The organism is Flavobacterium psychroterrae (assembly GCF_018380615.1).
GTDB classification, from domain to species: Bacteria; Bacteroidota; Bacteroidia; order Flavobacteriales; family Flavobacteriaceae; genus Flavobacterium; species Flavobacterium psychroterrae.
This window is the reverse complement of sequence record NZ_JAGYVZ010000003.1, coordinates 115,343-173,013: the sequence shown is the minus strand read 5'-3', so window position 1 is coordinate 173,013 and position 57,671 is coordinate 115,343. Positions and strand designations below refer to the sequence as shown.

The window sequence follows — 57,671 nt, the reverse complement described above, 5'->3', positions numbered from 1 at the left end:
TTGTTTTTTTTGCCACGAATTTCACGAATTATCACCAATTTTTAGGCTAAATAAATATTCTTAATTCGTGTTAATTTGTGGAATTCGTGGCGGAAAAATTAATTTTTGTTTTTTGCATCAAAAGCTAAAGCGTACATTTTGATGTTTTTAATCATCGATACCAATCCATTTGCACGAGTGGCAGACAAATGTTCTTTTAATCCAATGTCATCAATAAATTGAGTGTCGGCGTTTATAATATCTTCTGCTTTTTGATTAGAGAAAGCACGGATTAAAATGGCAATAATTCCTTTGGTTAAAATCGCATCACTATCTGCAGTAAAAACAATTTTATCGTCATTTTGTTCGCCTTGCAACCAAACTTTAGATTGACAGCCTTTGATTAAATTCTCTTCAGTTTTGTATTCTTCTTTGATTAACGGAAGACTTTTTCCCAATTCGATGATGTATTCATAACGTTGCATCCAATCGTCGAACATCGAAAATTCGTCTATTATTTCGTTTTGTATCTCTTTTATTGTCATAATTATTCTTTCGTAAAATCAACAAGTAAATTTACTAATTTTTCTATTTCCTTCGGAGGATAACCATTGTCAAAACCTTGCGTTTCATATGTTTTCTGATTCTGAATTACCTTTAAGTTTCCAATTGCAGCTCCATCATAAAAACGTTTTTCGGTTGGAGCTTTTAAAGTTGGAATTTTCTCAACATCAATCTTTAAGAATTCGGTTTCAATCTGTTTCCATTTTGCATCACTTATTTTGGTTTTAACCGGTTCAGTATTTTTGCCGTTGATAACCGAAACTGTTTTATTTTCAACAATTATCTTTTTGTAAAAACCACGAGAAACCGCAGAATATTCCATTTGTGTTGCTGTCATATCGTTTGCTTTTTGGCTTGAACAGCTCGTTCCAATAATAATAGTAAGCAGTAATAAAGATAATATTTTCATAATTTTTTTTAGCTTAACATGGTTTTTGCCTTCTTAACCGCTTCAACCATTACGTCAATTTCCTCAATAGTATTGTAGAAAGAAAATGAAGCACGAATGGTTCCGGGAATACAGAAAAAGGTCATAATAGGCTGAGCACAATGATGTCCAGTTCTAACTGCAATTCCTAATTTATCAATAATTGAACCAATGTCATAAGGATGAATTCCATCAATATTAAACGAAACTACCGAAGCTTTATTTTTTCCGGTTCCGTAAATTTTCAGACCTTCAATTTCTAACAAACGTTTTGTAGCGTGTTCTAATAGTTTTTCTTCCTGCTTTTGAATATTGTGAAAACCGATATTATTTAGATAATCAACAGCAGTTCCTAAAACAATTCCGCCAGCAATATTTGGCGTTCCGGCTTCAAATTTATGAGGAAGATCAGCATAAGTCGTTTTTTCAAAAGTAACTTCCTTAATCATTTCACCACCACCCTGATAAGGAGGTAATTTGTTTAACCAATCTTCTTTTCCGTATAAAATCCCCGTTCCGGTTGGACCGCACATTTTGTGCCCTGAAAAAGCATAAAAATCACAATCTAAATCCTGAACATCCGGTTTTAAATGCGGAACAGCTTGTGCGCCATCAATTAAAACTGCAGCGCCAACAGCGTGTGCTTTTTCGATCATGTATTTTACAGGATTGATAATCCCTAATGCGTTTGAAATATGATTTACTGTAACAACTTTGGTTTTTTCTGAAAGTAATGCTTCAAAAGCTTCCATAATCAATTCACCATCTTGGTTCATCGGAATAACTCTAAGAGTTGCTCCGGTTTTCTCACATAACATTTGCCACGGAACAATATTACTATGATGTTCTAAAGATGAAACTATAACTTCGTCGCCAGGTTTTAAAATAGAAGCAAAACCGTTAGTAACTAAATTAATTCCGTGTGTTGTTCCCGAAGTAAAAAGTACTTCGTGAGAAAACTTAGCATTAATATGATGTTGGATTTTTACCCTTGAAATCTCGTATGCGTCAGTTGCTAATTGACTTAATGTGTGAACGCCACGGTGAATGTTGGCATTTATTTCCTGATAATATTTCGCCTCAGCGTCAATCACAATTTGTGGTTTTTGTGAGGTTGCTCCGTTATCGAAATATACCAGTGGTTTTCCGTTTACTTTTTCCGAAAGTATCGGAAATTCAGCTCTTATTTTTTGGATGTCTAACATGTCTTATTTAGAAAAATTCTATTTACAAAAGTACTAAAACTAAATTGGTTTACCCATCAAAACTATAATTTCCTTTTATGATGCTATCAGCAGAAGGTTTATATATTTATTCTGCAAAATTAATTGTGTTTTATAAATATGACAAATTCGGAATCTGAATTAGATGTTAAAATGTTGAACATAAATTATTTATATTGCATTAAAAATATCTTGTAAATAATATGAAAAAAATCATCAAATTACTTGTGCTTGGTTTATTGATTGCAGTTTTTTATTTTGGATTTACCACTTATCCAAAGCTTGAATTAATTTCTGGCTTTTCAGCCAAAAGTATTGCTTCGGGTCATTTTTTAGATCATCGAACAAAAGAATTAATTGAAAAATCAGATAATGATATTCAGCTAATGGATTTAGCATCCAATACAATTAATGAAGCCGGGAAATTTGCAACATCTTCGGTTTATGGTTTAAAAGAAAGAAAAGCAATTTATCGTGAAGGCTTAGGTGCAACTTTAATTGATGAGGATTACGATGTTTCAAAATCATATTTACTTCCAAAACGAACTAAATTGATCAATAATCTTCCTTTTCCTTATGGGAATAATGAGCCAAAAGACACATTGCTTTCCAATGTTGATTATTCGAAATTAAAAAAGGCAGTTGATGATTCATTCGATAAAAACGGAGGAAAAGCAAAACGTACTCGTGCGGTCGTGGTTTTATATAAAGATAAATTGATAGCGGAACAATACGATACGGGTTTTAATAAAGAGAGTAAAATTTTGGGCTGGTCGATGACAAAAAGTATAGTGAATTCTGCTTTTGGAGTTTTATCAAAACAAGGAAAAATCGATATTTATAAACCTGCACCAATCGCCGAATGGCAAAACGATGATCGAAAAATTATCACGATAAACGATTTGCTTCATATGAATTCCGGATTGGAATGGGAGGAGAATTACAGTAAAATTTGTGATGCCACAATAATGCTTTTTCAATCCGGAGATATGGCAAAAATTCAACGTGAAAAACCGGCAGAATTTAAACCCAACACACATTGGAATTATTCCTCAGGAACATCAAACTTATTGTCAGGAATTTTAAAAAGTCAGTTTAAATCGCAACAGGAATATCTTGATTTTTGGTACAGCGCCGTAATCGATAAAATAGGAATGAACTCGATGATTGTCGAACAGGATATGGCCGGGACTTTTGTAGGGTCATCGTATGCGTGGGCAACAGCTCGCGATTGGTCAAAATTTGGATTACTATACTTGCATAAAGGAAATTGGAACGGAGAACAAATTCTGGATGAAAGCTGGGTAAAATATACAGCAACGCCTACGAATACTTCTGATGGAAAATACGGAGCTCAATTTTGGTTAAACGCCGGAGGAAAATTTCCGGATGTTCCTCGTGATATGTTTTATTGTAGTGGATATCAAGGACAAATGGTAGCCATTATTCCGTCTCTGGATATGGTAATTGTGAGAATGGGAGTGAAGGAAGAAGAGCCTGGATTTGATTTTAATGGGTTTTTGAAAGGGATAATTGATAGTGTGAAGAAATAATTACAAATAAATAATAAAACATCCAATTGTGCTAATAATGTTCTGGCACTTGGTAAGGTTGGAAAATAAATATGCAAAATTTTTCAGGTACACAACCATCTTTAAATTCAGTTTAAACCTTAATCCTGTCAAACGTCTATTACATTCTGGCTTTTTTTATTGGTTGTAAATTTAGTTTAATATGTTGAAAAGTTGCTGTAGATTATAAGTATCAATTTGTTTTTTTGTTTTATATTTGGACACTAAATTAAAAGCAATAAAATGGGAGTTAAAGAAACTATAAGCATTAATAAAATTTCGTCGTTTCTTAATGAAAAGGCCTTTGGTCAAAGCGACTATGAGCAAAAATTAAACAAGAAGGATAGGAAAAAGAATGGAGTTTTTTTGACGAACTCTTTAGAGACAGTTGAAAATTTATTAGACATTATCATTGTTGATTCAGAAATTTTTTCAAAAAGAATTCTAGAGCCATCTTGTGGTCAAGGAATTTTTATTTTAAAACTTTTGACTGATTTGTATTTAAAATTTCCTGATAGCATATTGATTTCAAAATTTATTTCAAACAATATTTTCTTTGTTGACATTCAAGAAGATATGGTTGATAAAACTAAAAATAATATTTTAGAGTTATATTTTTTCTTGTTTGATGAAACTTTTAAAGGTTCATTTAATGGTATAACTTGGGATTTTACAGATAAGATATCTTCTGGAGTCTCTTTATTTGACGAAGTTAGAATTACTCCATTTGCAGAATTATATAATTCATTTGATTACGTCATTGGTAATCCTCCTTATGTAACTTTATATGGTCGTAGAGATAAGAAAGAAAATGAAGCGCAAAGAGTTAATTATCTTAATAATTATAATCAGTTCCCAAATTCAGTAAAAAATGGAAAACTAAATTTAGTGATGTTATTTATTGAGCATTCACTTGACTTTTTAAAAGATGATGGTAAGCTAAGTTTTATTATTGATGTTTCATTTTTTGAAACAGCTTATGAATTTACTCGAAAATATTTATTAGATAATACTACAATTATCGAGTTACAAGTAAATATTAAAGATTTTGATGTCGCTAGTGGTCAAGTTATAATTAAATTATCGAAGTCTAAAAGTTTAAATAATAAAGTTCAAATTATTGACCATAAAACTCAAAACAATTATTTGGTTGAGCAGTCAAGCTGGTATACTAAAAATGATGAATATAAATTTAGATACAATGGTTGTTCTATTTCAAAGGAGATATTAGATAAAGTAGAAGGAAAAAAAGATAAAACGATACTTCAATTGTATCCAAATAAAAATTTGCGAACTTGTGTAATGCTTCTTGATATGGAGGACAGGTTTACTTTTATAGATAAAGGAAATAGAGAAGAAAGTTTACTTTATCCGTATTATCAAGGCTCAAAGGCGCTATCGGAAAAATATAGTAAATTGGAGTTTAAAAAATATTTTTTTTATGATAAACCTTTGCAGGATTCTATTAATGATGAATTGAAAATTGAATTAGAGAAACAAGGGGTTAAGAATAAGAAAAGATTAGGATTAGGTGAAACTATTATTTATGATAATCCAAAACTATTTATTAGGCAGTCTACTAAAGAAATAGTTGCGACAATTGATTTAGGTAAAAGTTCAGCGAACAATAGTCTATATGTGTTTTCTTTAAGAGATAATTCACAAAAAACTATTGACTTTTTGTATTTCTTGTGTGGTTTCTTAAATACTGATTTTATTACTTATTATGCCCAACAAATGAACATAATAAGATTTTCACAAGGAAAACAACCACAAATTAAAATCGGGGATTTAGGAACTATTTATATTCCTAATGATATTAAATTACAAAATGATATTTCTAAATTGTGTAAAGAAGTTTACGCTAATTTCGATTCAAAAGATACTCTGAAAACTCAAATTGACAATTTAGTTTATTCTTATTATCAGTTGTCTGATTCAGAAATTTCTAATATTAAAGAAAGTATCAAAGTTTTTTGATGCTTTCTTCTTGTGATTTATTAAGTTCTTTTAGTTGCTCTAAAGATAAGTCTTTTTTGAAATTACCTTGTCTTAAATTTTCTAATTCTTCAGTTGCTTTTTTTAGTTTTCTTTCATTAGATTCTATTTTTTTTTGAAGTAAAAACTCTAGAAAGTCTTCTCGGGTTCTGTACATTGGTTCAGCAAAACCATTGACTTGCATCTGATTTGCAGGTGTTATTCTCATGGTACTACTAACATCTTTAAGAAAATATGATTTTACAAATATTTCGTTGTTCTTAACAAAATCTAACCCTGTTTCATTTCCTTTGTAATAAACAAGAATGTATATCAAATAAAAATAACCGCTATTTATTAATGTTAATACTTTGTCCGGTGTACCGCTATCGGGATTAGTATCATCATTGTCAACATTTATTGCTTTAAAATCAATCCAAAGTAATTCTCTATGATTATTAATTTCAAAAAATGTTTGGACATCAAATGGGTTTTTTGTTTTTCCTTCAGGTGATGCTAAAGAATCAGTAAAATACTTGTGTTCTCTAGTGAACTCAACAAATTTATTTTCAAGGTATTTACTTATTCCATCTCCAACTCTTTCTCCTTTTTTTACAGCAATTGCTAAATTTGGACCTTTATCTATAATTTGTTCTATGACATTATTTAATTGTGAAATAATGAGTTCTTCGTATTCTTTTATTTCCATTTTACTTGAATAAATCTGATTTAAAAAATTGATAAACAGACATATCAAGCGCTTTTGCAATTTTTTCGATGTTTGCTACTGAAACATTTCTTTTTCCTTGCTCAATACTTGCTATATAGGTTCTGTCAAGCTCACAAATGAATGAGAACTTTTCTTGACTAAGCCCTTTTTCGTTTCTAAGTTCTTTAAGTCGTATTCCTATTTTGATTCTTATGTCCACGATTACAAAGTTCTATATTTGTAGTTTATGATACAACGGACTATAAGTATAGTGTCGAGATTTCTTGCGAGGATTCTTGCCAATTTTATGATGTTGCGTCCGTTTAGTACACTTGCAGGTAATAGTAGGATTTGTATTAACTGCCCTTGCAAGGGCAGTTAATATTGGCCATCCATTTAATAATTTTTTGTTTATTACTTAGATTGATGTTCTTTTATAAGTATTAAATAATGAAAATTAGAAGCTAATAATTTAACTGCAAAGCACGGCAAAGTAAAAAGTACAAAGTTCGCAAAGTTTAGTAATTAAACCTTGCGAACTTTGCGTAATCTTAGCGCACCTTGCGGTTAGCCTTCTTTCTACAAATCAAATCCTAAATTCACACCCAATTTCATGGCAATGATTTTAGTGATTCTTTGTTTTAATTCCGGTATTTTAATGCTTTCGATAACGGCATTTGAAAATGCGTACATCAATAAAGCTTTAGCTTCTTTTTTAGGAATTCCGCGTGATTGCATGTAGAACATTGCAGTTTCATCTAATTGCCCAATTGTACAACCGTGAGAACATTTTACATCATCAGCAAAAATTTCTAATTGTGGTTTTGCGTTGATTGTTGCTTTGTCGCTCAATAAAATATTATTGCTTTTCTGGAAAGCATTTGTTTTTTGAGCTTCTCTTTCAACCAAAACTTTTCCGTTGAAAACTCCTGTTGAGCGATCAGAAAAAATTCCTTTATAATCCTGGAAACTTTCACAATTTGGCGTTGAATGTTTTACCAAAGTATAATGATCAACGTGTTGTTTGTCACTTAGAATTGTAATTCCGTTAAGCGTACTTGTTAATCTTTCACCATAATGATAAAAGTTTAAGTTGTTACGAGTCAGGTTTCCTCCAAATGAGAATGTATGTACAGAAGCGTGACTTTCTTGTTGTTGAGAAACATAAGTGTTGTCAACTAAGTTCGCTTCGCTATTGTCATTTTGAATTTTATAATAATCAATAATGGCACGTTTTTGAGCAAAAATTTCTGTAACCGAATTGGTTAAAACCGGGTTTTCATTCAAACTCTGGTGACGTTCGATAATTTGTACATGTGAATTTTCACCCACAATAACTAAATTTCTTGGCTGAACCATTAGTGCAGCTTCGTTTCCTGTTGAGAAATACATAATCTCGATAGGTTTGTCAGCTACTTTCTTTTTCGGAATATTGATAAAAGCTCCTTCAGAAGCAAATGCAGTATTCAACGTAGTCAAACTTTCGTCTTTGCTTGCAATTTGATTGAAGTACGTATCAATTACCATTTTATATTTAGGTTTGGTCAATGCCGATGACATCAAGCAAACATCGATTCCGTCATGTGTAGTAGAAGACAAATGTGAACTAAAAACACCATCGATAAACACTAATTTATATGTGTCGATTTCGTGTAAAAAGTATTTTTTTACATGATTAAATTCGATTGCATTCTCTGCCTTTGGAAAAACCGTAAAGTCATTTTTTAAGATGGCATTAAGTGATGTATATTTCCAAGCTTCTTCTTTTTTGGTTGGGAAACCTTTATTTTCAAAGTTTTTTAGTGCTTTGGTGCGTATATCATGTAAATCTGAATGTACATCGACACGCTCTTCAAAAGCCATAAAAGACGATACTAATTTTTCTTTTAAATCCATTGTTCTTGTTTAGTCTTAAAGTCGAAAGTCGAAAGTCGAAAGACTCAGGATTGTCGACTGTTTTGCCGAAAGGTTAAAAATTTAAATCATAAAGTCTGCAACTTTAATGATTTCGATTTTATGGCTTTGGGCTCAAATATTTAATGAAACCGCTTAGTAACTTCGATATTTCTGTTACCGATTCTAAAAGCATTTCAAATTCTTCTTTAATAATATATTCTAAATCAAATGCCAGATATAATTGAGAACGAACTTCTCCTGCTGATGCTTTTGCTACATATAAAAAGTAAATAAACTCTTTGTCTGTATTTCTCTCAAAACCTTCCGCTATATTTGATGATATAGAAATTGATGCTCGTCTAATTTGTCTAACGAAATCAAAGTCTTTTTTGAAATTAGGATTTTCAGTAATTATATATATTCTTTTGTTGAATATTCTCGATTTTTTCCAAGAATTAATTTCTTCGAAAGAATTAAACTTACTCATGCTCTACTTTTGACTTTATGACTTTAGACTTTCAGACTGTATTAATTCTCCGCTTTAATCCAGTCGTATCCTTTTTCTTCCAGTTCGTAAGCCAATTCTTTTCCGCCTGATTTTACGATTCTTCCATTATAAAGAACGTGAACGAAATCCGGAACGATATAATCTAACAAACGTTGGTAGTGTGTGATGACGATAATTGCGTTTTTCTCACTTTTTAATTTGTTCACTCCGTTAGCCACAATTCTTAAAGCATCGATGTCAAGACCAGAATCGGTTTCATCAAGGATGGCTAATTTTGGTTCTAACATTGCCATTTGAAAAATCTCATTTCTTTTTTTCTCACCACCGGAAAAACCTTCGTTTAAAGAACGTGATAAAAATTTACGGTCGATTTCTAATAATTCAGATTTCTCACGAATTACTTTTAGCATTTCGTTCGCTGGCATTTCGGCTTGACCGTTTGCTTTACGAGTTTCGTTGATTGCAGTTTTCATGAAGTTAGTAACGCTAACTCCTGGAATTTCTACAGGATATTGAAAAGAAAGAAAAACTCCTTTGTGTGCTCTTTCTTCCGGAGCTAAATCAGCAAGATCTTCTCCGTCAAGGAAAACAGCTCCATCAGTAACTTCGTAGTTTTCGTTTCCGGCAATAACAGCCGAAAGTGTACTTTTTCCAGAACCGTTTGGTCCCATGATAGCGTGTACTTCGCCAGCTTTAACTTCTATATTAATTCCTTTCAGGATTTCTTTATCACCAATTGAGGCGTGAAGGTTTTTTATTGATAACATTGTTTTTTTTTATTTTATATAAATGTCAATTCTATTTTTGTTGTTTGGTTTAGGATATTAGCATTAAAATGCGCGTGACCTAAATATTCCATACCTAAATAATCGGCTGTTTTTTTGAACGGAATATAAAAACTTTCTTCGATTTCATTATCGTGTGAATTTGATATCACGCCAATTTTCTTTCCTCTAAGTTTTCGTCCAGTTTCTTTTTCAATTCGAATTAAATCAGAAATACGATCAAAGAAAACCTTCATTATTCCACTCATATTATACCAATATATGGGCGTCGCAAAAATTAAAGTGTCGTAATTTTCAATTATTCCTTTTATTAAAGGGAAAAAATCATCTTCTCTATTTTTGCTTTCGTAATCATAATAAGAAATGTTATAATCACTCAAATCAATTACGTCAATTCCGGTTTCTTTAGAAATTTCATCCACAATTCTGGTTGTGTTTCCGTTTTTTCTGGATGAACCTAAAATGATTACTTTTTTGTTTTCCATTTTGCAATTAACCTACAGATCCTTCTAAAGAAATCTCTAATAATTTTTGAGCTTCAACAGCAAATTCCATTGGTAATTTGTTCAATACATCTTTACTGAAACCGTTTACAATTAAGGCAATCGCTTTTTCAGTCGGGATACCTCTTTGGTTACAATAAAAAACCTGATCTTCTCCAATTTTACTTGTAGTTGCTTCGTGCTCTATTTTAGCCGATGGATTTTTACTTTCGATATAAGGGAAAGTATGTGCTCCGCAATTATTTCCCATTAAAAGAGAATCACATTGAGAAAAGTTCCTTGCATTATCAGCTCTAGGGCTAATTTGCACTAATCCACGGTAACTATTTTGTGATTTACCAGCCGAAATACCTTTAGAAATAATGGTCGATTTAGTATTTTTACCTAAATGGATCATTTTAGTTCCTGTATCTGCTTGTTGGTAATTATTGGTAACGGCGATAGAGTAAAATTCTCCTACCGAATTATCTCCTTTTAAGATACAAGAAGGATATTTCCAGGTTACAGCAGAACCAGTTTCTACTTGTGTCCATGAAATTTTAGCGTTTGTTTCGCATAAACCTCTTTTGGTTACGAAGTTATAAACCCCACCTTTTCCTTCTTTGTTTCCAGGAAACCAGTTTTGAACGGTAGAATATTTAATTTCGGCATCATCCAAAGCGATTAATTCAACAACAGCAGCGTGCAATTGATTTTCATCACGACTTGGAGCTGTACAACCTTCAAGGTATGAAACGTAACTTCCTGCATCTGCAATAACAAGCGTTCTTTCGAATTGTCCTGTTCCTGCCTGATTGATTCTGAAATAAGTTGAAAGTTCCATTGGGCAACGAACGCCTTTTGGAATATAACAGAAACTTCCGTCAGAGAAAACTGCGGAGTTTAATGCTGCGTAGAAATTGTCTTTTTGAGGTACAACGCTTCCTAAATATTTACGAACTAATTCAGGATGTTCTTTTATCGCTTCGGAAATTGGACAGAAAATAATTCCTTTTTCTCCCAATGTTTTTTTGAAAGTAGTTGCCACAGAAACAGAATCGACAACAATATCCATAGCGACATTGTTCATCATTTTTTGTTCATCGACAGAGATACCTAACTTTTTGTACATTTCAAGAAGTTCAGGATCTACATCATCCAAAGTTTTACTTGGATCTACTTGTTTTGGAGCTGAATAATAGGAAATTGCCTGAAAATCCGGTTTTACATAATGAACATTTGCCCATTCTGGTTCAATCATTTCTTTCCAAGCACGAAAAGCCTCAATACGCCAGTCGGTCATCCATTGAGGTTCTTCTTTTTTAAGAGAAATAGCTCTTACGATATCTTCGTTTAAGCCAATAGGAAACGTTTCCGATTCTATATCAGTATAAAATCCGTATTCGTATTCTTTAGTTTCGAGTTCGATTTTTAAATCGTCTTCAGTATATTTTGACATTTTTCAGTTTTTTAAAACGCTTAAGAAATTTGGGTTTCTTAAGCGTTTAATTTTGCTTTTAGACTTTTATTTATAGCGAAAATGATTCTCCGCAACCGCAAGTTCTGCTTGCATTTGGATTGTTAAATACAAAACCTTTTCCGTTTAATCCGCCTGAGAACTCAAGTATTGTTCCTGCTAAATATAGAAATGATTTTTTTTCAACTGCAATTGTTATGTCGTTGTCTACAAATATTTTATCGTCGTCGCCTTTGGCTTTGTCAAATTTTAAATCATAAGACAAACCAGAGCATCCGCCACTTTTCACGCCTACTCTTACGTAGTCGATAGCGGCATCAAAACCATCATCTTTCATCAAGTCGATGATTTTCTTTTTGGCTGTATCAGAAACTTTTATCATTGTTTATGGTATTTGTTTTTGCTTTTATTTGAATTTGCTTTTAAAAACGTAATTCAATTATTACATTTAAAATGCTGTCTTTCAATATTCAAATAAAATTATCTGCAAATATACGACTTAAAAACCTTTTTCCATAACGCTTCACATTATTATAACAAATGTTAAAATAGATAATAGTTATTTAATAAATGGAGATGTCCTGGTTGAAGTTTTTAATTAAATAAAAAGTACTTTGTTTCAGTTTTAAAATAATAGTTTGCATTTTGGAAATTAGACTTTACGATGTCCGGATAATAAATATTATCAATCATCACATAATCTTCATAATTTAGTAGAAGTTTTAAAGGCAAATTTTTAGCATAAGGAGATTGGATTTCCTAGCTTTGTTTCCATATTAGAAAATTTATTCTCATGAAATTATACCCAATAGAATCCGGAAATTTTAAGTTAGATGGTGGAGCGATGTTTGGTGTTGTGCCCAAAACAATCTGGAACAAAACTAATCCTGCAGATGACAATAACCTAATTGATATTGCAGCACGCTGTTTACTTATTGAAGATGGAAACCGCCTGATTTTGATAGATACCGGAATGGGAGATAAACAATCTGAGAAGTTCTTTGGTTATTATTCCCTTTGGGGATCGCATTCGATAGATAAATCATTAGCGAAATTTGGTTTTCACCGCGATGATATTACGGATGTTTTTATGACTCATTTACATTTTGACCATTGTGGAGGAAGTGTCCAGTGGAACTCTGATAAAACTTTTTATGAGCCAGCTTTTAAAAATGCTAAATTTTGGACAAATGAAAATCATTGGGAATGGGCAACAAAACCTAATCCTCGTGAGAAAGCGTCTTTTTTATCAGAAAATATTCTGCCAATGCAGGAAAGTGGGCAATTGCATTTTATAAAACGTCCGGAATCTGATTTTGGATTTTCTGAAGAAATGAATTTTGGTATTTATTATGTTGATGGTCATACCGAAAAACAGATGATTCCGCATATTCAATACCAGGATAAAACCATCGTTTTTTGTGCCGATTTATTGGCAACAGCAGGACATATTCCGTTACCATATGTTATGGGTTATGACACGCGACCATTATTAACCATGCCGGAAAAGTCAAAATTTCTAAACGCGGCAGCAGATAATAATTACTATTTGTTTTTAGAACATGATGCGCACAATCAAATTATAACGGTAGAACAGACGGAAAAAGGCGTCCGATTAAAAGAGGTTTTTACTTGCGAAGAAGTACTTTAGAAAATATCTAAATCATAAAAAAATCCCATTTTCATTTTATTGAAAATGGGATTTTTAGTTTAATAAAATTTATAATTATTCAACAATAACTTTCTTGGCCGAAGCCGCATCCTGATTAATTAAGTATATATAATAAACTCCTTTTGGTAAACCGGATAAGTTTATTGTGTTATTGCTATTAGTTGAATTAAGCATAAATGTTTTTACCAATTTCCCCTAATGAATTGTAAACAGTTGCTTTTTCTAAAGAGATATTGTTAATGCTTACTTCACCTTTTGTTGGGTTTGGATATAGTACGGCTTTATTAAAAACAGCATCTTCGATGCCTAGTGTGGAACAATTTGTTGAAAATAAAGCAGTGGCATCTTTCAGATTACTCCAATTTGTATCTGAATAGGTAGCGTCATCAACTAAAATACAAGTTAAGTTAGGGTTATTAGAGAAATTAGTGTATTCTAAATCAATATTAATATTATTTCCATTTTTTAAATTTAAATATATTAATTGGTTAGTATCACAATTCAATTCATACAGTTTTGAATTATTAGAAATATCAAGACTTGTTAATTGATTGTTTCCGCAATCAAACAATTCTAATTGGGAATTATTTAATACATTAATTGATTTTAGTTTATTATCATTACACATAAAATCATATAGTAATACATTATTAGATATATCCAGATTTGTTATTTGATTAGCATGACAATATAATCCAATTAAATTCACATTTTTTTTAACATCTAAACTTGTAATTTGATTGTTATAACAAAATAAACCATTCAATTTTATGTTTTTTGTAACGTCTAAACTTGTTAGCTTGTTATTCTGACAGTGGATATTTTGAAGAGTGATAGCGTTTGGTAAATCAATACTGTTCAAAGAATTATTTTGGCAAAAAAGATCTGTTAAAACGGTATTAAATGATAGATCTAAAGTGTTTAAGAAATTTTTTTGGCAATATAAACCAACTAAAAGAGTGTTATTTTGAACATCTATATTTGTTAACTCATTAGAATCACAAGCAAGGTGTAAAAGACCTGTATTCTGCGATGTATTTAAAGAAGTTAACTGATTTCCTGTTACAAATAAACTGGTTAATTTTATATTATTTGAAATATCTAAATTTGTTAAGCTATTTTCGTTTGCGATCAAACTCAATAATTCTTTATTTTGAGATACATCTAATGTTGTTAATTGGTTTTCACTAACGTTTAGTGTAAGCAATTTTGTATTTTGAGAAAGGTCTAAAGTTGCTATTTGATTTTTAATTACATATAGATTTTCTAATTCTTTAAATGCTTCAATTCCTGTTAAGTTTGAAATTAAACTATTAGAAACATCTAAATTAGTTTTTGAGGCGATATTTGCGGTCAACACTTTTCCATCTGTTAAGCCAGAGTCAATCCCCAAACTGATCAATTTATTTTCAAAATTAACATCAGGAATCAAAGTGTATTGCGCAACAGGTTCGTTGATATCAACGACAGAAACATTATCCAGCAAAATATCAGAACCAGTAATTCCTGTCGCCCATATATCAACCTCAATGTTTTCAGCAACTGTTGATGTATAGACCAACTCTAATTTTTTCCATTGAGAGCTGGAAAAAGTTATATCACTAATTTGAGTAAATTTTTCTTTAAAAGTATTGGGTTGATGATACAAACTTAATTCAACCGAAGAAAGTGTTCCTGAAGCAACTCGATGATACATAGTAACGCGATAGGTTTTGTTTGCCTGTACAGCAAAAGTATTACTATTTATAAAGTTTGTTGATCCGGTAATTTTCAGTTTAGTACTTGAAGATCCATTTTGAGCTATTGCACTTTGAGAAACAAAACCACTAAAAAAACGAAACCAGTTATCTGGTTGAGAAGATGAAGACCAGTCTTCGAAATCTCCATTCGGGACTAAATTGGTTTGGGAATAAATAGAAAAATTTGCTAATAAAAGCAGTAAGAGTAGTTTTGTTTTCATAGATTAGTTTTATAATTAATAAATGCGATGCAAGTATACAATTTGTAGTTGGCTTTTTTTTACGGTAAGACGTAATTGCTTATTTAAATTTAAGACTGAGAAAATCATAAAAAAATCCCATTTTCATTTTATTGAAAATGGGATTTTTAGTTTAATAAAATTCTAATTATTCAACTATAACTTTCTTGGCAGAAGCCGTATCCTGATTAATTAAATATACATAATAAACTCCTTTAGGTAAACCGGATAAGTTTATTGTATTATCGGTATTAGCTGAATTAAGCTTAAATGTTCTTACCAATTGCCCTAATGAGTTGTAAACAGTTGCTTTTTCTAAAGCGATATTGTTAATGTTTACTTCACCTTTTGTTGGGTTTGGCGACAATACTGCTTTGTTAAAAACAGAATCGTCGATACCTAACGTAGAACAAGTTGCAGAATAAATGGTTGTTGGTTCTTTAATTTTAGACCAATTTGCATTAGAATAAGCAGGATCATCTACTTTAATACAGCTTAGAGTTGTAAGTCCTAAAAAGCTTGTATATAAAGCGGCAGTTTTTTTATCTGTTGAAGATGGTAAAACAAAATTTCTATTATTACCATTTTGAAGGTTTACTGATATTAATGGATTATTGGTTATATAAACAATTTTTAGTTTAGTGTTCTTAGAGAAATCTAACGTAGTGATTTGGTTTGAAGAAGCATTTAATGTTTCTAAAGCCAGATTCTTACTCACATCTAAAGTTTTCAATTGATTATCGCTGCAATCTAAAAAGGTTAATGCAGTGAAATATTCAATTCCGGTTAAATTTTGAATGTTGCTGTTAGAAAGGTCTAAAGACGTAATTGCAGTTATATTTGCAGTAGTTATTTTTCCATTCAGACCATCAGTATCAATGCCTAAATCGATTAGTTTTTGCTCGAAATTAGGGTCGGGTAATAATACAAAGTCGATTAAACAATTAGTATTGAAGTTTGCAAGAGTGTCTTTTTTAGTAGCCCAGTTGGTGTTGGCAAATGTTACATCATCTACTTGAATACAAATTAGATCTGGGTTTTGTATAAAATTCACAGTGGTAAGCAGTGTATTTGTCCCATTCTTAATGTTTAAATCGCTTAGTTGATTATTAAAACATTGTAAAATGGTAAGTGCTTTATTCTTAGAAACATTTAAAGTGGTAAGCTTTCCATTTCCGCAATACAATTCTTTAAGTGCTGTATTATTAGAAATATCGAGAGTTGTAAAAGTCATCTTTTCACATAATAAAGACTTTAGTTTAGTATTCTTAGAAACATCCAGTTTGCTTAATTTACTGTCTGAACATGCTAAATCAGTCAATTCTGTAAGCATAGAAATATCTAAAGCAGTTAGTTTATTGTAATAACAATTTAAATAAAACAAAGCTGTATTATTAGAAACATCAAGAGCTGTCAGTTGATTGAATCCGCAGTCTAAATATTGCAGAAGTTTGTTTTTGGAAACATCCAAAGTTATCAGTTTATTGCCATTACAACCAAACCAATACAAAGCCAAATTATTAGTTACATCTAAAGAGGTCAGTTGATTAGCAGTACATAATAATGATCCAAGATTCAGCATTTTGGTTACATCAAGCGATGTTATTTGATTATAAATACAATCTAATGCAGTTAATTTTAAATTTGCTGACAAATCCAAAACGCTTAGATTATTGTATCTGCAGTTTAGATCTGTCAAAAGTTTGTTATTTGAAACATTAAGAGTCAAAAGTTTATTGGTTCCGCAATCCAATTTGGTCAGCGAAACAAAATCTTCAATACCTGATAAATTTGAAATATTACTATTAGAGACGTCCAAAGAAGTTATAGTTGATATATTACTGGTAAGTACTTTACCATCAGCAGCACCTGAGTCAATACCTAATTCAATTAATTTTTTCTCAAAATTGGCATCAGGAATTAAAGTATAAGGAATTTCAGGTTTTGCAGGCGTATATAAAGCTGAAATTTCTTCTGCAGTCAATACGCGATTCCAAATAGCAATATCATCTATTGTTCCTTTAAAGCCTTCCTTCACGCTATCTCCGGAAATTCTTTGTCCAATTCTAAAGATATTGCCAATAGTATTTAAATTCACGGCTTTTTGATCTACATATTTACCATTTACAAATATCGAAAGCTTAGATCCATCATAGGTAAGCGTAAAGAAGTACCAATCATTGTTTGAGTAATCAAAGTTGTTGATATAAAAGTCGTCGCTGGAAAAACCAGCACCGGTTATTGGTTCAAGATAACCTTTACTATAAATAGAAAGTGAAAGTCTTTGCAATTTAGCTAAAGTCCCGTAGTTAAAAATTGAGACTTCATTTTTATTTGGAACAGTAAAAGCATCATTTGTTTTAAACCAACCCGAAATTGTTCTTGAAGAATTATTTTTAGGAATATTTGGTATAACAGCATCAATATAACTGTTTACGCCATCAAAACTATAGGCGGTATTACTGTTTCCAAATCTGTCTGATGTTAGCGTAGCGGCTGTAACAGTTCCATTCGCGCCATTTCCGCTTAGATCATTTGCATTTCCATTAAAAGGATAATAAGCTACCAAACCATTTGTTGGTATTTGCCCATTTCCTAAAGGAGGTCCAATTGTTACATCAACAGATAATCTTATACTTTCGCATCCGTTAATAGTTTGTGAAACATAATATGTGCCGGTTTGCAATACAGTTGAAAAGGCTAAAGGATTTCCTTCTGTAGGGGAATAAAACCATTTAAGATTACTTCCTGTAGCTTTTAAATCTGCAACAGTAGCAGTGTTGTTAAATGTCTGCGCATTTCCAGTTGGCGGTGGTGTATTATTTGTGGTTACAATGACAGTATTTGAGGTAAAGATACATCCTTTGCTATCTTTTACGTTTACAATATAATTTCCTGGTGATAAACCTGCAAATACATTTGAGCTTTGGTAAATAAAATTTGGTGTAATTGCATATTGATATGGTTGTGTTCCGCCATTTGCTATAATGGCCAGACTTCCATTATTACTGTTACATGTAGCATTTGTATTTGTTACTATTACATTAAGTTGTGTTGGCTGAATAATAGTAAACGTTTTCATAGTTGATAATAAAGCAGCATCTGTTACAGCACAAGAATACTGTCCGGCGGTCAATCCGGTAAGTGAAGAAGTTGTTTTTCCGTTAGACCAAAGATAAGTATAAGGAGCAGTTCCGCCTACAACTGACGTTACCGAAGCTGAGCCATTATTAGCGCCAAAACAAGTTATATCGGTTTGATCTGTTGTTATTACAATCGAACCTGGGCACCCAATTGTTATCGGTACATTTTTACTAACACTCGTACCATCTCCTAATTGATTGGCGTTGTTTAGCCCCCATGTCCATATAGTGCCATCTGTTTTTAAGCCAGCTTCGTGGTTATAACCACTCACACCCATTAACCAGTCTTTAGCCGTTCCCACCTGTGTTGGAATAAAAGTGTTAGCGGTAGAACCAATGCCTAGTTTTCCATTGGCATTGTATCCCCAGGACCATAAGGAGCCATCTGTTTTTATTGCAACTGTATTATCCCATCCAACCGCAATAGTTTTCCAGTTAGTTTCCGTTCCTATTTGTGTAGGTACCATTTTATCAGTATTTGTACCGTCTCCCAGTGATCCATTTCCATTGAATCCCCAGCACCATAACGTTCCATCTGTTTTTATTGCAGCAGTATGATTTAATCCTGCGGCTACTGCTTTCCAATTAGTCGCAGTTCCTATTTGTGTTGGAACAATTTTATTTACTGTTGTCCCATCTCCCAGCTTTCCATTTTTATTTTCTCCCCAGGTCCATAAAGTTCCATCTTTTTTTATTGCAATAGTATGATTAGATCCTGCTGCTATACTCTCCCAATCTTTATCGGATCCTACTTGTACTGGAGTGTTTTTATCCACAGTAGTGCCATCACCTAATTGTCCAAATTCATTATATCCCCAAGCCCATAAAGTTCCATCTGTTTTTATTGCAATTGTATAATGAGGTCCTGCTGCTATAGTCTGCCAGTCTTTGGCTGTTCCTACTTGTTGTACAGGATTGTATCCTTTAACTGCGCCTGCGCCATTACCTATTTGTCCTAAAATACCATATCCCCAAGCCCATAAAGAACCATCTGTTTTTAGTGCAACGGTATGTCCCCATCCTGCAGTTATTAATTTCCAATCATTCGCTGTGCCTATGTTTACGGGAATATTTCTGCTTGTAGTAGTGCCATCACCTATTTGTCCATTTGTGTTGTTCCCCCATCCCCATAAGGTTCCATCTGGTTTTAGTGCAATATTGTGGTTATTACCCGGAACAATAGTTTTCCAGCATTGGGCATTTATTTGTAAACATGAAAATATTAAAAGTAAGAGTAAAGTTTTTCTCATATTAGGGAAAGTTCTGGGTTAGTAAATAGTATCGTAATTTAAAATTTTATTCTGAACGTTTTAAAAGCTAAAATCGTCGAACTTGCTTTAGAAATAAAAGCACTGTAAGTCGTTTTGTATTACTAAATTACACTTTGATTTTAGGCAGTACAAGTATACAAATAAGAATTGAAGTTTTATTACGGAAAGACGTATGTGAAAATAAATAATTTTGCGCATCTCTTTATAAAAAAGGTCCCATTTTCATAAAGTTGAAAATGGGACCTTTTTAGTTAACTAAATTGTAATTATTCGACAATAACTTTCTTTGCAGATGCAGTATCCTGATTAATTAAATATACATAATAAACACCTTTTGGCAAATCAGATAAATTAATAGTGTTGTTTATGTCAACTGAACTAAAAGTAAACGATTTAACTAATTGTCCAACAGAATTGTAAACCGTAGCTTTTTCTAAAGAGATATTGTTAATATTTACTTCTCCTTTAGTTGGATTTGGATATAAAACTACTTTATTAAAAGCAGAATCATCTAAACCTAATGTAGAACAAGTAGCAGAATAACTAGCAGTTGGTTCTTTAATTTTAGACCAATTGGCGTTAGAATAAGCAGGATCATCAACCATAATACAACTTAAAGTAGTAAGACCCAGAAAAGATGTTCCTCCGGTATTTGCTGCTTTTTTATCAGTGATAGAAGCTATAGCAAGATTTCTGTTATTTCCATTTCTAAGGTTTATTGATACTAGAGGATTATTAGCAATATAGATTACTTTAATATTAATGTTTTTAGAAAGATCGAGCGTCGTAATTTGGTTTGAAGAAATGTCTAATGTTTCTAAAGCCACATTTTTACTAACATCAATAGTTGTCAATTGATTATAACTACAATCTAAATACACTAAAGATTTGAAATTTTCGATCCCCGATAAATTAGAAATGTTACTGTTAGAAAGATCTAAAGAAGTAACAGAAGTTATATCTGCAACTGTAATTTTTCCGTTTAAACCATCCGTATCAATTCCTAAATCAATTAATCGCTGCTCAAAATTGTGATCTGCAATCAAGACAAAATCTCCTCCACAATTTGTATTAAAAGTTGCAGCTGCATCTTTTTGAGTTGACCAATGTGAATTTGAATACGCCGCATCATCAACCTGAATACAAGTTAAATTAGGGTTATTTCTAAAATCTACATTATATAAAATAAAGTTAGGGTCAGGATTGTATGGTTCTAAAAGAGTATTATTTCCATTCTTTAAATTTAGGCTTGTCAATTTGTTAGATGCACATTCAAACGAATGTAGATTACTATTTACCGAAACATCTAAAGTTGTTAACAAGTTATTGCTGCAATCTAATAAAGATAATTTAGTATTTTTTGATACATCGAGATTTTTTAGCTTATTATTATCGCAATACAAATAATCTAATTTCAGGTTTTTCGAAACATCTAAAGCCGTTATTACATTATAACTACAATCAAATATTTCTAGATTAGTATTGAATGAAATATCGATGCCTTGTAAATTATTTCTGTAAATAAGAAGCCTTGTCAAAGCTAAATTTTTAGAAACATCTAAATAAGCTAACTTATTGGTGTTACAGATTAATGAAGTTAAGGCAGTGTTTTTAGACAGATCAATAGTTGTAAAAAGATTGTTTCCGGACGACAATTCAGTTAATGCTAAATTCTTTGTGATATCCAGATAGTAGATTTGATTTGATGTACAAGTCAACGATTTCAAAGCCGTATTTTTAGAAACCTCTATGTAACCTATTTTATTATATCCAAAATCAAGTTTTGTCAATTGAGTATTCTTTGTAACGTCTAAATCAGTGATTTGGTTTGAAGCACATTGCAAAGTTGTTAATGCTTTGTTTTGAGTAACATCCAATGTTTTTAGTCCGTTAGAGTAACAATTTAAATACGTTAAAGCCGTGTTTTTTGTAACATCTAATGTCGCAACAAGATAATTATTATTACTGTCTAAATATGTTAAAGCAGTATTTTTAGAAACATCTAACGTTTTTAATTGATAATTGCCATTACATTCTAATTTAGTCAAAGCAGTAAAACCTTCAATTCCTGTTAAGTCAATAATAGAGCTGTAAGAAACGTTTAAAGAAGTTACTTTATTAATATTCGAATTTAAAACTTTACCATCAACAACACCGGAATCAATTCCTAATGTGATTAGTTTATTTTCGAAATTAACATCTGGAATTAAAGTATACCCATTTGAACAATTAGCCGAATAACTCGCGGTTGCATCTTTGGCATTTGCCCAATTTGTATTTGAATAGGTTACATCATCAACCTGAATGCAAGTAAGATTAGGGTTTTTAGTAAGAGTTAATATCGAACTGTTCAGCAAAGTGTTTTTTCCGTTTTTCAAATTTAAGCTGGACAAATTATTCCAGTCACAAAATAAATTAATCAACGCTGGATTTTGCGATAAATCTAAACTTGTCAATTGGTTTGAACCACAAGATAAATAGTTTAAAGCCGGATTTTTTGAAACATCAATTGCAGTCAAAAGGTTTGAACTAAAATTAAATTGCGCTAAACTTGTATTTTTAGAAACGTCTAAAGTGGTTAGTTTGTTAGAAGCACAATCAAAGTTTTTCAATAAAACATTTTTAGAAATATCTAAAGCAGGGATATCATTTACACCACAAAATAAGGAAGTTAATCCAGTATTGTTAGTAACATTTAATGCTGATAATCTATTAAAATCACAAATTAAAACAACTAAAGCCGTATTTTTAGAAACATCCAGACTTGTTATTTGATTACTGTTACAATATAAATTAGTCAATAACGTATTTTTCGAAACATCTAAAGCAGTTAATTTTCCATCGCCTCTGGCATAGGAACTTCCGTTTAATCCGTTGCAGCGTAATGACGTTAATAACGTGTTTTTTGTAACATCTAAGCTTAATAAATTTTGTGAACTGCAATTTAAATCTTTCAATAATATGTTTTGGGAAAGATCTAAACTTGTCATTAAATTTCGGCTACAGTCTAAAGTTGTCAGAGCAGTAAAACCTTGAATTCCTGTTAAGTCTGATATAGAACTTGATGATACATTTAAAGTAGTCACTTTATTAATATTCGAAGTCAAAACTTTACCATCAGCAACACCTGAGTCAATTCCTAAAGCGATTAATTTATTTTCGAAATTTAGATCAGGAATCAAAGTGTATAAATTTGAACAATTAGCCGAATAACTCGCGGTTGCATCTTTGGCATTCGCCCAATTTGTATTTGAATAGGTTACATCATCAACCTGAATGCAAGTAAGATTAGGGTTTTTAGTAAGAGTTAATATCGAACTGTTCAGCAAAGTGTTTTTTCCGTTTTTCAAATTTAAGTTAGACAGATTATTCCAGTCACAAAATAAATTAATCAACGCAGGATTTTGAGATAAATCTAAACTTGTCAATTGGTTTGAACCACAAGATAAATAGTTTAAAGCCGGATTTTTTGAAACATCAATTGCAGTCAAAAGGTTTGAACCAAAATTAAATTGAGCTAAACTTGTATTTTTAGAAACGTCTAAAGTGGTTAGTTTGTTAGAAGCACAATCAAAGTTTTTCAACAAAACATTTTTAGAAACATCTAAAGCAGGGATATCATTTACACCGCAGAATAAGGAAGTCAATCCGGTATTATTAGTAACATTTAATACTGATAATCTATTAAAATCACAAATTAAAACAACTAAAGCCGTATTTTTAGAAACATCCAAACTTGTTATTTGATTGCTGTTACAATATAAATTAGTCAATAGCGTGTTTTTCGAAACATCTAAAGCGGTTAATTTTCCATCGCCTCTGGCATAGGAACTTCCGTTTAATCCGTTACAGCGTAATGAAGTTAACAAAGTGTTTTTTGTAACATCTAAGCTTAATAAGTTTTGTGAACTGCAATTTAAATCTCTCAATAATGTGTTTTGGGAAAGATCTAAACTTGTCATTAAATTTCGACTACAGTCTAAAGTTGTCAGAGCAGTAAAACCTTGAATTCCTGTCAAGTTTGATATAGAACTTGATGATACATTTAAAGTAGTAACTTTATTAATATTTGAAGTCAAAACTTTACCATCGGCAACACCGGAATCATGACCTAATGCGATTAATTTGTTTTCGAAATTTAGATCAGGAATAAGCGTATATGAATTGTTGCAATCTAATGAATAACTAGCGGTTGCGTCTTTTTTACTTGCCCAATTAGTATTGGAGTAAGTGATGTTATCAACTTGTATACAACTTAAATTAGGATTATTTGTAAAGTCAATATAGCTTGACAATGAAGTGTTTTTTCCGTTATTTAAGTTAAGATTTACTAAAAGATTTGATTTACAGGATAAAGCAGTAAGCAAAGTGTTTTTAGAAACATCAAGACTTGTTATTTTATTAACGTTACAATCTATATTATAAAGACCAACGTTTTTTGAAACATCTAATCCTGAGAGTTTATTTGATTCACAACGTAAATCTTTCAAAGCAATATTTTTAGAAATATCCAGAGTTGTTAACTCATTTGATCCACAAAATAATTCAGTAAGTAAAGTATTTTTCGAAACATCTAAACTTGTAAATTGATTTGAAGTTGCATAAAGTTCTTTCAGTTTAATATGCTTAGAAACGTCAATAGTTTTTAACGGATTAGAACTTACACGCAACGAAGTTAAATCTAAGTTTTTAGTAATATCAAGAGTGGAAAGTTCATTATAATGAGACCACAACTGCGTCAACTTAGTATTTTTAGAAACGTCAATACTTGTTAATAAATTACCGCTAAAATTTAATTGGCTCAAATTTACATTTTTTGAAACATCAAGATTTGTTATTAGATTGTAGCTGCAATCTAAATAAATTAAAGCAAGATTATTTGATACATCCAGATTTGTTAGTAGGGTTGGGCTTGATGAGCCTGAATTACATGACAAATAAAGTAAGTTCACATTTTTAGTAACATCCAAATTAGTGAATGGATTTAAACCAACATATAAAGTAGTCAGATTTACATTCTTAGAAACGTCAATATTTGCTATTTGATTTGAATCACAATATAATTCAAGTAATGCTACATTCTGAGTAACATTTAGGTTTGTCAATTTATTGGAATAACAAACTAATTGAGTTAATGAAGTAAAATCCTGTATTCCGGTTAAATCAGTAATATAGCTGGAGGCAACATTTAAAGATGTTACAGATGAAATTCTTGATGTTAAAACTTTACCATTTTGACCATCATTATCAATACCTAATTCAATTAATTTATTTTCAAAAAGAGGATCAGGAATAAGAGTATATGATCCGCAAATAGTATTAAAAACAGCTGCCGAATCTTTTTTAGCACTCCAATTGTTGTTAGAATAAATAGCATCGTCAACCTGAATGCAGCTTAAATTAGGATTATTAGTAAATAGAATATTGTTATTTACAAAAGCAGTATTATTTCCGTTTTTTAAATTTAGATAATAAAGATCATTATTCTCACAACGTAAAGAGGTTAAAAGCAGATTTTTAGAAACATCAATAAATTTTAATTGGTTGGAACTGCAATTTAAAGTTTGCAGTTTACTAAAATATTCAATTCCTGATATATCTGTAATTGAACTGTTTGAAATATCAAGTGATGTCAGGTTGCTAATATTAGCAGTTAGTACGTATCCATTTTTTCCATCGGTATCAATACCTAGGCTAATTAATTTATCCTCAAACTTTCCATCGAAGATCTTTGTAATATCAGTACAGCTTACTTCAGAATATGTTCCTCCGGTTTTGTTTAAGCTTGGCCAGTTTGTATTTGAAAAAGCAACATTATCCACCTGAATACATTTTAGACTAGAATTGTAGGTGAAATCTAAAGCATAATTACTAATATAAGTATTACGTCCGTTTTTTAAATTTATCGACGTTAACTGATTAAAACTGCAATTGATTTGAGTCAGAGTTCTGTTTCTGGATAAATCAAGAGTTGTTAATTTATTATTATTGCAGATTAACTCATTTAAATACATGTTTTCTGTTACATCTAAAGTCGTTAAATTATTATTGCCACAATCTAAGCGTGTTAATGATCTGTTTTCTGAGACATTTATAGTACTAAGATTGTTTTGTGAACAAGATAAGCTCACTAAATCACTATTTCTGGTTACATCTAAAACTGCCAATTGATTTTGATTTACATATAAATCCTGCAATTTTAAATTTAGCGTTACATCCAAACTTGTTAATTTATTTTCACGACATGATAAAGTCGTAAGATCTAAATTTTTCGAAATATCTAAACTTGTTAATTGATTTAAGTGGCAGATTAAATTGGCAAGACGAATGTTTTTTGTAACATCAAGTACCGTTAATTGGTTATCTAAACAGGATAAATAAGTCAAAAGAGTGTTTTTTGAAACATCTAAACTGGTCAGTTTATTAGAATAACAAAATAAATCAGTTAATGCTGTGAAATCCTGAATCCCAGTTAAATCTGATATATTACTTGAAGAAACATTTAGTGTAGTTAGCGAATTTACATTAGCCGTAAGCACTTTACCATCGGCAGTACCGGAATCAATTCCCAATGCAATTAATTTTTTTTCAAAATTCACATCAGGAATAGATGTATACTGTGCATAAATAGAAAAACTTGCTAAAAACAGCAATAAAAGTAGTTTTGTTCTCATAAATTAAACTTAGGAATTCGAGGTACAAGTATACAATTTACAATTGTAATTTTATTACGGGAAGACGTATTAAAATGAATTTTTTTTCTTATATTTTTTACTATAATATATGTGCTTTATTTCAGTTAAAATCTAGTAAAGTAAAAATAATGGCTTTGTTATAGGAAGATCAGAGGTTTCTTAAATGTTTAGCATAAAAATCATAACACAGTGTTAATCGTTAGTTTTATGTAACAAAAAATTATAATTTAGACCCATATTTTAATTTCCATCAAAAAATAAATACATGAGTCCTATAAAAATAAATACTTTATCTGCCTTTGCATTACTTGTATTTGCAGGCTGCAACACTACTTTGCAAGCTCAAACATCTAAAGAAATAATTACTGCTCCGTTAGCCGTTATAAAAAAAGCACCACTTAGCGAAAACGAATTAAAAAGATGGAGTCATCTTGATTTAATCAAAGATTCTATTCCGGGAATGAGTGTTGACAGGGCTTACGCCGAATTATTGCAAGGAAAAAAAGGAGTAAAAGTAATCGTAGGAATAGTAGATTCTGGTGTTGATATCGAGCATCCGGATTTACAGGGAATGATCTGGACAAATCCTAAAGAAATTCCCGGTAACGGAATCGACGATGATAAAAATGGTTTTATTGATGATGTTCACGGATGGAATTTTCTTGGAGATGCCGTTCACGAAAATCTTGAGTTAACACGTGTTGTAAAAAAAGCAAACGACGGTTCTGCCGAATATAAAAGTGCTTTAGCACAATACGAGGAAAAATCTAAAAAAGTTCTTGAAGACAAACAACAGGTAGATTTTTTAATTGATGTTCACAATACTATAAAAAAGGAGCTGAACAAAACGAACTATAAATTAGAAGATTTAAGTAAAGTTACTTCAACAGATCCAAAAGTAGCGAGAAGTAAAATGGTTATGACTCAAATCTTAACGAATGCAGGACCAACTTTTGATCCTGAATCAGAATTAGAAGATTATAGAGAATCAGTTTATGATCAATTCAATTACAATTTAAATAAAGAATATGACGGAAGAAAAATTGTAGGCGATAATCCAGATGACATTAAAGACAAATATTATGGTAATAATGTAGTTTTTGGACCGGATAAAGAAAAAGCATTGCACGGAACTCACGTTGCGGGAATTATTGCGCAAATTCGCGGTAATAATTTAGGCGGAGACGGAGTTACCAATAATGTCGAAATCCTTACCGTAAGAGCTGTTCCTGACGGAGATGAATATGATAAAGATATCGCGTTGGCAATTCGTTATGCAGTTGATAACGGGGCAAAAGTAATTAACGGAAGTTTTGGAAAAAGCTTTTCTCCGCACAAGCAATGGGTTTATGATGCTATAAAATATGCTGCTAAAAAAGATGTTTTAATTGTACACGCAGCAGGAAATGACGGATATGACATCGATAAAACAGAAAATATTAATTACCCAAATGATTCTGAAGACAACATTAAAGAATTTACCAATAACGTACTTACAATTGGAGCAATCAACAAACAATATGGAGAAAATGTAGTAGCAGGATTTTCAAATTTCGGAAAAATAAATGTTGACGTTTTTGCTCCGGGAGAAGAAATTTACGCAACCGTTCCCAACAATAAATACAAATATTTGCAAGGAACCTCAATGGCATCTCCAAATGCAGCCGGAGTTGCAGCATTAATACGTTCCTATTATCCAAAATTAAAAGCAGTTCAGGTAAAACAAATTTTAATGGATTCTGGAGTTGCGCTTCCATCAATGATTGTTTTAGGTGAAAATCCAAATCCAAATGAAAAACCTGTAGCAGTATCTTCTGCAGTTTCATCGAGAACTGGTAAAATGGTAAATGCTTACAATGCTTTATTAATGGCAGAAAAAATGTCTAAAAAATAAAAACAAAACACATTATTAACCTAATGGAAGAGTGAAAACTCTTCCATTTTTATTGAAAAATATGATGCAAAAAATTCTACTATTTTCATTTTTGAGTTTCGGCTTAAACACAGCATTTGCACAAAGCGCTCCATATTGGCAACAACATGTTGATTACAAAATGGAGGTTTCGATGGATGTAAAAAACTATCAATACAAAGGAAAACAGGAATTGGTTTATACCAATAATTCTTCGGATACTTTAAAAAAGGTATTTTATCATTTATTTCCAAATGCTTTTCAACCGGGAAGTGAAATGGATGCGCGTTTGCATTTTATAAAAGATCCTGACGGTAGAATGGTAACCAAAGTAAAAGGTGCAGATGGAAAGGAAACGAAACAAAGCCGAATTGAAACTTTAAAACCAAACGAAATTGGTTTTCTAAAAATTACCAACTTAAAACAAGATGGTGTAACGGCTCAAACCAGAACTTCAGGAACAATCTTAGAAGTAACTTTGGCTAAACCAATTTTACCAAATTCAAAAACTACTTTTACTTTAGATTTTGACGGACAAGTTCCGGTACAAGTTCGTCGTTCAGGACGCAATAATGCTGAAGGAATCGAATTGTCAATGTCTCAATGGTATCCAAAATTAGCCGAATTTGATTTTGAAGGATGGCACGCAGATCCGTATATCGCAAGAGAATTTCACGGAGTTTGGGGAAATTTTGATGTAAAAATTACAATCGATAAAGACTACACAATTGGTGGTTCTGGATATTTACAGGACAAAAACGAAATTGGTCACGGTTATGAAGATGCGGGTGTAACAGTTACTTACCCAAAGAAAGCAAAAACATTGACATGGCATTTTATCGCACCAAATGTTCACGATTTTACATGGGCAGCAGACAAAGAATATACTCATGATATTGTAAAAGGACCAAATAATGTTGATTTGCATTTCTTTTACAAAAACAATCCAAAAACTACTGAAAACTGGAAACAATTAGAGCCTTTAATGGTAAAAGTAATGGATTATTACAATCAAAGAGTTGGAGCATATCCGTACAAACAATATTCATTTATTCAGGGTGGAGATGGAGGAATGGAATATGCAATGTGTACTTTAATGTTAGGAAACGGAACGCTTCAGGGAATTTTAGGAACCGCAACGCATGAATTAGGGCATTCCTGGTTTCAGCATATTTTAGCTTCAAATGAGTCAAAACATCCATGGATGGATGAAGGTTTTACAACCTATATCGAAGATAGCGCTTTGAACGAAATCGCGGCTAAAAAAGAAGTAAATCCGTTTAAAGGAAATTATGCCGCATATTACCAATTAGTACAATCAGGAAAAGAGCAGCCACAAGGAACTCACGGAGATCGTTATGATGAAAACCGACCTTACAGTATTTCGGCTTATGTAAAAGGAAGCATATTCTTATCGCAATTAGAATATGTAATTGGCAAAGAAAATGTTGATGCCACTTTAAAAAGATATTTCAATGATTTCAAATTCAAACATCCAACACCAAACGATATTAAAAGAACAGCAGAAAGAGTTTCCGGAGCTGAGCTAGACTGGTATCTAATTGACTGGACAGAAACTACCAATACAATTGATTACGGCATCAAGGATGTAGTGGATAATGCTGGAAAAACGACAGTAAGTTTAGAAAGAATAGGCAGAATGCCAATGCCAATTGACTTAACAGTTGAATATACTGACGGAACTTCTGAAAGTTTCTACATTCCGTTAAGAATGATGAATTTCATTAAACCAAATCCAAACCCTAACGTAAAAAGAACTGTTTTAGAAGATTGGGCATGGGCACAATCTAACTATAGTTTTACAATTGATAAAAATAAAACAGCAATCAAAAAAATAACCATAGATCCAAGCGGATTAATGGCTGATATAAAAGCTGCAAATAATGTTTATGAAGTGAAATAAAAAATTTAAAATTTATTTTTTAATAAAGCCAAAGCTAGATTTTATTCTGGCTTTGGCTTTATTGTTTTAATAAAGTAACTCGTTGGGTATAATTATTTTTAACACATAGAAACATAGAATTATTGAACTTAAAAAAGGCGTTTCACTTGCATTAGCAAACATAGCTATGTGGGAAACGAGTTTCTTTTTGATTTACTTTTTTCAAAATCATAAAATCTATGTTTCTATGTGTTTAATTAATTTTCTGTTCATTACACCCAACGGGTTAAAGTATTTAACTAGAATATGGAATGGTACGCAAATAATACCAATGCCAAATACGATGATATTTTACTACTAAAATTTAATAATTAAATTACTACCTTCGAGCCGTTAAAACAGCAAATGTTAATAATTTGGTGAATTGACAATCTAAAAACAAACTAATAAAACTTACCAATTTAAAAATGAAAATTAGAAAAATCGGCCCAAACAATGAATTGCATGAGATTGACAATAAAAAAAGAAAACCTTACAAAATTATCTTTCTTGCTATAATTATTCTCTCAACAGCAACTTTTTTTGGCTTTAAATATTTAAAAAAACCACCTGCTGCCATTTGTTTAGATTCAGATACAAAAGTCTATAACGAATACAAAGATGCAGTTGTACTGATAAAACACCGTTATGGTTATTTTGCAAAAATTAAAGGAACAGAAATTCAGCTTACTACTCCAGACGCAAAAGAAGAAACGGTTTTCGGAACAGGTTTTTTCATAGACAGGGACGGAAAAATATTGACCAACAGCCATGTGTTACAACCCTGGAATTCATCAGATGAAGAGCAGGAAAAAGTAAATACTACTATAAGAAATTTAAGATTAAAAATTGCTTCAATTCTTACTACTGATATTTCAGAAGAGGAGTATCAAAGTTTTATTGAAAGAAACTGGCAAGTTGCATCTGCTTACGAAAGTGAAGGCGATTATGAAGGTGAAAGTGAAAGTGAAGGCGAAGAAAGAAGTGAAGAGCCAGCGGGTGAAGAATTTGTAAGTTCAAATGATACAGAAGCAGATACAACCGCAGCAACAACAGATATTGCAGCTGCTATTCCGGTTAAAGAATACGTATCGAAAGAAGATATTGAGGTATATGTAAAAACAGTCGAGATTACAGTTGCACTTCATGATTCAGATGACCAATGGCTTACTTGCGAGGTCGAAAAAATTTCAGACGACACCAATATTGATTTAGGTATTGTGCAAATAACGGATCATAAAACCCCGCAAAGTGTTGCAAACATCATCAATCTTGATAATGCCGTGGAAGATGATGCCTCTTTAAATCCCGGACAAAAAGCAATAATGATTGGCTATCCTTTGGGAATGGATTTGGCACAGACAGATTCAGGTATAAAAGTGCAGCTTTATGATGGTAAAATAAGTAAAGAATCAGACGGGAATAAAATTCAATACAGTATTACTTCTACGCATGGTGCCAGTGGTGCACCGGTATTTAATGAGTGCGGTCAGTTGATCGCAGTCAATTTTAGCGGAGTAGATGAGGTACAGGGTTTTAATTTTGGAATTGTCGCGAAGCATATTCGCACTTTCTAATTAGAGTCTCTTAAGAATGTGTTATTGTTTCTCTGTGTAATTAAATAAAAATCACTTTTTTTATATGAATAAAATTTTTACTATATGTGCATTAATGGTATTTAGTGCAGTTTTTTCTCAAATCCCAACTCTGGACGTAGAAAATTTAAAAAAACATCCAGTCATTCTGCAGGAAGCAAAAATTGAGACCAGGATTTTAGGAAATCTTGCCACCACAACCGCCATTTACACATTTTACAATCCGGATAACAGAATTTTAGAAGGAAAACTTACCATTCCGTTACCTGAAGGAGTAAGCATAAGCGGCTACGCTTTAGATATCAACGGAAAATTAAGAGATGCAGTTCCTGTTCCTAAAGAACGAGCTAAGGAAGTATTTGAAAGTCTTGAAAAAAGAAATATAGATCCGGGGATTATTGAAAAAGTAGAAGGGAATAATTTCCGAACAAGAATTTATCCAATTCCGGCGAAAGGCAGCAGAACCATTAAAATTACATATCATCAGGAACTGAAAAATTCCGCTTCTGACTATCAATATCTTCTAACTTTTGCCAACGAAACGGTTAGTATTCCAAAATTTAATCTGAAAGTATTAATTAATGAAAGTCTGATAGCTCCCAAAATTACTGAAAATCCAGATGGAAGTTTTGCTTTTCAGAAACAAGGAAATCAATGGGTTGCTGAGATTAATAAAGCGAATTTTACGCCAAATGAAAATCTTAAAATAGCAATACCAAAAGCAAGTCAGGCTTCAAATATTTTGCTGCAGAAAACTTCCGGAGATAAATTTTATTTCGCAGCGAGTGTTTCCACAGATTTCCCTGCAAAGGAAAAATCAAAATCTCAAAAAATTGCAATTATTTGGGATAATTCATTTAGCGGATCGAAGAGAAATCATCAAAAAGAGCTAGACTTTCTTAACGCCTATTTTTTAAGCAACAAAGATATTTCAGTATCTTTTGTCCTTTTAAATAATGTTCTGGAGAAAACAGAAGAATTTACTGTTTCTGGTGGAAACTGGAGCGCATTAAAAAATAGAATTGCTGGTTTGAAATATGATGGTGGAACCGATTTTGGTGCATTAAAAGAGATTTCAGATGTAGAAGAGTATCTTTTATTTTCTGACGGAATTTCAAATTTTGGTGATTTGACTTTAAAATTCAAAAAACCAGTAAATAGTATCGCAAGTACGCCTACTTCTGATTTTAACCTTCTAAAACTTTTAGCAGCGCAATCAGGTGGAAATTTTATCAATCTTAATGAATTAGACACTCAGTCTGCTTTAAAAACATACAATAAACAGCCCGTTATATTTTTAGGATTTAAAGAAACTGCTGCTATTCAGGACCTATTTCCAAATGTGGGCACTGCAGTAAATGAACCAGTGAATATATTTGGAATTTCATCTCCAAATTTGGGCAAACTAACCGCTGTTTTTTCTGTAGGGAATAAAAAATATGAAGTGCCTGTAGATTTCAATACCGCTCTGCAAGTTGATAACTGGCCAATTGCGCAATTTTGGGCACAAAGAAAAATCAATGATCTTGAACTCAATTCAACTCAAAACCGTGATGAAATCAGAAATCTGAGCGAACAGTTTGGAGTAGTTAGTAAAAACACCAGTCTTATTGTATTGGATGACGTCAATGATTATGTGCGTTACGGTATTACACCACCTCAGGAATTATTAGCTGAATACAACAAAATCGTTTCAAGAAACAAAAAAGAAATTTTAGAGAAAAGAAAAAACCTTCTATCAAAATCTTTTGATATCACCCGTGAACTGGTAACCTGGTGGAATGCTGAGTATAAACCTGTTGAAAAAAAACAGTATCCTAAGATTTCTAATCAGTCATTAGCAGAATCTGCAAATAAAGATCAAGTACAAGATAATGTTGGTTACAGTAGTGCTGCAGAAATGTCCGGGTCAAAAAAATCCAATGGTAAAATAACTTTGGTAGAGGTAGAAAGCAAAGAAGAGTACATGAAAGATTTTCAGAATCTACAATCCTCTGAATTAATCTACCAAAAGTATTTTGAAAATCGTTCTAAATATGAAAAGCAGGTAACGTATTATTTTGATATCTCTAAATTGCTATTCAAAAAAGGAGATAAAGCACTTTCTTTAAAAGTTTTAAGCACATTAGCAGAGCTGGATCTGGAGAATGAAGAGTTATACAAGACTATCTATTATTTGCTAAAACAGAGAGGTAATTATGAGAAAGAATTATGGATTACCCAGAAAATTCTGGAATGGAGACCGTTCGATTCTCAAAGCCACAGAGATTATGCCTTAGCATTGATTGATAATAAAAAACCTCAGGAAGCTCTGGATGTCTATAAATCGATGCTTTATCAGGAATATACAGATGAAATTTCAGTAAGGGACAGCGGTATAGAGGAGATTTTGATTATGGAAATTAATAATATTCTGACCCAAAATAAAAATGTAGATGCGAGCAAAATAGATGATCGCCTAAAGGCAAATTTACCCATAGATATTCGCGTTGTAATTAACTGGAATAAAGACAATACAGATATAGATCTTTGGGTCACAGATCCGCTAGGCGAAGACTGCTCCTATTCTCATAAATCTACAGAAATTGGAGGAAGATTAAGTAATGATTTCACTCAGGGTTTTGGTCCTGAACAGTTTTTATTAAAAAAAGCCATAAAGGGTAAATATAAAATCAAAACCAATTTTTTTGGAGAGAGACAAAATATACTTTCCGGACCCACAACAGTAATGGCAGAAGTTTATCTGTACTATTCTGATGGAAGACAAGAACGTAAAATTGCTGTTTTCCAGAGTCAGAAAGAAAATAAGCGCGAAAACGACAGCAAAATTCTGATTGGAGAATTTGAATTTTAGAAAAAGCATACAAATAAAAATACCGAAGATTAACGCTTCGGTATTTTTTTTGTTTAAGATTTTCTGCTCTACAAAAACAAGAAACCTTGAAAATTGCGAGAGTTTTTTATTTAATAAATTTTTTATCCTAAATGTTCCAGCATATCTTTTGTCATCGATTCAAGATCAAAAGTATGTTTCCAGTCCCAATCTTGTCTTGCTTCAGTATCGTCGATACTTGCCGGCCAGCTGTCAGCAATTTTCTGACGGAAATCAGGTTCGTATGTAATTGTAAATTCAGGAATATGTTTTTTAATTTCATTTGCAATTTCAGTCGGCGTGAAACTCATAGCCGCTAAATTGTATGAAGAATGTATTTTGATTTTTTCTTCAGGCGCCTGCATAATAGAAATAGTTGCGTTAATTGCATCATCCATATACATCATCGGCATTTTTGTTTTTGAGGATAAAAAGCATTCGTATTTTTTATCGGCAATAGCCTTATAGAAAATATCAACCGCATAATCTGTAGTTCCACCACCAGGAGGCGTAGACCAGCTAATTAGTCCAGGATAACGAATACTGCGAACATCGACACCATAAATATTATGGTAATATTCACACCATCTTTCACCTGCTTGTTTACTAATTCCGTAAACCGTTGAAGGTTCCATAATTGTATATTGAGGCGTATTTTCTTTTGGAGTTGTAGGTCCAAAAACAGCAATACTTGAAGGCCAGAAAATCTTTTTTACTTTTTTGGCTTTAGCCAGATTCAAAACATGAAACAATGAATTCATATTTAAATCCCACGCAAAAGCAGGATTTTTTTCGGCTGTAGCCGATAAAAGTGCCGCCATTAAATAGATATCAGTAATTTGATGCAGTTCAACAAGATGTTCAATCTGATTAAAATCTAAAGCATTAACCACTTCAAACGGACCTGAATTAACAACGTCAGTATTTAATTTTCGAATATCAGACGCAATTACATTGTCTGTACCGTATAATTTACGCAGTTTTTGAGTCAGTTCTGTCCCAATTTGACCGCAAGCGCCAATGATCAATATTTTTGGATTCATTATGTAGTTTTTAGATACGCAAATATAACGTTTTCGCAAATATTTTTACTTTTTAGAATAACAAATTGTAAATTTAACAACAATGAAGATTGTTTTTTGGATTATTCTCGATTGAAAAACAATTGGTTTAATTTCTTTTGCCACGAATTTCACTAATCGTCACTAATTTTTTACCGCAAAGCCCGCAAAGATTTTAAAATTAAGCAGTTTTATAAAAACACAAAGTTCGCAAAGCTTTGTGTTGATAACGCTTTGTGAACTTTGTGTTTTTACTAACCCCAGCATATTAAAAAGTCTTTGCGGTCTTTGCGGTTAAATTTACAGACACATATTCCAGCCAGTTAGAAATAATCTGTGTTAACCTGTTTAATCCGTTAAATCTGTGGGCAAAAAAATACGATCGATTTATAGAATCTTTAGCAAAAAACAGCATTCGTAATTGTAAATTTACTTTGTAACTTTGTAGCTTAATGTTTTTTCAAATGAAATATAAAATATCTCTTTTTCTGCTTTTTGTCTTTGTGTTGAATTCATGTCAAAATGAAGATGAAAAACGTCGTGCTGAAAATGAAAAAGAAGCTAAAAAAAAGGAAGTTATTTTTGATAACATCAATAAAGGCTGGGTATTTATTGACGAGCCAATCAATGAAATTTCAGAACAAAAAGTAAGTTCATGGAACGAATGGCGTGATTTTTTAAAAGAAATTGGAGATAAACCAAGAAAAACAATAGGGGCATTTCAAAAAAAGTCAACGGCAATTTCAAAAAAAGCAATGACTTTAAATAACAATATTCCAGCAGAATTTAATGTTCCGGCAATAAAAAGCCGAATTTCTATTTTGATTACCAAAGTGAAAATGATGGATTTATTTATTCATTTGAATCAAATCCCAGCTGAAAAAGTGACTTTCTTAATTGGAGAAATCAATAAAGAATTAGTTTCTTTAGAAAGACAAATGGATAATATTATTGTAAAAAGTAAAATTCCGAAAGAACAAGGAGAAGAAGATTTTCTGAAAATGTTAGACACAACACGTGCGATTCCTAACACAAAAGTAAATCCGATTCCGGCAACAAATACAGATCCAAATTCACCACAACGTGAGTAAAAACGCCTTATATACAATGTATGATAATCTGCCAAAAAATCAGCAGATTGCCACACAATTACTAGAACAAAATCAAATAAAAATGCATCTTAATGGATTGTTAGGATCAGCAGTTTCGTTTGTGATACGCTCTGTTTTCAAAAAAACCGAGTTGCCTTTTCTACTTGTTTTAGACAATAAAGAAGAAGCCGCTTATTACCTGAACGATCTCGAACAAATGACTGGGGAACAAGATGTATTGTTTTATCCAGCATCATTTCGTCGTCCATACCAGGTTGATGAAACAGATAACGCCAATGTTTTACTTCGTGCTGAAGTTTTAAACCGAATCAATTCCCGTAAAAAACCAGCCATAATTGTTACTTATCCCGAAGCACTTTTTGAGAAAGTAGTAACGAGACAACAACTCGACAAAAACACCTTAAAAGTTGCCTTAAACGATAAAATTTCAATTGATTTTATCAACGAAGTTTTGTTTGAATACGAATTCAAAAGAGTTGATTTTATTACAGAACCCGGAGAATTTTCGGTTCGTGGAGGAATCGTCGATGTATTTTCATTCTCAAACGATCATCCGTACAGAATTGAGTTTTTTGGAAATGAAGTAGACAGCATCCGAAGTTTTGATGTTGAGACACAATTATCTGTCGAAACACATAAAAAAATCACGATTATCCCCAATGTCGAAAACAAAGTATTTCAGGAAAACCGCGAAAGTTTTTTAGATTATATATCTGAAAAAACGGTGCTTTTTATTCAAAATACCGATGGACTTTTTAGTCAGTTAGACAAACAATTTGCAAGAGCGCAAGAAGCTTTTGATAAACTTTCGGGAGAAATAAAACACGCCACGCCGGAGCAATTATTTTTAAATCAGGCTTCGTTTATCAAGCGTGCGTTAGATTTTTCGGTGGTAGAATTGGTTTCAAAACCAATTTTTAAAATAGCAAAAACGTTCGAATTTCATATTAATCCTCAGCCATCTTTCAATAAACAATTTGATTTGTTATTGAATAATTTGAGCGATAATCATTTCAACGGATATAAAAATTATTTATTCTGTTCAAATGAAACGCAGGCAAAACGTTTCCATGATATTTTTGAAACTTTGGATGAAGCCAATTCAGAGAATATCCGCAAACAATATCATACAATTGTATTGCCTTTATATCAAGGTTTTATCGATGAAGAAAATCAGATAACGGCATATACAGATCATCAGATTTTTGAACGTTACCATAAATTCAACATCAAAAATGGTTATTCTAAAAAGCAAAATATTACGCTTAAGGAATTAACGTCACTTTCGGTTGGCGATTATGTAACCCACATCGATCACGGAATTGGAAAGTTTGGCGGATTACAAAAAATTCAGGTAGAAGGCAAAACACAGGAAGCTATAAAACTTGTTTATGCCGATAATGATATTGTGTATGTGAGCATTCACTCGCTGCATAAAATCTCCAAGTACAACGGAAAAGACGGAACGCCGCCAAAAATTTATAAGTTAGGATCGAACGCCTGGAAAATTTTAAAACAAAAAACCAAAGCACGCGTCAAACATATTGCGTTCAACTTGATTCAGTTGTATGCAAAACGACGATTGGAAAAAGGATTTCAGTTTGCGCCGGACAGTTATTTGCAAAATGAATTAGAAAGTTCGTTTATTTATGAAGATACTCCGGATCAAACCAAATCAACGCAAGAAGTAAAAGCCGACATGGAAAGCGATCGCCCAATGGATCGTTTGGTTTGCGGTGATGTAGGTTTCGGGAAAACGGAAGTTGCCATTCGTGCTGCCTTTAAAGCTGTTGATAATAGCAAACAAGTAGCGATTTTGGTTCCTACAACCATTTTGGCCTACCAACATTACAGAACTTTTACCGAACGATTAAAAGATATGCCGGTTTCTATTGGCTATTTAAACAGATTTAGAACCGCAAAACAAAAAGCGCAAACCTTAAAAGATTTAGCCGAAGGAAAACTTGATATTGTAATTGGAACGCATCAATTAGTAAACAAAAATGTAGTTTTTAAAGACCTTGGTTTATTGATTGTCGATGAAGAACAAAAGTTTGGAGTAAACGTAAAAGATAAACTCAAAACGATTGCTGCGAATGTTGATACGTTGACATTAACCGCAACGCCAATCCCAAGAACGCTTCAGTTTTCGTTGATGGCAGCGCGCGATTTATCTGTTATTACAACGCCTCCGCCAAATCGTTATCCGATAGAAACGAATGTTGTTGGATTTAATGAAGAGATAATTCGTGATGCGATTTCGTATGAAATTCAGCGAAACGGACAGGTTTTCTTTATCAATAATAGAATCGAAAACATAAAAGAAGTTGCCGGAATGATTCAGCGTTTAGTTCCAAATGCCAGAGTAGGAATTGGTCACGGACAAATGGAAGGTGCCAAACTTGAGGAATTAATGTTAGGTTTCATGAACGGAGATTTTGATGTTTTGGTAGCAACTACAATTATCGAAAGTGGTTTGGATGTACCAAATGCCAACACGATTTTTATCAACAATGCCAATAATTTCGGGTTGTCAGATTTGCATCAAATGCGAGGTCGAGTAGGACGTAGCAATAAAAAGGCATTTTGTTATTTTATCTGTCCGCCATATTCATCCATGACCGAAGATGCCAGAAAACGTATTCAGGCTTTGGAACAATTTAGCGAATTAGGAAGTGGTTTCAACATTGCGATGAAAGATCTTGAAATTCGTGGTGCAGGAGATTTACTAGGTGGCGAACAAAGCGGTTTCATAAACGAAATTGGTTTTGATACGTACCAAAAAATCATGAACGAAGCCATCGAAGAATTAAAAGAAAACGAATTCAAGGATTTATATCCCGAAGAAAATAATATTGAAACGAAAGAATACGTAAAAGATTTACAAATAGATACTGATTTTGAGTTGTTGTTTTCTGATGAATATATTAATAATGTTACCGAGCGTTTGAGTTTATATAACGAATTGGGTTCTGTGAAAAATGAAGAAGAACTCGTTATTTTCCAAAATAAATTAATTGACCGTTTTGGACCAATGCCTCCGCGTGCCAATGCGTTGATGAACAGTATTCGCATCAAATGGATTGCGACAAACATAGGTATCGAAAAACTGGTAATGAAAAAAGGCAAAATGATTGGCTATTTTGTTTCTGATCAGCAATCTGATTATTATCAGTCTTCTAAGTTTAGAAAAGTGTTGGAATTCGTTCAAAAACACAGCAATCTTTGCCAAATGAAAGAAAAACAAACGCCAAACGGCTTACGTCTTTTATTGACTTTTGAAAACGTAAAATCGACCAAAAGAGCGCTGGAATTAATGGAATTATTAGGAGAATAATATGAATTTTTAGAAGCAGAAAAATTCGTTTCATAAGACCATCTGTCCCGCTATCCCTTACAATCTTTTGTGCCGAACCCCGGCACAAAAGGATTTCCAGTTCTATCGGGGCTAAGTGATAAGTTTAGTGATACCATTCAACAATAAGCTTAGTGTTTTAATTCGTGCTAATTCGTGAAATTCGTGGCAAAAAAACATTAAGCTTTATTTATCTTTTACTTAAGAAAATACTTAGGACTAAAGAGTTTTCTTTGATCAAAAATTCAAAGCAAACTTTTATATGCAATATCAATTTATACTTCTGTTTTTATTTTTCGGATTAACCTCAACTTTTGCTCAGGGAAAAAATAATATTGTTTTAAACAATACGCAAAGATCAGAAACAATTGATCCTTTACGTCCTGCAAAAGCAGCTTTTTACTCCGCTATTTTTCCTGGATTGGGACAGATTTATAATAAAAAATACTGGAAGCTTCCTCTGATTTATGGCGCAATTGGCGTGAGTACTTATTTTTATATCGACAGCCAGAAAAGCTATAATATGTACAGAGACGAATACAAAAACAGACTTGCAGGTAATACCGGAAGTTCTGAATATTTAGCCAACTTAAGCGAGAGTCAATTACTTTCGGCACAAAAACAATTTCAGCGAAACAGAGATTTATCCGCATTGTTTATCGTTTGGTTTTATGTTTTAAATATCATCGATGCTAATATTGATGCCGCATTATCCCAGTTTAATGTAAGCGAAAATTTGACTTTTAAACCTACAATAAATTTCAGAAATGAAAATTTAAAATCTGATTTTGGGTTTGCGCTCAATTACTCGTTTTAAAAAAAAGGCACCGAATTACACAAAACTTAATTCGTGCTAATTTGTGAAATTTGTGGCAAAAAACAAAAAAGGGCGTATGAAATTTTTCATACGCCCTTTACTTTTTAAACTAAACTTAAAATTATTTAACAATCAGTTTTTTAGTAACATTCAAACCTTTAGAATTAATATTTACAATATAAATTCCCGATGATAAGTGATGATTAATTTGTCCTGAGGTCGATAATTTCTCTGTCAAAACAGTTCTTCCGTTTACATCAGAAACTGTTATTAAAGCAACATCGCCATTTTCTAATTCAGGTAATACAACTTGAAATTGATTATCTGTAGAAGGGTTTGGATAGATAGTTGCTGCTTTTTCTTCTATTGAAAATTCTTCAACATTAAGGGCAGATTTAGCAGTTGAAACACTTGCTAGTTCTAATTGCCATTGTGCGCTAAACCATCCATCCTGAGAATTGCCATATTGAGCAGATCCTGTTTGGTTTTCTACATGAATAATATTTCCAGATTGCCATCTGTTTCTGATTCTGATCCAGGTTCCGTCAACATTATCACTTGACCATTGTGCGCTCCAGAAAGTTGAATCTGAAATACTACATTGAACAGATCCTGTTTGACCTTCGATATTAATCAATTCGCCTGTCGCAACATTTTTCAGGACATAATAAGTCGCATCAATCGCAATTTTTTGCCATTTGTAATTGTTGTTAGAAGCTGTTGCTCCATAACCTACATTTGCTCCGGCATCAGATAAATAAGCTCCTGTCCATCGGTTTTTGATGGTATAATACGTTCCTGTAGAAGTCGTAGAAACGATTACGGCACAATTACTTGTTTTATTTCCGTCAACTGTTGTAGCCGTAATTGTCGCATTTCCATTCGCTACAGCGGTAATTAAACCAGATGCATTTACAGACGCCACGGCTGTATTATTTGAACTATAAGTTACAGCTTTATTTGTTGCATTTGCAGGAAGAATTGTTGGAGTCAATTGTTGTGTTGCACCAACGGATAATGAAGCTGAAGTTGGACTCAAACTTACGCTGGTAACAGCAACGCCAGTTCCCGGGTTAGAATCATACCAAATATCGTTCATATACCAACCCGTTTTATTTCTGCTTAAGTTGGCTGTTTGACTTGTACCATCGTTAAAAATTATATTGGTCGAAGTTACGTTGGTAAACGTATAACTGTACCAGCCATTTCCTGCGTTAGTCATGTTAACGCCAGGCCAGGATGCATCAGCTAAAACTCCGGTTGGTAAAGCACTCCAATAATAAATTTTAATTCCGGTTCCCCAAGCTGATGGTTTATAGAAATAAACCGTAAAATTACTGTTTGGATTTACCGTAATAGTTGCCGTTGCGGTTTTATTTCCGTCTTGCGTTGTTGCTGTAATAGTTGCCGTTCCTGCCGAAACTGCTGAAACCAATCCGGATGAATTTACAGTCGCAACTGCGGTATTGTTAGAACTCCACGTTACCGTTTTATTCGTAGCATTTGCCGGAGCAATTGTTGCCGAAAGTTGTTGTGTATTTCCCGCATACAAACTTGCAGTTGTTGGCGAAACACTAACCGAAGCCACCGGAATTGCCGCCACAGTTATTGCCGATGTTGCGGTTTTATTGCCATCAACAGTTTTAACTGTAATAGTAGTTGTTCCTGCCGAAACTGCTGAAACTAATCCAGATGCGTTTACCGTTGCAACAGCTGTATTGCTAGATGTCCAGGTTACGCTTTGGTTTGTTGCATTTGCAGGTGCTAAAGTTGCATTTAATTGTTGTGTTGATCCTAAACCAACAGTTGCTGTTGCAGGACTAACTGAAATTCCCGTAACTGCTACAACCGGCGCATTTGTATTGGTTAAAACCAAATATTCATAAGCAGCAAATGTTCTTGTGCTTCCTGTTGTTAAAGTTACCGAAGCATTACCGTTATACGGATTTACATAAGTTCCCGCTAAAGCTGCAGGAATTATATATGATTTAGAAGCATTACGCAAATTCGACATTACGATTACTTTTTCAGAACCTAATGTTTTGGTAAAAATGCTAATATCGTCATTGGCATAAATCGTTAAATCTCCTCGTCTGATAGCTGCGCTTGCAGTTCTGAAATTTAGAATTTTAGCAAAATCGGCTGCTGCAGTTGGATTTTGAGACCAGTTGAATTTGAATCCCGTCCAAGGCCAATCTGTTTTAGGTTCGTAATCGATTTCTTGTCCGCTCATTAAAAAAGGAACACCTTTCATATAAGCCGAAACCAAGAAATTAGCAACGATTCCGTTATGGTTATTGAAGATTACAAAAGGTCTTTGTACGCCATTATCATTGGTATAAGTATCATGATTTCCGGTGTAACGAACAGCCTGATTTGAACCTGTTGCGTTTGCATATTCATAATCATTTATGGTCTGAAAACGTTGTGAAACCGGACCTCCGGCTGCTACATCTTTTAAGGCGTTCCAAAACCACCTGTCGCCAAAATTCATATCAAAACCAGCCGTAAAGTTGGCTTGTCTGTCTCCTTCGGCTAACATTAATAATTTATGAGAAGAGATTCCGCGGATGTTTCCGATAACTTCTGACCAGAAATCAAGCGGTGGATTATTCGCATAATCACAACGGTAACCGTCGACATTTGCTGCAAGAATCCAGTAACGCATGGCATCTTTTATGGCATTTCGCGTAGCTGAACTATTAAGGTCAAGTGCTGCAATATCAGAGAAATTTCCTAATTGCTGAATCGTTGTTCCACTTCTCAAATAATATTCAGGATGCGAAACTGTCCAGGCATTATCCCAGGAAGTTCCGTTTATAGCAATATCTAAAATAACCGACATCCCACGGCTATGAGCGCCATCGACTAAAGTTCTTAAATCAGCAAGAGAACCATATTCTGATCCCACCGCTTTAAAATCTTTAATACAATAGGGCGAAGCTGAACTTTTAGAATCTGTACCGTGTGGGTAAATGGGCATTAAATAAATAACATTGGTACCAAGTGCTTTTATATTATCTAAACGGGCGGTTACTCCGGCTAAATTTCCGTTAGCACTAAACGGACGAATATGTACCTGATACATGTTTACATCTCTGGTATCCGGAACACCTGCGAAAGGCGTACCGTATTGAGGTGGATCTTGTGCATAAACGGAACTTGCAAATAATATCAGAAAACATATTAAAGTTTTCGTGATATGAAATAGTCTGGTAATTTTTTTAATTTCCATAATTTTAATTTTTTTGCATGCTTGTCAGCATCTTAACTAAAATTCATTCTCACTTGCATTGGTTTTAAATTTGACAAACATTTGTGGTTAATAGTTTTCAAGTAGTAAAATTTTAATTTTGTCCATAAAAAGACATAGGTATTGCCACGAATTTCACGAATTAGCACAAATTTTAATCTGCAGTCTTAATTCGTGTCAATTCGTGAAATTTGTGGCAAAAAGCTTAGAGACTTAGGAGCTCAGAACCTTAGCATCTTAAATTATAACTTTTTCAATCCCTTTAATTCTGTAGCATTTCCTTCTTTGATGCTAATGGCAACACCTCCGCCCGGAGCTAAATACTGTTTTAAAATTGTTTTTGAGGTTACAACAACTTTAGTAACAGTATATTTTTGCGGATTCTGGTTCCAGTTTGCTTCTTTCGCGTCAGCATAAATAGTAGCGATGAATTTTTTTCCGGCAGGTAAATAATCAAAAGTAATATTGGCCGTTCTTGCGTTTTCATCTGTAATTCCGCCTACAAACCAAGCATCTTTTCCTTTAGCTTTACGAGCGATTGTAATATAATCTCCAGGTTCAGCTTCAAGGATATAACTGTTATCCCAATCAACAGCAACATCTTTTATGAACTGAAAAGCATCTGGAAAACGCTCGTAGTTTCCGGGAATATCTGCGGCCATTTGCAACGGACTGTACATTGTAACATAATACGCCAATTGTTTTACCAAAGTTGTATTGACACGTTGAGAACTTCCGGTTCCGTAATACGAAAGATCTGTTTGGAAAATTCCAGGCGTATAATCCATTGGTCCGCCCATTAGACGTGTAAACGGCAAAATCGTAGTGTGATCCGGCACTAAACCTCCCATAGATTCAAACTCAGTTCCGCGAGCAGATTCCTGAGCGATCCAGTTCGGGAAAGTTCGGTTTAAACCCGTTGGACGAACCGCTTCGTGACTATCGATCATAATTTTATAATCGGCGGCACGTTTGGCTACGTTGATGTAATGATTCACCATCCATTGTCCGTCATGGTGTTCGCCACGCGGAATAATTTTCCCTACATAACCTGTTTTTACAGCATCATAACCGTTGTCATTCATAAACTGAAAAGCACGATCTAAACGACGCTCATAATTAGTTGCAGATCCTGAAGTTTCGTGGTGCATGATAATTTTTACTCCTTTTGAAGCGGCATAGGCATGAACTGCTTTTACATCAAAATCCGGATAAGCGGTTACGTAATCAAAAACTTCCTCTTTCCAGTTGTTGATCCAGTCTTCCCAACCAATGTTCCAGCCTTCGATAAGGATGGCATCAAAACCATTTTTAGAGGCAAAATCAATGTATTCTTTTGCACGTTCTGTTGTAGCTCCGTGTTTTCCGTTTGGTGTTAGCTTAGAAAAATCATCCGTTAATTTTACATTGTTTTCTTTTCCAAAAGCCCATGTACTTTTTCCGGCAACAAAATATTCCCACCAGATCCCGATGTATTTCACCGGTTTAATCCACGAAACATCTTTGTAACTTGTAGGTTCGTTGAGGTTCAAAATTAGTTTTGAAGCCAAAATTTCTGTTGCTTTATCGCTTACAACAATAGTTCTCCAGGGCGATTGTGCATCTGTCTGGATATATCCTTTTGCACCAACGGCATCCGGCGCTAAATGACTTACCATTTTGTTGGTTTTAGCATCAACTTCAAGATACATTGCAGGATAATTAATCAAACCAGCTTCGTGAATATTGATGTATAAACCATCATCAGATTTCATCATGGATGGCGTTTGCACAGATAATTCCTTGATAGGCCATTGTGCATTGATTTCGATAGTTGCTTTTTTCATCAACGAAGGAACTTCAGAAATTTTCGAAGTTGTATATGCATATTCGTTCGTATCATAATCTCCCGGAATCCAGAAAATTTTATGATCTCCTGCCAGTTGAAATTCGGTACGTTCTTCCTTAATGACAAAATAACTCAAATCATTTTGTTTTGGAAACTCATATCTAAAACCCAATCCGTCGTTGAATAAACGGAAACGAATTCGAATATATCTGTTGTTGTTTTTGGCTTGAGCCAAAGTAACAACCATTTCGTTGTAATTGTTGCGAATTGTTTTTTCTTCACCTAAAACAGGATTCCAAGTATCATCTACTGTAGATTGTGCTGTATTTGTAACGGTAAAACCATCCAAAAACGAAGGCATATTTTGTAGTTCTAAACCCAAAGAACTTGGTTTTATAACTGCTTTTTGTTTATATGATAATTGGTAAGATGGAATTCCACCTTCTTTCAATTCAAATTTTAAAGAAAGATTTTTGTTTGGGGAAGTTATTTCCTGAGCGTGAATCCAGAAGGAATTGGCGCATATAAAAAGTAACAACGCTATTTTTTTGCTTAAACGAATTTGAAGCGGCATTTTTTGGGATTGAAAATTCATGTTATTTAGTTTTTTGCAAATCTAATTTAATTTTAAAGTTGCGTGGGTATTAATTCTTCAATATTAGATATTGAAAGGGAAGTAAAGTGATTTCGGCGCCAAGAGTCACTGAAGTTTCTGTGATAGCATCTTTCCAGGTTGCTTTTAATGAATTGGCTACCAGATATTTTACAGAATTATTGGTTAGGTTAGAAAGTACTAAAACTTTTTCGGAATCTTTTACCATCGTAAAAGCACTTATGGCATCGCTGCTATATCCTGTGTAAATTCCTCTTTTAACGGCGTTGCTGGTGTTTCTAAAAGCAATTATTTTTTTGTATTCGGCTAACATTGAGGCATCTGCGGTTGTCCAGTCAATTGGAGTTTTAGCAAAATAATTAAGCCTTTTGTCATATCCTACTTCTTGTCCGTTGTAAATCATTGGAACAGATTTCATGTATGCTGCAACAACAAAAGTGGCGATAGATCCTTTTTTACCTCCAAAAAGTTCTAACGGCGTTCCTTCTGAAAGGTTCACATCATGATTGCTGGTATATCTTACCACTCTGTTTTCAGTATTATAATTGTTCGCATATTCTGTAGCATTAGAATCCTGAATTGTAGTTACTGATTTACTTTCTTTAAATATTTTTTCTAATGTGCTGAAGAAGTTGAATCCAAAAGTATAATCAAAACCAGAAGCAAAATGATTGACTTTTGAACCTTCTGCTAACATTAATATGGTCTGATTTTTTTTGATGCTTCTTAATTTCGTAATTGCATCTGACCAAAATGTTTGCGGAACAAAATCGGCATAATCACATCTAAAACCATCAATGTTGGCATTATAAACCCAATATTCCATAGCATCGATCATCGCGCTTTTCATTTCGGTATTATTGAAATTCAATTGTGCTACATCATTATAATTTGTTCCCGGCGGAATAATAATATTTCCTTTGTCATCTTGTTGATACCAATTTTTATGTTGTGTAATCCACGCATTATCCCATGAAGTATGATTGGCAACCCAATCCAGAACAACTGCCATATTTTTTTTGTGAGCCTCTTCAACCAAAACCTGAAGATCCTGTAAAGTTCCAAAATCCGGATTTACAGCTTTGTAATCCTGAACGGCATAAGGCGAACCTAATTCTCCTGAAGCTTTTACTTTCCCGACAGGATAAATAGGCATTAAATAAATAACATTTGCGCCTAATTCCTGAATTTGCGTTAATCTTTCCTGAACGCCTTTTAATGTTCCTGCCTGACTAAATGCACGAATGTTGACCTGATAAATTACGGCATCTTCCTTACTTGGCATTTTTTCGAAAGAAGTTCCATATTGTGTATATGGAGAATCTGGAGTTTTTGCATCGTCATCAGAAGAACTGCAGGAAAGAAACGCTAAAGCAAGCAGCAATGTTTGAACGATTTTTATATTTGATTTCATGTTTTTTTGAATTTGATTTTAATAAGTCCAGAGTTTGTTTTTAAGTTTAAGATATCCTGCCTTTCGCTCAAAAAAGGCAGGTATCACTCTAACTAATCCAGCTTATTAATGTTAGATTATTTTTTAACTATTGTACAAGTTGCAGTTGCAGGATATCCTGTTGTTGCCGGATCTACATCGTTTATTGTAAAGGTTATTTCGTAAGTTCCCGGTTCGCCAATATCATAAGCACCGCCATTATCCTTATTGATTGTATTTGTTGACGCATCAGCTGGTCCGTAGTTTACATCCCATTTATCATTTAATCTGAATTTTAAAGCTCCTGCTAATAAATTGGCAGTTACTTTCCAGGTTTTAGTTTCATGGTTGTACGACATTGGTATAGAATGATTCCATCCGTAATCTTTATCTTCCGGTGTTGCTGCATGAGTTGAAGATCCTACGATTCCCCAGGCATAGGGAGTAGAAGTCCATTTTAGAGTATTTAAATTTACTTTTATCTGAAAAGATCCTTCTCCAGGTAAATTGAAATCAGTATCACTCATGTTTTTTAAATCAGCATTTGTAGCGCCTGCGCCGTAAAACTGCGCCCAGTTTCTGGCTGTATTTAATTTAAATCCGGTGCCATAACCCGGAAGAACAGTTACATAACCTTGGTAAACACCTTTTGATATTGCACTTAAAGCTAAAGCCTTGTCGACATTCCATTCTCCCTGATATGCTCCCGGCATATAAATTTCGCCAAAAGCAACACTTTTTTCATAAGGTGTAACGGTTAAAGTAATAGGATCAGAGTAGATTTTTCGATCCAGTGCGGCTTCTACACGAACTACTAATTTTCCGGCAATATCCGGCTGAAGTCCTAAGTCTGTAGCGATTTTATTTAAATCTATGGCAATAAATGACTTGCTTAAAACATCTTCGCCAACAACAATTCTTTTGGCTTTTTCCCACGCATTGCTGCCGCTGGTGTCGCCAACTAAATCAAATTGAATGGCATACGTAACCGGCGCATCAATGGGGAAGGTTACTTTTGGCCACGAGACAAGTAAAGCATTATCATCTGCGGTATCTTCTGTCAGCACTATTGTACTTGAAGAAACTTCAATTGCAGAAGGAAAACTAACAGATTTTAATGTCGTTAACTGACCTTCACTTTCACAGGAAGCGCCCAGAACAAGCAAGCTTCCTAAAAGGAATAATTTACTAATATATTTTTTCATGATTGTTTTGTTTTTAGTAACCCGGGTTTTGTTTCAGTCCGCGATTTGCATCTAAAGCAGATGTTGGGATTGGGAATAATTTTCGGAAAGCAGGAGATGCAGGTCTGAATTCGTTTGCCAGTAAAAACTTCTCAAAACGAATCATGTCTTGTCTTCTGTGACCTTCCCAGTTGAGTTCGAATCCTCTTTCGTTATAAATATCATCAAGAGTTGGGTTTGCAGCTAATGCATCTAAACCGGCACGTTGTCTGATTTGATCTACAAAAGGTTTTGCAGCTCCGGGATTTCCTAATCGGGCATTACACTCCGCCATCATTAAAATTACATCAGCATATCTAAAAATTGGAAAGTCATTTGAAGCTCCTCCGCCACTTTTTGCACCTGCGGGATAAAATTTAACATTACGAACTCCTGCCTGAGGATCAGCTCCGGGATTGTCAAGAGAAGCTACTTCAAGGGTATAATTATATCCTCCCGGTTGTTCGCCCACTAAAAATTGTTGTCTTCTAATATCTGTTAAAGCATATTTAAGGAAGAAATCCTTAGGAACAATAGTTCCGTTCCAGCCCGCCATTCCAAATAACGCGGTACCATGAGGACCATATACACTACGAACGGCATAAATGTTACGGGAAACGACATCCAGAGTGGCGTAAATAGGCAAAATGGTTTCATCTTCCGGAAGTACATCTCCAAACAATTCATAATATTTATTACCTAACGGGCTAGAAGCATTTGCTGCTCCGGAATGTAGTGCAAACCCACCTTCGCTCACTTTGTTACAAGCCGCTAAACATTCGCTCCATTTTGCTTCGCCTGTATAAACCTGAGCGTTTAGATATACTTTTGCAAGTAAAGTATAACCTGCCCATTTATTGAATCTTCCGTAATAATTTCCCCCTCTGGTTCCAGAAAGTAGTTCTACATTTTCGGTTAATTCTTTTACAATAAAGCTGTAAATTTCCTTACGGCTTGATTGCGGAATTTTATCTACAGTAATATTATTATCTGTAAAAAAAGGAACATCGCCATAATCATCAATTAGTAAATAATAAAAGAAAGCGCGTAATACTTTGGCTTCGGCAATTTTTGAAGCTTCGGCATTTGATTTTTCTAATAATCCAACGGCTAAATTGGCATTGAAAACTGATTTGTATAACCAGTTCCATGTATTGTTTATGATAAAATCTGTTGGCAGCCATTCATGTTTATGCAAACGTGCAAAATCTTGTTGCCAGTCTCCTGTATTTCTATGCGGAATCACTTGCTCGTCAGACGACATACAGTTCATGTCATACCAGCCGTTATCAGCACCTGCATATCCAACACCTGGTATATTGTTACGTTGAAAGTCGCCCGGAATTTCGGCATAAACGCTTGCAAGAGCAATATTGGCTCCTTCAGGCGTGCCATAAAATTCGTCGGCAGGATATTTATCGTACACATTTTCGCTGATATCTGTACATCCAAAAAGGGCTAGGAAACAAACGCTTCCTGCTATTAATATATTTTTAATTTTCATCTCTTTTACTATTTAAATTTTACAGTCAGACCAAATGCAACACTTCTTGTGCGAGGGTAAATTCCCCTGTCGCCACCAAAGTTATCAGCTGGATTACCACTTCCACTTATATTCAATTCCGGATCAAGACCTGTATAATCTGTAATCAGTAATAAGTTGTTTCCTGTAAGAGAAAGTCGGATAGAGTCTACGTATTTATCTGTAAATCGGAAAGTATATCCGGCAGTTACATTTTCTAAACGAATAAATGAACCATCTTCTAACCACAAATCAGATCCATATGGAGAAGAATGAATTCCTTTGTCAACAGCACTTTCTAAAATGTTTGATTTACCGGTGTTCTCCAGCATGCTTAAGTTTTGGTTCAGTGCGTTGTAGATTTTATTTCCTCCGGAACCTCTTACAAGTACAGAAGCGTCAAAATTTTTGTATCTGTATGAAGGGTTAAATGCAAAAGTGTAAGTTGGTAATGCTGAACCTGCATAATAGCGATCAGGGCTTTTAACACCTTGATCAATAACACCGTTTCCGTCACGATCTTTTACTGTTTCGACACCATTATCATTTATACCGGTATGTTCTAAGATATAAAATGCTCCAACCGGTTTTCCTTGTACTAAATAAGAATTTGCAGCTCCCCAGCCTACATAATCTGTGTTTAAAGGAATACCATTGATACTTCCGCTCAAATTAAGGACTTCGTTTTTCATTAAGGATACATTTCCGGCTAATGTAAATGTGCTGTTTTCGGTTTTGATAACATCATATGCAAGAGCAATCTCAAGACCTTTGTTTGAAATACTTCCTACGTTTGCTTTTATTTGATTGTATGGATAGGGTGGTTGAGGTACCGTGTAATCAAATAATAAATTATCTGTTGTAGAATCATAAACATCTACACTACCTCTTAATCTATTGTTTAACAAGGCAAAATCAAGACCAATATTAGTCTGTTTTTTGGTTTCCCATTGCAAATCAGCATTTGCATTTTGAGTAATGTTGAAATTGGTAATAGGCATTCCTCCAAAATAAGTTGTTCCTGCACTACCCACTAATGACAATGAGGTTTGTGGATAAAGACCTTGTTGATTACCGGTTTCTCCGTATCCCACACGCAACTTTAATTCATTAAATAAAGTTTGAGTTGACATGAATGATTCTTTGTTAATTTGCCATGCAACAGATGCTGATGGGAAATTTCCCCATTTGTTGTTTGCTCCAAATACAGATGAACCATCACGTCTGATACTTGCTGTAAGTAAATAACGATCTAATAAAGAGTAGTTTAATCTTCCTAAATAAGAAACTAAAGTTCGGTCATTTTTATAAGAAGAAATATCTGAAGATTGTACTTTCGAAAAATCTCCAAATTGTAATGCGTTGTAAGTAGTTTTATCATTTATAAAACCTCTTGCCTGCGCATAATTTCCCTGATACGCCTGACTTTGCCATTCATATAATGCCAATACATTGAAACTATGGATCCCGAAAGTTTTTTTATAATTAAGACTTATATTGGTTAATTTTTCATTTTGTCTTTCGTTTTTAATATTAGCATATCCTTTTTGATCAATTGCCAAAGCATCTGTTGATTCTGCCGGCATGAAATATCCAATAGTTGTATTTGTTTTTCTCCAGCTTCCAAACCAGTTTGCCGAAAAACCTTTGCCTAAATCTAATTCGGCTTTTAAACTTCCAAATAAATTATCACTTTGTCTTTCATTTGTAGCGGTTTGAGCCACTGCGTAAGGATTTAAATATTGAAAAACCGTTGGATCTGTATAATAGGTTCCGTTAGTATTAAAAACAGGATCAGTTGGTCTTGCCAATAATGAATTTGTAATCAGATTTGACTTATACGAAACGGTTCCTACTTCGCCAATACTGCTTGTTACATTATTTACTCCGGTATTTAAATTAAAAGTCAATTTTAATTGATCATTAAGAGCCAATTGCGTTGCCTGAATACGACCAATATATTTTTGATTACTGGAGTTAATTACAACTCCATCTTGTAATATAGCAGTTAATGAAGCTCTGTAATTGAATTTATCAGTTCCTCCTCCAAAAGAAAGAGTATGCGTTTGAGTGATTCCGGTTTGCGTTAAAAGACCGTACCAATCTGTATTTGAACCATGATTTGCAGATGCCGGAACCCCAACACTCTGAGCAGTTGCCCACCATTGGTCAGCATCTAACATCTCCAGTTTTTTTGGAATAAAATCGATTGAAGTAGAACCAATATATTCCATAGTGGTTTTTCCTGCTTTGTTCTTTTTAGTTGTTACAATAATAACTCCGGGCGCTCCTCTTGAACCGTAAACAGCTGTAGCCGAAGCATCTTTTAAAACATCTATACTTTCAATTTCGCTTGGCGGAACCTGATTTAGTAAATCCATGTTTCCCTGAATTCCGTCAACGACTACAAGGGGATCATTTCCTCCAATTAAAGAAGAAATTCCACGAATACGAACACTTGGTCCTGAACCCGGTTCACTACCAATTTGAGTAATATTTACACCGGCTGCCTTTCCTGCAATCAATTGCAACGGATTCACAATTGCGCCCTGATTCATATCTTTTGCAGCTATGGAAGAAACGGCTCCCGTAACATCTTTTCGGGCTGTAGAACCGTATCCTACAACTACTATTTCCTGCAAATCTGTAGCATCAGGCATAAGCTGAATATTGATAACGGTTTGGTTAGCCACTACTTTTTTTTCTTTATAGCCAACAAAAGATACAATGATTACCGAAGAAGCACTTTCTACAGTAAGTTTGTATTTTCCGTCAAAATCAGTTACCATTCCATTTTTTGTTCCCTCTTCAATAACCGAAGCTCCCGGCAAAGGCAAACCATTTTCATCCGTAATAATTCCGGATACAGTTTGTTTTTGAAATTGTGTATTTTGTGTTTTGAGTTCTGGCTTTTTTAGAATAATCTGAGTGTCTCTAACTTTAAATTCAGTGGGAGTTCCTTTAAAAAGTTTATCTAAAACAATATTGATATTCTGGTCTTTTACTGATATAGAAATAACACGATCAAGGTCGATGTCACTTAGTTTGTAAATAAACCTGAAATCTGTTTTTTGTTCAATGGTCTCAATAACCTTCTCGATTGTTGAATTGTTTAATTCAAGAGTTACTTTTGTTTTTTGGGCATAAGTATTTCCTCTAATATTAAACATGGCGACCAAAATAAGTAGTGTAGTTAGTTTCAATTTTAGGTCATTTTGGAACAATGAGTATAGGAACCCAATGTTCTTAGATTTTTTTTTCATAATTTTGTTAATTGATTGTAGTTAATTCGTTATATTCAATCACTTAGTAAATCGGAAATTGTTCGCAGCTCTTTCCGATTTTTTTATTCCTGTAGTTTTAGTTCTTCATAATTTGTCATGTTTTTTGTGGTTATTTAATTAGTATCTGATTGTTTTTTATGATGTAATGTATGCCGTGAATGTCATTGAAATAGCTCATAACTTTCTCAATAGATTCGTCGTTAAAACTTGCATTGAATTTTTCGCCGGCTAATTTTTCGTTTTTGTTTACAATTGTAACATTGTAGCGTCTTTCCAGCTTGGTAATTATATTTTTGAAAGTCATATTTCTAAAAGTCAAACCGCCATTTATCCATGAAGTATAAATATCAGTAATGACCGGTTTTGTAGAAATTAAAGTATTTTCTCTATTGAAACTTCCTTTGTAACCCGGTTTTAAGATGGTGTTTTTTGCAGCATCAAAATCTTCATTTGAACGGTACATTCCCACAGAACCTTCAACCAAAACAACATCTGTTTCTGCATCTTCAGGATAATTAGAAACATTAAAATGAGTTCCTAAAACACGCACATTCAAGGCATCTGCATTTACAATAAAGGGATGTTTTTTATCTTTGGCAACATCAAAGAAAGCTTCACCATCCAAAAAAACTTGTCGGTTTTCACCCGCAATAAATTTCACGGGATATTTAAGAGTTGTGCCTGAATTTAAGTGAACAAGCGTTCCGTCTGACAATTGCAATTTGAATTTTTTACCGTACGGAATTTTTATCGTGTTGTAAGTTACCTGCTCTAAATTAGAACTGTTTCCGTAAACAATTTTATCTCCGTTTTGATTTCCAACCACATTTCCGTGCGCATCTTTTACCTGAACCGAATTATTTTCGGATATAATCTGAACTTTTCCATCTTCTAATTGCAATACGATATCAGTACTTTTAAAGTCGAATTTAGGTTCTGTTTTAGCGGTATTGAAAATTCCTTTTTGATAAGCAAGACCAATTCCTAATAGAACCACTAAAGAAGCGGCAATCGAAATGTATTTTTTGAAATTTGATTTTTTACGAGTAATTTCTATTACCGTTTCCTTTTCTTGTGAGTTGGCCAAAATGTTTGCAAAAATAGAATCAGCAGTTTTGGGATCCATTTTGGGTATTTCGGTCAAAAGATTTTGAATATCTTCTACCGAAGGGAAATCATTCGTAAGTTTATTTTTTTTATAATAGTCGATTACCTCGCTTGTTTCATCGGGTGTACATTGGTTCAAAACAAACTTTTGTAAAATTGTTTTTATTTCAGAATTTGAATTCATTACGAATTGATTTAGGTCCGGGTTTTATATAATACAGTTGAAAGCAAGTTGAGTACTACTCAAACGTTGTAAATTTTTTATTTTTAACGTTTTCGAAGGAGATTATTGGGGTGATAAAACTTGGTAAGTGTTGATTTTATTGAGGTTTATGTTAAAAAAGTTTTTTAAAAATATTTTAATTTTTTTGACGATAAATGAGTTGTTTTTCATTTCGAGGAATAAGGAATCTCCGCAACGTGACTAAACCCAACAGGTTTTTAAAACCTGTTGGGTTTGCTATTCACTTCAGTTTTGTCATCTCGATCGGAAGGAGAGATCACACTAGAAACTCCGCAAACAAAATCGCCAATCTTTGTAGAATTACGAGTGAGATTTCTCCCTTCGGTCGAAGATGACAAACTTTGCACTCTTTGCGTAAACCTTTGCGAACTTCGCGCTAAATCAAAAAAAATCACTCTAAAAGAGTGATTTTGATGGTTAACTTGGTTTTGTGGTTTAGATAATTTCGTCATGAACCTGAAAAAAGACTCGCATTGATTCTAACGCTTTACTCATTTGATTCCTGACTGTATTGATTGAGATGCCGAGTTCCTGACTAATTTCTTCATAACTCATGCCTTTTTTACGGGACATCTTAAAAATTTGCTTTCGTTTTGGCGGCAATTGTTTCATTGCTTCTTTCCTGAGTTTTTTACAATCTTCTTCTCGAATCGAATAATCTCCATATTCATGAGATTTCTGACTTTCGTAAAAAATGGCTTCTTTCAGCAAAGCATCATTTGCAGCTTTGTTGAGGCAGTTAAATGCCTGATTTCTGGCAATGGTAAAAATATATGCTTTAAAAGATTGTTCGAGATTTAAGTTTTCACGATGTTGCCAGACTTTCATAAAAACATCCTGTACATTTTCTTCAGCAGCTTCTTTTGATTTTAATAAACTAATACTATACCCATATATATCCTGATAATATAAATCAAAAAGCGAACGAAATGCTTTTTCGTTGCCATTTTTGAGTTCACTCACCAATAATTTTTCGCTATAGTCTTTCGTTTCTAACATTAATTTAATTAGTCGTATTTAAATCTAATTATATTATGATACTATCAAAATGGGTACTGTAATTTGCTGACTGATTAGCAAATATATAAAAATATTATTCGCAACAAATTATATTAAAAAAAACTTAATTATATTTTTTTTAATATAATTTGTATTGAATCCCGCTAAAGCCAATTGTAAATCGCTCTTTTTCAAGTCTGTGTTTTTTAACTGATATTTTTAAATTGATTATTTAGATGTGTAATTATTGCGAATATTCTTATTTAAGATGTTGTATTTGATGATTAGACAATAGGATATAACAAAAAAATCCTTTTATCTTTTTTAAAAGACAAAAGGATTTTATAAGATGGAGAATTTGAAAATGTAATTGTGTTAAATTAAATTTTTATTTAGTTTTTCAAATCTTTTATAACTTTAAAAGCAACATCAACCTGATCTTCTCCAACTAAAATGGTGAATTCATTCGAAGTAGAAATTACCTCGTTGATAATGATTCCTTCCCAAGCCAAACGTTGAAAGATGAAATAGTAAATTCCCGGAACAACGATATTTTCTTTCGGTAATTTTACGGTAATAGAAGCTAAATTATCTAATTTCTGAATTAATTTTTCTCTCACAAAGTGCTTTTCAACTAAATGATTTACACTGCTGCTAACAACGATATTAGTTTCATTTACACCACGTGATGAGGTATAAAATATATCAGATAAGGCATTTATGTCAGAGATTAAATCGGCTTGTTTGTTTAAAACCGTTTCTGATGCAGCAAAAGTATAATCCGTCAATTCAGATCGAACTGTGATTTCACCAATATTCTTGATTACCTTATTAATTTTATGATTTAATTTAAAATCCAGTTCTTCGGTGAGTCGTTTTAAGGACATTACAACTGCGCCTTGTTTGACTTCTTTACCAAATTCACTTTCTAATTCGGTCATAATATTCCGGGAAAGAGAAGTTAGGTTAATGATTCCAAGCGATAACGCATTTAATAAAAAGGGTTTCGTTTTAATGTAATTTTCGACGATTGAAGAAACGGTTTTCATAATTTTTTTCTTTTTTTTTGTAACTTAATTGTGGTTGTTTGGTGTAATAGCGATGTTATAAATCTTGACAAAGATAAATAAAAAAACAATTTGT

Annotated in this window: 35 protein-coding genes; 10 read left to right on the top strand and 25 right to left on the bottom strand. The window is 33.1% G+C overall.

Annotated features, from left to right (window positions below):
• Positions 1-98: 98 nt before the first annotated feature.
• The 3 genes from KHA90_RS04655 to KHA90_RS04645 are packed head-to-tail and all read right to left on the bottom strand — an operon-like array spanning position 99 to position 2,175.
• The gene (locus KHA90_RS04655) at positions 99-524 is read right to left on the bottom strand and encodes a SufE family protein (RefSeq protein ID WP_213295920.1); all 426 of its coding nucleotides are present in this window, start codon (positions 522-524) and stop codon (positions 99-101) included.
• A gap of 2 nt (positions 525-526) precedes the next feature.
• Entirely contained in the window at positions 527-952 is a 426-nt protein-coding gene (locus KHA90_RS04650; RefSeq protein ID WP_213295919.1) for a hypothetical protein, read from the bottom strand.
• Between the two features lie 8 nt (positions 953-960).
• Positions 961-2,175 (bottom strand): aminotransferase class V-fold PLP-dependent enzyme, encoded by a 1,215-nt coding sequence (locus tag KHA90_RS04645; protein WP_213295918.1) that lies wholly within the window; start codon positions 2,173-2,175, stop codon positions 961-963.
• Positions 2,176-2,396: 221 nt separating this feature from the next.
• On the opposite strand from KHA90_RS04645, the gene KHA90_RS04640 reads away from it, so the two are divergent.
• Positions 2,397-3,746 (top strand): serine hydrolase domain-containing protein, encoded by a 1,350-nt coding sequence (locus tag KHA90_RS04640; RefSeq protein ID WP_213295917.1) that lies wholly within the window; start codon positions 2,397-2,399, stop codon positions 3,744-3,746.
• A gap of 261 nt (positions 3,747-4,007) precedes the next feature.
• Positions 4,008-5,744, top strand: coding sequence for an Eco57I restriction-modification methylase domain-containing protein (locus KHA90_RS04635; RefSeq protein ID WP_213295916.1), 1,737 nt, complete (start codon positions 4,008-4,010; stop codon positions 5,742-5,744).
• Here the strand turns inward: KHA90_RS04635 and KHA90_RS04630 are convergent.
• From KHA90_RS04630 to KHA90_RS04595, 8 genes are all read right to left on the bottom strand, one after another.
• On the bottom strand, positions 5,731-6,450 hold the full coding sequence (locus KHA90_RS04630) for a hypothetical protein (protein WP_213295915.1): 720 nt from the start codon (positions 6,448-6,450) through the stop codon (positions 5,731-5,733). The genes KHA90_RS04635 and KHA90_RS04630 overlap by 14 nt on opposite strands.
• Before the next feature lies 1 nt (position 6,451).
• The gene (locus tag KHA90_RS25335) at positions 6,452-6,670 is read right to left on the bottom strand and encodes a helix-turn-helix domain-containing protein (protein WP_213295913.1); all 219 of its coding nucleotides are present in this window, start codon (positions 6,668-6,670) and stop codon (positions 6,452-6,454) included.
• Between the two features lie 359 nt (positions 6,671-7,029).
• On the bottom strand, positions 7,030-8,346 hold the full coding sequence (sufD, locus tag KHA90_RS04620) for a Fe-S cluster assembly protein SufD (protein ID WP_213295911.1): 1,317 nt from the start codon (positions 8,344-8,346) through the stop codon (positions 7,030-7,032).
• Positions 8,347-8,464: 118 nt separating this feature from the next.
• Entirely contained in the window at positions 8,465-8,833 is a 369-nt protein-coding gene (locus KHA90_RS04615; RefSeq protein WP_213295909.1) for a four helix bundle protein, read from the bottom strand.
• 41 nt (positions 8,834-8,874) lie between these two features.
• On the bottom strand, positions 8,875-9,621 hold the full coding sequence (sufC, locus tag KHA90_RS04610; RefSeq protein WP_132032515.1) for a Fe-S cluster assembly ATPase SufC: 747 nt from the start codon (positions 9,619-9,621) through the stop codon (positions 8,875-8,877).
• A gap of 14 nt (positions 9,622-9,635) precedes the next feature.
• On the bottom strand, positions 9,636-10,124 hold the full coding sequence (locus tag KHA90_RS04605; protein ID WP_213295908.1) for a flavodoxin family protein: 489 nt from the start codon (positions 10,122-10,124) through the stop codon (positions 9,636-9,638).
• A gap of 7 nt (positions 10,125-10,131) precedes the next feature.
• Positions 10,132-11,580 (bottom strand): Fe-S cluster assembly protein SufB, encoded by a 1,449-nt coding sequence (gene sufB / locus KHA90_RS04600; RefSeq protein ID WP_213295906.1) that lies wholly within the window; start codon positions 11,578-11,580, stop codon positions 10,132-10,134.
• Positions 11,581-11,650: 70 nt separating this feature from the next.
• Positions 11,651-11,980 (bottom strand): HesB/IscA family protein, encoded by a 330-nt coding sequence (locus KHA90_RS04595; protein WP_213295904.1) that lies wholly within the window; start codon positions 11,978-11,980, stop codon positions 11,651-11,653.
• Between the two features lie 411 nt (positions 11,981-12,391).
• On the opposite strand from KHA90_RS04595, the gene KHA90_RS04590 reads away from it, so the two are divergent.
• Positions 12,392-13,249: an MBL fold metallo-hydrolase gene (locus KHA90_RS04590; protein ID WP_213295902.1), complete on the top strand. Its 858-nt coding sequence runs from the start codon at positions 12,392-12,394 to the stop codon at positions 13,247-13,249.
• A 75-nt stretch (positions 13,250-13,324) separates the two neighbouring features.
• Here the strand turns inward: KHA90_RS04590 and KHA90_RS25810 are convergent, their stop codons facing one another.
• The 4 genes from KHA90_RS25810 to KHA90_RS25330 form a co-directional block, all read right to left on the bottom strand.
• Entirely contained in the window at positions 13,325-13,444 is a 120-nt protein-coding gene (locus tag KHA90_RS25810; protein WP_213295901.1) for a T9SS type A sorting domain-containing protein, read from the bottom strand.
• Positions 13,437-15,230 (bottom strand): carbohydrate binding domain-containing protein, encoded by a 1,794-nt coding sequence (locus KHA90_RS04580; protein WP_213295900.1) that lies wholly within the window; start codon positions 15,228-15,230, stop codon positions 13,437-13,439. The genes KHA90_RS25810 and KHA90_RS04580 overlap by 8 nt, the downstream gene beginning before the upstream one ends.
• A 166-nt stretch (positions 15,231-15,396) precedes the next feature.
• On the bottom strand, positions 15,397-19,641 hold the full coding sequence (locus KHA90_RS04575; RefSeq protein WP_213295898.1) for an RCC1 domain-containing protein: 4,245 nt from the start codon (positions 19,639-19,641) through the stop codon (positions 15,397-15,399).
• Between the two features lie 287 nt (positions 19,642-19,928).
• Positions 19,929-26,336, bottom strand: coding sequence for a leucine-rich repeat domain-containing protein (locus KHA90_RS25330; RefSeq protein ID WP_244860250.1), 6,408 nt, complete (start codon positions 26,334-26,336; stop codon positions 19,929-19,931).
• 286 nt (positions 26,337-26,622) lie between these two features.
• Between KHA90_RS25330 and KHA90_RS04565 the strand changes: the two genes are divergently transcribed.
• The 4 genes from KHA90_RS04565 to KHA90_RS04550 all read left to right on the top strand — a co-directional run bounded on the left by KHA90_RS04565 (position 26,623) and on the right by KHA90_RS04550 (position 34,660).
• Entirely contained in the window at positions 26,623-28,251 is a 1,629-nt protein-coding gene (locus KHA90_RS04565; RefSeq protein ID WP_213295896.1) for a S8 family peptidase, read from the top strand.
• A gap of 64 nt (positions 28,252-28,315) precedes the next feature.
• Positions 28,316-30,193, top strand: a complete 1,878-nt coding sequence (locus KHA90_RS04560; protein ID WP_213296227.1) for a M1 family metallopeptidase — start codon at positions 28,316-28,318, stop codon at positions 30,191-30,193.
• A gap of 446 nt (positions 30,194-30,639) precedes the next feature.
• The gene (locus KHA90_RS04555) at positions 30,640-31,788 is read left to right on the top strand and encodes a S1 family peptidase (protein ID WP_213295894.1); all 1,149 of its coding nucleotides are present in this window, start codon (positions 30,640-30,642) and stop codon (positions 31,786-31,788) included.
• Positions 31,789-31,852: 64 nt separating this feature from the next.
• Entirely contained in the window at positions 31,853-34,660 is a 2,808-nt protein-coding gene (locus tag KHA90_RS04550; protein ID WP_213295892.1) for a VIT domain-containing protein, read from the top strand.
• Positions 34,661-34,782: 122 nt separating this feature from the next.
• Here KHA90_RS04550 and KHA90_RS04545 read toward each other — a convergent pair whose 3' ends face one another.
• Positions 34,783-35,721 (bottom strand): L-threonine 3-dehydrogenase, encoded by a 939-nt coding sequence (locus tag KHA90_RS04545; protein ID WP_213295889.1) that lies wholly within the window; start codon positions 35,719-35,721, stop codon positions 34,783-34,785.
• Between the two features lie 482 nt (positions 35,722-36,203).
• Here KHA90_RS04545 and KHA90_RS04540 point away from each other — a divergent pair, with 482 nt between their 5' ends.
• From KHA90_RS04540 to KHA90_RS04530, 3 genes are all read left to right on the top strand, one after another.
• Positions 36,204-36,830 carry a hypothetical protein gene (locus tag KHA90_RS04540; RefSeq protein ID WP_213295886.1) on the top strand — a complete coding sequence of 209 codons (627 nt, stop codon included), beginning with the start codon at positions 36,204-36,206 and terminating at the stop codon, positions 36,828-36,830.
• Positions 36,823-40,188 carry a transcription-repair coupling factor gene (mfd, locus tag KHA90_RS04535; RefSeq protein WP_213295884.1) on the top strand — a complete coding sequence of 1,122 codons (3,366 nt, stop codon included), beginning with the start codon at positions 36,823-36,825 and terminating at the stop codon, positions 40,186-40,188. The genes KHA90_RS04540 and mfd overlap by 8 nt, the downstream gene beginning before the upstream one ends.
• Before the next feature lie 280 nt (positions 40,189-40,468).
• Positions 40,469-41,023, top strand: a complete 555-nt coding sequence (locus KHA90_RS04530; protein ID WP_213295882.1) for a DUF5683 domain-containing protein — start codon at positions 40,469-40,471, stop codon at positions 41,021-41,023.
• Positions 41,024-41,144: 121 nt separating this feature from the next.
• On the opposite strand, the gene KHA90_RS04525 is transcribed toward KHA90_RS04530, so the two are convergent.
• The 9 genes from KHA90_RS04525 to KHA90_RS04485 all read right to left on the bottom strand — a co-directional run bounded on the left by KHA90_RS04525 (position 41,145) and on the right by KHA90_RS04485 (position 57,577).
• Positions 41,145-44,258: an Ig-like domain-containing protein gene (locus KHA90_RS04525; RefSeq protein WP_213295880.1), complete on the bottom strand. Its 3,114-nt coding sequence runs from the start codon at positions 44,256-44,258 to the stop codon at positions 41,145-41,147.
• 260 nt (positions 44,259-44,518) lie between these two features.
• Positions 44,519-46,699 carry a glycoside hydrolase family 97 protein gene (locus KHA90_RS04520; protein ID WP_244860249.1) on the bottom strand — a complete coding sequence of 727 codons (2,181 nt, stop codon included), beginning with the start codon at positions 46,697-46,699 and terminating at the stop codon, positions 44,519-44,521.
• Between the two features lie 49 nt (positions 46,700-46,748).
• A complete protein-coding gene (locus KHA90_RS04515; protein WP_213295878.1) occupies positions 46,749-48,131 on the bottom strand; it encodes an alpha-amylase family glycosyl hydrolase in 1,383 nt (460 codons plus the stop codon).
• 116 nt (positions 48,132-48,247) lie between these two features.
• Positions 48,248-49,354 carry a SusE domain-containing protein gene (locus KHA90_RS04510; RefSeq protein ID WP_213295877.1) on the bottom strand — a complete coding sequence of 369 codons (1,107 nt, stop codon included), beginning with the start codon at positions 49,352-49,354 and terminating at the stop codon, positions 48,248-48,250.
• Positions 49,355-49,367: 13 nt separating this feature from the next.
• A complete protein-coding gene (locus KHA90_RS04505; RefSeq protein WP_213295876.1) occupies positions 49,368-50,876 on the bottom strand; it encodes a RagB/SusD family nutrient uptake outer membrane protein in 1,509 nt (502 codons plus the stop codon).
• 8 nt (positions 50,877-50,884) lie between these two features.
• Positions 50,885-54,097, bottom strand: a complete 3,213-nt coding sequence (locus KHA90_RS04500) for a TonB-dependent receptor (protein WP_244860248.1) — start codon at positions 54,095-54,097, stop codon at positions 50,885-50,887.
• A 190-nt stretch (positions 54,098-54,287) separates the two neighbouring features.
• Positions 54,288-55,469, bottom strand: coding sequence for a FecR family protein (locus KHA90_RS04495; RefSeq protein ID WP_213295874.1), 1,182 nt, complete (start codon positions 55,467-55,469; stop codon positions 54,288-54,290).
• A 495-nt stretch (positions 55,470-55,964) separates the two neighbouring features.
• A complete protein-coding gene (locus tag KHA90_RS04490; protein ID WP_213295873.1) occupies positions 55,965-56,528 on the bottom strand; it encodes an RNA polymerase sigma factor in 564 nt (187 codons plus the stop codon).
• Positions 56,529-56,920: 392 nt separating this feature from the next.
• The gene (locus KHA90_RS04485; RefSeq protein ID WP_089477609.1) at positions 56,921-57,577 is read right to left on the bottom strand and encodes an aspartate kinase; all 657 of its coding nucleotides are present in this window, start codon (positions 57,575-57,577) and stop codon (positions 56,921-56,923) included.
• Between the last annotated feature and the right edge of the window lie 94 nt (positions 57,578-57,671).

Coding starts and splice junctions, on each gene's coding strand:
- sufB (WP_213295906.1), bottom strand. CDS start 11,580: ATGTCAAAATATACTGAAGACGATTTAAAAATCGAACTCGAAACTAAA.
- KHA90_RS04495 (WP_213295874.1), bottom strand. CDS start 55,469: ATGAATTCAAATTCTGAAATAAAAACAATTTTACAAAAGTTTGTTTTG.
- KHA90_RS04640 (WP_213295917.1), top strand. CDS start 2,397: ATGAAAAAAATCATCAAATTACTTGTGCTTGGTTTATTGATTGCAGTT.
- KHA90_RS04655 (WP_213295920.1), bottom strand. CDS start 524: ATGACAATAAAAGAGATACAAAACGAAATAATAGACGAATTTTCGATG.
- KHA90_RS04555 (WP_213295894.1), top strand. CDS start 30,640: ATGAAAATTAGAAAAATCGGCCCAAACAATGAATTGCATGAGATTGAC.
- sufC (WP_132032515.1), bottom strand. CDS start 9,621: ATGTTATCAATAAAAAACCTTCACGCCTCAATTGGTGATAAAGAAATC.
- KHA90_RS25330 (WP_244860250.1), bottom strand. CDS start 26,336: ATGAGAACAAAACTACTTTTATTGCTGTTTTTAGCAAGTTTTTCTATT.
- KHA90_RS04645 (WP_213295918.1), bottom strand. CDS start 2,175: ATGTTAGACATCCAAAAAATAAGAGCTGAATTTCCGATACTTTCGGAA.
- KHA90_RS04575 (WP_213295898.1), bottom strand. CDS start 19,641: ATGAGAAAAACTTTACTCTTACTTTTAATATTTTCATGTTTACAAATA.
- KHA90_RS04615 (WP_213295909.1), bottom strand. CDS start 8,833: ATGAGTAAGTTTAATTCTTTCGAAGAAATTAATTCTTGGAAAAAATCG.
- KHA90_RS04550 (WP_213295892.1), top strand. CDS start 31,853: ATGAATAAAATTTTTACTATATGTGCATTAATGGTATTTAGTGCAGTT.
- KHA90_RS04485 (WP_089477609.1), bottom strand. CDS start 57,577: ATGAAAACCGTTTCTTCAATCGTCGAAAATTACATTAAAACGAAACCC.
- KHA90_RS04530 (WP_213295882.1), top strand. CDS start 40,469: ATGCAATATCAATTTATACTTCTGTTTTTATTTTTCGGATTAACCTCA.
- KHA90_RS04505 (WP_213295876.1), bottom strand. CDS start 50,876: ATGAAAATTAAAAATATATTAATAGCAGGAAGCGTTTGTTTCCTAGCC.
- sufD (WP_213295911.1), bottom strand. CDS start 8,346: ATGGATTTAAAAGAAAAATTAGTATCGTCTTTTATGGCTTTTGAAGAG.
- KHA90_RS04650 (WP_213295919.1), bottom strand. CDS start 952: ATGAAAATATTATCTTTATTACTGCTTACTATTATTATTGGAACGAGC.
- KHA90_RS04520 (WP_244860249.1), bottom strand. CDS start 46,699: ATGAATTTTCAATCCCAAAAAATGCCGCTTCAAATTCGTTTAAGCAAA.
- KHA90_RS04560 (WP_213296227.1), top strand. CDS start 28,316: ATGCAAAAAATTCTACTATTTTCATTTTTGAGTTTCGGCTTAAACACA.
- KHA90_RS04595 (WP_213295904.1), bottom strand. CDS start 11,980: ATGATAAAAGTTTCTGATACAGCCAAAAAGAAAATCATCGACTTGATG.
- KHA90_RS04635 (WP_213295916.1), top strand. CDS start 4,008: ATGGGAGTTAAAGAAACTATAAGCATTAATAAAATTTCGTCGTTTCTT.
- KHA90_RS04525 (WP_213295880.1), bottom strand. CDS start 44,258: ATGGAAATTAAAAAAATTACCAGACTATTTCATATCACGAAAACTTTA.
- KHA90_RS04580 (WP_213295900.1), bottom strand. CDS start 15,230: ATGAAAACAAAACTACTCTTACTGCTTTTATTAGCAAATTTTTCTATT.
- KHA90_RS04630 (WP_213295915.1), bottom strand. CDS start 6,450: ATGGAAATAAAAGAATACGAAGAACTCATTATTTCACAATTAAATAAT.
- KHA90_RS25810 (WP_213295901.1), bottom strand. CDS start 13,444: ATGCTTAATTCAACTAATAGCAATAACACAATAAACTTATCCGGTTTA.
- KHA90_RS04515 (WP_213295878.1), bottom strand. CDS start 48,131: ATGAAATCAAATATAAAAATCGTTCAAACATTGCTGCTTGCTTTAGCG.
- KHA90_RS04565 (WP_213295896.1), top strand. CDS start 26,623: ATGAGTCCTATAAAAATAAATACTTTATCTGCCTTTGCATTACTTGTA.
- KHA90_RS04605 (WP_213295908.1), bottom strand. CDS start 10,124: ATGGAAAACAAAAAAGTAATCATTTTAGGTTCATCCAGAAAAAACGGA.
- KHA90_RS04590 (WP_213295902.1), top strand. CDS start 12,392: ATGAAATTATACCCAATAGAATCCGGAAATTTTAAGTTAGATGGTGGA.
- KHA90_RS04540 (WP_213295886.1), top strand. CDS start 36,204: ATGAAATATAAAATATCTCTTTTTCTGCTTTTTGTCTTTGTGTTGAAT.
- KHA90_RS04510 (WP_213295877.1), bottom strand. CDS start 49,354: ATGAAAAAATATATTAGTAAATTATTCCTTTTAGGAAGCTTGCTTGTT.
- KHA90_RS04545 (WP_213295889.1), bottom strand. CDS start 35,721: ATGAATCCAAAAATATTGATCATTGGCGCTTGCGGTCAAATTGGGACA.
- KHA90_RS04490 (WP_213295873.1), bottom strand. CDS start 56,528: ATGTTAGAAACGAAAGACTATAGCGAAAAATTATTGGTGAGTGAACTC.